This is a genomic window from Sulfurospirillum tamanense (genome assembly GCF_016937535.1).
Taxonomy (GTDB): domain Bacteria; phylum Campylobacterota; class Campylobacteria; order Campylobacterales; family Campylobacteraceae; genus Sulfurospirillum_B; species Sulfurospirillum_B tamanense.
The window spans coordinates 1-56,742 of sequence record NZ_JAFHKK010000017.1 but is presented as its reverse complement, the minus strand read 5'-3'; the positions used below and the strand labels follow the sequence as shown (position 1 = coordinate 56,742).

The following is a 56,742-nucleotide window of genomic DNA, read 5'->3' as shown; positions in this document are numbered from 1 at the left end:
AAACTTCTTGCAGTTTTACAAGAAGTCTTTTCAGCAAAAAACTTGTGTAACCTTGCGTGGCTATAGAGATTTTTTAGTCTATTTTGATACAATGTTGACTTTCCCAAAATCTTACAAGGATGACCAACTGGTGAAACGACTGCGCCTTTTAAGTAGTTATGTACTTCTTTATTGCCTTTTGCAAGGTGCGGCGAGCTACTTTTTACTCCAGCGCTACAACAACGATGCAAAAACCCAAGCAGAGTTGAGTAAATCCCATTTTGTAGCCACCTATCAAACCACCCTAAACACTTTTCGACTTCTTCCGTTACATGTTTTTGAGGGAATGATTTATTTTCGTGAATTTACCACTATGGTGGCTAACGCATCTGAAGCTTCTTTGGAAACCAAAGAACATTTACGCAAGACCATTTTTCAAGCCCTAAAGCCTGTTTTTGAATCCCATCTTTCACCCCACGGATTCAATCAGCTTCAGCTGCACTTGCGCACTGGCGAACGTTTTGTACAACTTTTTGACCCCCTCACTTACGGGGACAACCTCTTGCACCTTGCGTCCATCAAAAATCTCTACGACACCCCTCGATTTTCCGAAGGCCTCAATAGCATTTCTGGGGATTACCACTATTTTTTTCCGCTGTATGCTGAGCGTGCTTTTGTGGGTTATATCGAGATGAGTCTTCCCTTTGAAACCCTCATGCAAAGAACCATCCCTTTACTCAAAGAGTACCATCAAGCACTTATCTTAAAAGATTCTCAAACAGGTCAAAATATCTTAAAACCCCTTCAAGATTCTTTATCAAAGGGGGTAACAAGCAACACGCTATTAACCTATTACGAAAACCAAAAACAGCCCCTCTCCTCTTCTTATCTTAGTTTTACTCTTGCGATTCCCGAGGTAGATGGGTCTGTTTCGGGTGAACTCCTAGCAGTTCAAAACAACCTTACTATCGCAACCCTCTACAAACAAGCGGTGCAAGATTTTCTTTTTAGTGCTATTTTACTTGTGCTGGGGCTTATTATGTTTGCCCTCTATCAAAAACAAAAAAACCTTGCCCGCACCCTTGTGCAACACGATGAAGCAATCGAAGAGACGGTTCAAGAGCGCACCGACGCACTAGTAAAACACAACTCTTTTATGCGCTCTTTATTTCACACCATTCCTCTTCCTGCTTTTTTAAACGACAAAGAGGGCCGTTTTGTTGAGTGCAATGAGGCGTTTGCAAAACTTTTCAGACTCTCCAAAGAACAGATTATGGGTGCTTTATTTGAAGAAATCATGGACAAGGTTGCCGCAGAGGAAGCGCGTAATGCTAATGCTTATGTTCTTAAAATCCAACACCCTTTTTCCTACGAATACCGCATGTCTATTGGTGGCGTGTTGCGGGATTTTGTTATCCATAAAAATGTGTTAAAAGAAAACGAACACATTGTTGGGGCAGTGGGCATTATGCAAGAAATCACCGAACGCAAGAACTACCAACTTAGCCTAGAGCGGGCTCTTGAAGAAAACAACACGCAAAAACAAAAACTCGCTCAAGACCACAGCATCATCAACCGCTATGCCATTTATGTGAAACTTGATACCGTTGGTGTTATCACAGAAGCCAGTGAAGCAATGGCACACGTTAGTGGGTTTAGCAAAAGCGAATTGGTCGGCAAAGGGTGGTACCATTTTTGTATTGAACCTCCTGAGTCCATTGTAGAACTCAGGGAGCGCATGCGCACCAAAGCCGACTGGGAGGGTAAACTCTCTTTTGAGCGCAAAGATGGCAACACATACTGGCTTCACTGCTCCCTCATTGCACAATTTTCCAAAGATGGCACCAAGACAGGCTACCTTGTTTTTGCCAAAGACATCAGCAATGAAGTGCGCATCAAAGGACTTATCTACATCGATGAGCTCACACAGATTTATAACCGCAAAAAACTCAACGAAACCCTCATTAGCGCGCTGCATATCGCCCAGCGCTATCCCGATGAACAAAGTGCTTTTATCTTGTTTGATATTGATGATTTTAAAGCCGTCAACGACACCCATGGCCATTTGGTAGGAGATTCGATTTTGCAAGAACTTAGCGCTTTGGTGGCAAAAAACTTGCGCGATGTAGACACCTTTGCCAGATGGGGAGGGGAAGAGTTTGCAGTTATTGCACCCAAAACTTCACTAGAAGGTGCTTTGAAAATCACCGAAAAACTCCGACACCTAGTCAGTTCACACCATTTTAAAAATGTCGAACATATTACATGTAGCTTTGGCATCACTGAAATTAAGCCCACCGACACCCAAGATGATTTACTTAAACGTGCCGATGAGGCGCTTTACTCCTCTAAAAGTAAAGGCAAAAACAGGATTGAATTTTTAGGTTAACCCACGGGCACATTGAGCAGCAGAAGCAAACGCCCACTGCAAGTTGTATCCACCAAGTTTTCCTGTCACGTCCAACACTTCGCCCAAAAAATAAAGCCCCTCGCACTGCTTGCTTTCTAGGGTTTTTGGATTGATTTCAAAGGTGCAAACACCCCCTTTGGTTGCTTCAGCCTTGGCGTAACCCACAGTTCCTGCAGGTGAAAAAGAGTACCCATGAAGGGTGTAAAGGCGGGTTAATTCTTCTTTGGTATACCGACCAACAGGCTTCTCTTCAAGACCAAGGGCTTCTAAAAAGGATTTTACAAAACGTTTTGGCAGTGGAATAAGGGAACTGGGCTGTTTTTTAGGAGAAGCAACGACAAGGGAGGGCACTGAGACATCAGGAAGAAAATCTACCAATATGCTCCCCTTACTCCAAAACAACGACGCATCCATAATCACAGGCCCGCTCACCCCTTTGTGAGAAAAAAGCAACTCACCCTCACACACGCGCTCTTTACATGTAACGCGCACGGGGAAAGAGATGCCGCTGAGGTCTTTCATCCAAAATTGCTCTTTTTGCACCGTTAGGCCCACGAGTGCGGGAAAAGGGGGCGTGAGTGTGTGTCCAAAATGCTGAGCAATGCGGTGCCCAATGTCTGATGCACCAATCACTGGCCAACTCAAACCCCCACTTGCCACTATCACCCGTTTACATGTAAGGCGTATTTTGTCTGTTTTCACCACAAAACCATCGGCTTGTTTTTCCACATCCGTACAACGGCGCCCTAAGAAAAAGGCACAATGGGAGGTCTCTTTTTCAAGCACCCTAACCACGTCTTTGGCACTGTGCTTTCCAAAAAGTTTACCCCTATCACGCTCTTCTAGCGCAACATCCTTAAAAAAGGCTAACGTCTCTTTGGGCATAAACCCTTTTAAAACCGGTGCGATAAATTCCGGGTCACCAAGGTAATCTTGCGGCTCTACACGGCGGTTAGTAAGATTGCACTTGCCGCCACCACTCACTAGGATTTTCATCCCAATCTTAGCATTGGGCTCCACAAAAGCAATACGGTAGTGCTTAGGCAAAAGGGCTCCAGCCATCAATCCCGAAGCACCCGCACCCAAAATAACGATATCAAAAGGAGAATTCACAGCGCCGCAAACGCCTCGTAGTTTTGACGAATGGCTTCATACAACACAATCCCTGCGCTGGTGGCTTGGTTGAGGCTACGCCCTTGTTTTCCCATGGGAATAGTCACAGCATTTTCAAAACGCCGTTGCATGAGCTCCATGGGAAGCCCTGTAGATTCGCCTCCAAAGAACAAAAAATCCCCAGGCTGATACCGCACGTCAAAATAACGCTGTTTGGTTTTGGTCGTAGCGTAAAAAAAGCGCTCTTCTTTGGTGGCATTTGCTTCCAAAAACGCTTCCACATTTTCCCATACATGTAGCTCTAGCAAATGCCAATAATCAAGCCCCGCGCGCCGTACGGCTTTTTCACTCAAATCAAACACTGTGGGCTTAATGATGTGAAGCGCGCAATCGGTATTGACACACATGCGCCCAATGCTTCCCGTGTTTTGGGGGATTTGCGGATGTACTAAAACGATGTTAAACATTAGAAAATAATCGTCTTATTTTCATGTACAAAAATGCGGTCTTCTAAAGCTAAATCAAGAGCATTAGAAAGCACGACTTTTTCGACATTTCGCCCCGCACGCTGCATCTCTTTCCAGCCCATCTCATGGCTCACATGAATGACATCTTGAGCGATGATGGGCCCCTCATCCAAGTCATTAGTCACAAAATGCGCCGTCGCGCCAATGATTTTTACCCCCCGCTCATGGGCTTGCTTGTAGGGATTAGCGCCAATAAAAGCAGGCAAAAAGGAGTGGTGAATGTTGATGGTTTTTTTGGCATAGTGCGACACAAACGAAGGTGAAAGAATCCGCATGTATTTAGCCAGCACTAAAAAGTCAATCGTATAATCCCCTAACACTTCAAGAACCCTCGCTTCATGCGTTTCGCGCTCTAAACCTGCATGGGAAACATAATGGTAGGGAATGTCAAACTTTTGCGCTAGAGGGCGCAAATCATCGTAATTTGAAACGATGGCTAAGATATTGGCATTGAGGTCATTGCTATCATGTTTAAGCAAAATATCACCCAAACAATGGCTCTCTTTGGTCCCCATAATTACAATGTTTTTCTTGCGCTCTTGGCTGCAATAAATCGCCGCATCGCTTGGCAACATCGCCCCAAGGGTCCCTTGAAATGCTCCCATATCTGCTTCTCCGCTAAGCACCGCGCGCATAAAAAACCGCCCTCGCTCAGCATCTACAAACTCATCGTTTTTCACAATGTTAAGTTGGTATTTAAAGACCACATCAGCAATGCGATAAATCAGCCCTTTTTCGTCTTTGCAATCAATTTTCAAAACATACTGTCTCATACGCGCTCCAAAGTAAAAAAGGAGTATTTTACCAAAACTGTGCTTAGGCGGGACATGTGGAGCGTTTTTCAAGGGATTTGCTAAGAAGTCTGCGCTATAATCTAGCATAAAAAATCACCAAAGGATTCCCATGAAAGTCATTTACATCTACGGCTCTTCTGGTCACGGGCTTGTGCTTGCTGACATCGCCCAAGCATGTGGATATGAAGAAATAGTCTACATTGACGGTACAGATTCAGACCACTCTGGGCTTGATGCCATTTCTTCAGACCAAAAAATCCCAGTTGCCCTTGGAGTTGCTAGCAACCACACCCGCAAAGCACTCTTTACAAAACTCGTCGCGCAAGGTTTTGAAATTGCCACCCTTATCCACCCCACAGCAGTCATCTCTCCAAGTGCTACCCTTGGTCAAGGAACTGTTGTGATGCCCAATGTGGTCGTCAATGCAAAAGCACGCATTGGAGATGGGGTGATTTTAAATTCGGGTGCTATTGTAGAACACGAAAGCAGTGTAGGAGACTTTACACACATCTCCCCTAATGTCTCCATTGCCCGCAAAGTGATTGTAGAAGATTTGGTACATGTAGGCATTGGGTCTTGTGTGATTCAAAATATCCACATCGGTAGAGAAAGTGCCATTGGGGCTGGGTCCGTGGTTATTTCAAACATCGACCCCAACACAGTTGCCTTTGGGGTACCGTGCAAGATGCAAAAGCCAAAAAGTTTATAACTGTATCAACAAAAATTATGCGGCACTGGGTTTGTAGCCAATGCGAAACCCGCCCCAGTGTCGCCCTCCTACATAAATGGGCACAGAAATATCATGCATAATTACCCCATCTTCCCTGCGGTATGTTTGCAATAAAACAGGTTTTTCATGGTTAGCTCCACGCACACCTCGATCGGTAAAAATGCGCTTAGAGCGGTTAGCAAAAAGGTCTTTTTCATAATTTCCACTCAAGGGTGCTCTGGCGTTGTGGGTAGAAATATAACCTGATTTATGCATAGCTACTGCGTAGAGTGCATTGGTGTTTTCTTTCATGATAGCATCCACAATGGGTGCAAAAACTTTATCGGTAAAACTGTCATATCGGGTGGTATACTTTTGAGGATTAGTGTTTGGAATGGGCTTAAATGCTGTGTCAAACACATCTTCTTGACTTAGTTTCCCACTTGAAATTGCCCCTTCGAAGGCACTTTCTACGGCTTTTTTAGCTTCTTTACACAAACCAAACATTTTTTCATGGTAAGCATCCATAGCAAAAGCGCTCAAGCTTTCATGGGCCACCTCAGCCCCTGCGATAATCGCTTCGGTTTGGCCTGAAATCTCGCGCATCTCTTTGGTGCCAGATTCCAGTTGTTCACTAATTTTTGCAATGGCATCACGAATGGTAAGCAACTGGTCACTGTTGTAGTCTGAACTTTTTGCGATAGCATCAATCTGCTCTTCTATTTTTTGTGCATTGGTGATAAAGTGTTTAATCTCTTCACCCACGTGCGACACTTTTGTGCTGGCTTTTTCAATGGCACCACGCAACGCCTCCATACTTGCAAAAACCTCGTTTGTGTCTTGTTGGATTTGCTTCACGATGATTGTTACTTCACCTGTAGATTTTGAAGTGCGTTCTGCTAAATTGCGCACCTCTTCTGCCACCACCGCAAACCCACGCCCGTGCTCCCCTGCTCGCGCAGCCTCAATAGCGGCATTAAGAGCCAAAAGATTGGTCTGATCTGCAATGTCATCAATCACTGTCGTTACATTGTGAATCGTAATAGATTTTTCTTTTAAATCATTAACCTTAGTGGAGGATTCTGTGGTTTGAAGGTTGATGGTTTCCATGCTTTGAATGATTTCATTTAATTCTTCCATGCTTTTTGTGCTCTCGCGCATGGAGAGCTTAGCAAAATTAGAAGCCTCTTGAGAATTGACACTGACTTTGGTTACATGTTCAAAAATATTTTGCGCTGAAGCTGAAATTTCTAGAATTGATGCTGCTTTTTCTTCGAGTTTTTTAGACATTGTGTCGATAGAAAACATTAATTGGGCCGTAGCAATAGAGTTTTTACCCGCACTTTCAGAGTAGTTTTCACTTAAACGGGTCAAGATACCAATCAAGGCATACACTTTTCCAAAAAGTTTTTTCAACCAAGGTTTTTGCGTCCCATCAAACGTCTGCTTAATGGCTTCACGCTCCTCTTTTTGACGCGCATCAAGAGATTCGAGCAACGTGAGAGATTTTGCAACAGGACGAACAACACCGCCGTACATAGCTGCGGCGCACACTATTGCTAAACACAGTGCCATGGTGCCCACAAACACAGGGCTTTGCACTATCCAAGAAAGGGCAAAAACCCCTAAAAATAAAAATCCAAAAAGCAGTGCTATCTTTTGAAATTGACGCTCTAACATCCTTGTTGCCTTTAGCATGAAATCTTTCTAGGATACACAAGCCCCCATGAAAAAAGCATGGCAAGAACTATTTTTAAAACAGTTCTTTTAAAAATGGGAAGTTTTGTATCATCCTATTTTTTTAATACGTCCACTAATTTCCTCTTCGATGACCGACGGACTGTACTTCGTAGCAACAATGCGAAACACAAACAGCGCCGCAATGATGCCCAACACTGAAACAATTTTTGCCATATCAAATTTGTCATTAACGATGAGCATGATGTCACGAATGAAAAAAACAATGGTCGAATCAATCATCAAGCGTAATTTAATACGATTTCCCTCATTAAACAAAAAGCCAATGAGCATATGAACCAACTCAAGAATGATGATAAATTCAAGCAGCGCTACCGCCAAAGTTGAGAAAGAATCTACCGCTGAAAAATCTTTAACCAACACAAATAAAAGAAATGTGATACTAAACTTAATATATTCGGGAGCTTTTTGAAGACTCAGGTATTGGCCCACGGCGTTTCCTTGTTGTTAATTTTTTGGCATTATACTCTGTTTTGAAAACCTCATGTAACTGCGTTGTTACATATACCTTTCTTAAAAAAAGGAACCCTCATGATTACAGTGCGCTCTTCATCGTCTCTTTTTACCTCTCAACAAGGGTGGCTAACAAGCCGTTTTCACTTCTCTTTTGCCCAATACCACAACCCCAACAATGTTCGTTTTGGCGTGTTGCGCGTGCTCAATGATGACATCATTGCTCCCCAAAGCGGGTTTGACACCCACCCGCACCGCGACATGGAAATCATCACCTATGTCATCGAGGGCGAACTCACCCATAAAGATTCGCTAGGTAACGCAGAAACCCTATCCCGAGGCGACATGCAGTACATGAGTGCGGGCAATGGGGTTGAGCATTCCGAGTATAACCGCCATGCAATCACGCCTTTACGGCTCTTGCAACTGTGGATTTTACCGCCCGAAAAAGGCTTACCAACCTTGTATGGGTCGCGCCGTTTTTCTAAAGAAATGCGCCACAATACCCTTTTGCCGTTAGTGTCAAAAGAAGGCGGGGTAAAACTACACCAAGACGCCTCAATTTGGGTGAGCGAATTAGACGCGAACAGTGCTCTTAGTGTTCCCATTACCCCAAACCGCCAGCTCTATTTTGTGCAAATTGAAGGGAGCGCTTTGTTAAATGGCACACCCATTGAGGCAGGAGATGGGGCTGAAATTACTAATGAAGAGGCTTTACATGTAAAGGCCACAACCCCTGCGCATTTTTTGTTTGTAGAGATGGCACAAGAGGCCTAAAGACCTCTAATGTACTTATCAATCTCCATTGCGGCTTGTTTGCCAGCACCCATTGCCTCAATGACCGTAGCCGCGCCTGTGACAATGTCACCCCCTGCAAATACCCCTTTGCGAGAAGTTTGAGTACTGTTTTCGCGCACTAAAATAGTTCCTTGCCGACCCACTTCAAGGCCCTTGGTGCTTGCAGTTACAAGGTCGTTTGGCATCGTACCAATGGACATGATGACCGTATCGGCCTCCAAAACAAATTCAGATCCCTCTAGCGCCCTAGGACTGCGCCGTCCGTCTGCATCAGGCTCCCCGAGGGTCATTTGAACACACTTTACCCCACACACGTGACCGCTCTCATCACTGAGAATTTCCACAGGATTGGTGAGCAAATGAAACGCCACACCCTCCTCCTTGGCGTGCTCCACCTCTTCGGCGCGCGCGGGGATTTCCGCTTCGCTGCGACGGTACACGACGCACGTCACAGCGCCCAAGCGCTTGGCCACACGCGCGGCATCCATGGAGACATTACCCGCTCCCACCACCACGACTTTTTGGCCGATGGTGGTGGGTGTTTGATACCCCTCTTCGTGACCACGCATAAGGTTAACGCGAGTAAGAAACTCATTAGCAGAGAGCACGCCTAGCGCATTTTCGCCCTTGATACCCATAAAACGTGGGAAACCTGCCCCGCTCCCAATAAAAACAGCATCAAAATCGCCTGCTAGCAACGTGTCCACATCAAGGGTTTTTCCGACAACAACATTGGTGTGAAAAAGCACACCAAGGGATTCTATCCGCCCAATTTCGCCCGCAACAATCTCTTTAGGGAGGCGAAAAGAGGGGATGCCATAAGCCAAAACCCCGCCAAGTTTATGCAAAGATTCAAACACCTCAACCCCATACCCCAACGAAGCAAGCTCCGCTGCTGCTGCTAGTCCGGCAGGGCCACTTCCCACTACGGCGACTTTTTTGCCGTTTTTTTCCACTGGGGCTACAACGAGATTTTCCAGTGCCCAATCCCCCACAAAGCGCTCCAAAAGCCCAATCGAAACAGGGTCTTTTTTGATGCCCGTCACGCACACCATCTCACACTGTTTTTCCTGAGGACAAACCCTTCCACACACCGAAGGGAGTTTGGTGTGCTGGGCCAACAACTGGGCCGCACCTTGCATGTCTCCTGTTTTTAGCTTTCGAATGAAACCAGGAATATCCACGCCCACTGGGCAAGACAAAACGCAAGAGGGGGTTTTACAGTCCAAGCAACGGTTGGCCTCGATGATGGCTTCTTCCATGGTGTAGCCAAGGTTGACTTCTGCAAAATTGCCCACGCGCCATGCGGCATCAGCCATCTTGGGATGCACTTTTCGTTTAGGTTCTTTTTGTGATTCTTGGTGAGTGGGGCAGTTGGGATTTTCCTCTTCACAGCTAGGAAGCTTCTCTTGGGCTTTAAGGCATAAACGGCGTTGTGCTTCATCAAAATCTACCTTGTGCCCGTCAAATTCTGGCCCATCCACACAAGCAAATTTGACTTTGCCGTCTATCATGACCCGACAGGCCCCGCACATGCCCGTGCCATCCACCATCAAAGGGTTCATGCTCACGGTTGCATCAAGGCCCAGTTTTTTAGCCATCAAGGTGGCAAATTTCATCATAATCATCGGACCAATAGCAACCATGTGAGTAAAGGGCTTGTGCTCATTGGCCATCAGATGCTCTAAAAGCTGGGTCACGTTGCCATTAAACCCGTAAGTGCCATCATCCGTACACACGTGCACGTTGGGCGTGAGCGCACGAAATGCCTCTTCTAAAATCACTAATTCACGGGAGCGCGCGCCAATGATAACATCTACCTCTAGCCCTTGGTCTACAAACCACTTGACCTGCGGGTACACAGGCGCGGTTCCAACACCCCCTGCTACAAAGACTACACGCTCTTTAGCAAGCTGTGCTTTATCCATCTGGATAAATTCACTCATGCGCCCAAGGGGACCCACCACATCACTAAAGGCATCTCCCACTTCCATCTGTGCCATAACTTGCGTACTCTTGCCAATAGCCATAAACACGATGGTAATAGTGCCTTTCTCCTTGTCTTCGTCGCATACAGTCAAGGGAATGCGCTCGCCAAATTCATCCATTTTAACAATCAAAAACTGCCCAGGCTTTGCAGACGCAGCCAAAAGAGGTGCATAAATATCCATGGAAACAATCCCAGGGGCTAGCAACTTTTTTTGCATAATTTCATACATTACATCGTGTCCTTTTGTGCATAATTACTGTGACATGATAGCCTATATGGCTACATGTAAGGGGTAGAAGTGGTGTCTTTTAAGCTTGCATTGGTGTGCATAAAGAAATCCATATGATGCAAAAAAATACGCACAATATCAGGGTCAAAGTGCTCTCCTGCTTCTTCTTCCATAAGTATTTTAATGCGCTCAATAGGCCAAGGCTTTTTGTAAACACGTTCACTAATGAGTGCATCAAACACATCAGCAAAAGCTGTAATGCGCCCAAAGATATGAATCTTTTCCCCTTTTAATCCTCGCGGATAACCCTTGCCGTTAAATTTTTCATGGTGCTCATGCGCCACAATAGCAGCATATTGAAATAAAGGCAAATTGGAATCGTGCAACATCTCATACCCCAAGCGCGCGTGCTCTTGCATGCGCACATACTCAGATTCTGTGAGTTTGCCTGGCTTTTTTAAGATGTGATCTTCAATGGCAATTTTTCCAATGTCATGCATAGGTGAAACAATGCGCAGGGTGTCTGTCTCAGACTTTGACAGGCCAAGTTCTTTGGCAAAAAATTCTGCATACGTAGCTACCCGCTTTACATGTAAGCCTGTCTCATGAGAGCGAGATTCTGCCACTCCCGATAGCGATAAAATAGTACTCTCCAAAGTGTGGTGAATCTCTTGATTGAGTTCGCGCAACTTGGCATTGGCTATTTGAATCTCTTTTGTTTTTTCTTTTACATGTAACTCAAGCTGCGTTTGGTAGGAACGAGCATCCATCTCTCGTTGAATTTCTTGGCAGACTTTTGTAAGCAACGCAATGAATTGATTGTGTTCAATGGGTTTTAGGATATACCCATCCGCATTCAAAGCAATTGCTTGTAGCAAAAAATGGCTTTCGCTGTGGGCAGTAGAAAAAATAAACCGCTGCTGCGGATTGCGCGCCTTAATGGTTTCACACATCACAATGCCATTCATTTTTGGCATCGAAATATCTGAGATAATCAAATGGGGTGCATAGGCGTCGTATGCGGCCAATCCTTCTTCACCGTTGTTTACATGTAAGACTTCTTTAAAAAAGACGTTCAATACCGAAGAAAGCACCGTGGCTATCTCTGGATCATCCTCCACATAAAGCACCTTAAGGTTTTTTGCAATGTTTTGTAATATATGCAGTGGCATCAGAATAACTCCAAGTCGTCGCTTTCGGTGTCGCTTTCACCAAAATCCATCTTAATCTGCAAACAAGAACTCAACAAGGATGCATCAAGGTAGTGGATATCATTGGAAGCTTGGTTTACAAAAATGGTTTCACGCCAGTTAGCCAAATCTTCGCCCACCGACTGAAGCAAGATGAGCATCTTTTTTTGGTTAAACTCTACATCCATAAGCCCCTGTAAAAACTCTGAAAGATTTTGCAAACTGTAGGCCACATCTTGAAAATCCATCAATTGCGCAATCACTCTTCCATAGCGCTCAAAGTATCTAGCGGCTCCGTGCAAAGAAGCGAGATTGAAATGTTCTTCTAGTTCTATAAAAGTATCGCGCATCTCTTTTTCTAGCTCTTCCATCTCTTGAAGCTCTTCCATAACCTCCGTACTGAGGCTTTCTATATACTCTTTAGCACTCTCTTTATGGATAACATGCATAGCACTAAGACGCATCTGTTCGTAACTTTGAGGCTCCAAAGAAGGCGCGGGAGTCTCTTTTGGACTGTTTTGCAGGGCATCTTGGACCACAACCTTTTGAGGCTCTTTTGTTTTTCGTGTTTGGCGCAACATCTCATGCAAATAAGCTGAGAGGTTTTGGCTTTTTTGCTTTTCATACTCTACACGAGTAATGTCCGTCAGGCTAAAGAGAAAAAGAGGTTCCTCTGCCGAGTGCAATAACGCTTTATTGCGCAAAAAAATACGCGCTGCACCGTTCGTTTTCAAGATAATTTTTTGATCTTTACGCCCCTCTTCTACCTCTTCATGGATGCTTGTCATAAAGCCTTTTTTACGCAGTACAAATTTATCCACGCAATCACCCTCCAGCAACCCAGCAAGCTCCTCTTGGCTCAAAATGGCCATTGCAGCACTGTTGAGAAAAACAAGTTTTCGGCGCGCATCAAACACAAAGGTGGGTGATGGATAAATGTCTGAGGTAGATTTTAATGCTTCAAGCGCAGCCGCATTAAGCTTGTCTCGCATTTGCGCTTTTTGGTATGCCTCGGCCTCCCGCTTTTGATGGATGTTTTTCAGAAGCACCAAGAGATTTTTAAAAAACTCTTGGTCGTTTAAGGGCTTATTTACATAGCGGTCAATGCCAAGAAAAATAGAATCCATCAAATACTGTGTATCACTATACGCTGTGATAATCATCACAGGAATTTCTTGATCAACGCTACGAATTGCCTGTACCATCTCTAGCCCGTTTACTTTGGGCATATTGATATCTGAGAGCACCAAATCAGGTTGGTGGTTTTTAAAAAGCTCCAATCCCTCTTCGCCATTACTAGCCACGTACACGTGTTTAAAAAAGTTAGACAAAATGCTTCGCATTGCTTCTTGTGTGTGCGGTTCATCTTCTGCATACAACACACTCAAATCCTTGGCATACCGCGCAATTGCTTCAATTTGCATCATCAATATTCCTTATTTGGAAAGCGTAACAGCATCTTTGCGCCTTCGCGAAGATTGGCATTATTATACCAATTCACAGCGCTAATTGAGCCTCTAAATGTTTTTTCCATGATAGTTACGCACATGTATAAACCAATTCCCGTCCCTTGCTTGTCACCCTTAGTCGTAAAATAAGGATCAAATATCTTACCAAGCAATGGCTCATCAATGCCCCCGGCCGTATCTTCAACTATCAACTCAACACCCCCATCTTTCAAAGGAGATGCGTAAAACCGAATTTCTTTTACAGGAACTTCTTTTTCCTCAAAAGCATCACGGGCATTAGAAAGCAGGTTAAGAATCACTTGCTCCAGCTCTCCTTTTACACCATACACCATCACATCCTCGCCGATCTCATTCACAACACCAATACCATGGCTTTTTAGTTGGGCTGATAAAATATGAATAGCATACTCTACTGAGGTATGCAAAGAAAAGTGTTTTTTCTCTTTGCTTGGCTTAAAAAAATTCATAAAATCATCAATGGTTTTACTCATGGACTGAGTCATTTCCCCAAGCTTGGCTATCGCCTCACTAAAGTAAGCATCTTCCAGTACACCCATCTGTTTTTTAAGGTGCAAATCCAGCGTAGTGCAATTAATAACATTAAGAGGTTGTCGCCACTGGTGGGCAATGGCCCCAAGCATTTCCCCCATAGAGGCGAGTTTGCTTTGTTGTATCAGCAGACTTTCTTGGTGTTTTTGCAACAATCTCGCTTCATGGGCTTCGGTCATGTCTGTAATGGTAGTAATCTTAAAAGGACCCCCAACAATGTTGTCAAGTTTTCCAGCTGTTGCTAGAATATGCAATTTTTTACCCTCTTTTCCCACCACGTCCCACTCTATAGGAATCTCTTCTTGTCCGCCCTGAATAAACGTGTCGTGAAGTTCTCTCATTAAGTCGCGATTTTCTTCTGGAACTACTTTAGTAAAATGCTCTCCGATAAGCTCTTCTTCGCTGTACCCATAAATCTTACAATAGGCAGGATTTACCACCGCAAAACGCCCCTCTTTATCGGTAAGACAAATGCCTAGATTGGCTGTTTCAAAAATCTTTGTATAAAAAATATCACTCTCTGAATTTTTTTGCTTCTCTTTGGCGAGTAGGCTCTTAAGCACTTCTTCTTGTTCTTTTTGGGTGGTAATATCAACACTGATATTAGCCGTAGCAATCACTTTATCTTCGTGATTATAGATGGGAAATTTGCGAGTTTTATAAACAGCAACGCTTCCATCAGCTCGTATCACCCGCTCTTCCTTATCAATGGAATCCCCCTTGGGAAGGGTTTGTGCCTTGCGCTCATCCTCCATGTATCCTCTTACGGGATCTTTATTTTCATCCATTTCAAAAATCTGTGCATCGGTTTTGCCAACTAATTCTTCTGGGCTCTCTTTGCCAATAACTGCCGCAAACGATTTGTTGGTAGCAATCACGCGCAAGTCTAAGTCTTTTACCACCACAATATCTTGGGTCTCTTTTACAATGCTTGCCAAAGAGAGAATCTCTTCTTCTTGCTTTTTACGCAAGCTAATATCGCGAAAAAGAACTAGATACTCCCCATTCTCCAAGCATACACAAGAAATTTCTACCGTAAGAAGGGTTCCATCTTTCGTACAAAATACCTCTTCGCCAGTAAAAGATTTTTGTTTTGAAAAAGCTTTGTAGATGGGGCAGTTCTCCAGCGAAACACAGCCGTTTAATGCATGGGCATGAAAAAGATTATGGCCTATCTTTCCCACCAACTCCTCTTCTTTAAAACCCAAAATCTTTTGAGCAGCAGGATTAACGCAGATAATTTCTCCACGTTTATCAAAAACGTATAGCCCTTGCTCAATAGTATTGTAAATACTTTTGTAAATATCTTCTCTCATTTGTTTTCCTTATAAGATGGGAGCACCACTTCAAGCACTGCGCCTTGGTCTTCATTGAAAGCGCGAATTGTTCCTTTTTGCTCACCTACAATTTTTTGCGCAATATTCAGACCAATTCCCATCCCAGAGCTTGTTTTGGTTGAAACAAAGGGTTCAAACAAGGTCGGTAAAATTTTCGCATCAATTCCTCCAGCATTATCCTTAAAGCGCACAATAATCCTTTCTTTATCGCAATGCATCCAAATATCAAGCAGACGGTTTTCAAATGTATCTATCTTGATAAGTTCATCCAAGGCGTTATTGAGGATGATGATCCACACTTGCTCTATTCTTTGCTTTTGCACTTTACATGTAAAGCGGTAGGCCTCTTTTGAAAATGAAAGATTAAAAGGAGTCCTATTGACACGAATAGCAACAATCTGCTTTGCGCGATTATGGGAAAGTACCAAAGCGTGTACCAACGTTTCAAAAAGATTAATGACTTCGGGCGTCTCGCTACTTTTTTGGGATGCTTCACGCATAGATTCGATAATATTAGCAATACGTCCCAAGCCTTCTAAAATGGTTTGGGTGTCTTTGAGCATAGACTCTCGCAGTGACTCTTCCTTGATGCTTTCGATATCCATACGCAAAAGTTCGACATTCCCCTTAATATACGTCAATGGCGTGTTGATTTCATGGGTAATACCTGCGGCCATTTTCCCAATGGAGCTAAATTTGGCATCTTTGATTTTTTCTTCTTGGTGTTGCTCTAAGATTTGAATGTTTTTCTCAACCTCTCTTTTTACCGCCTCTTTCAAAATTTGCTTCTCTTTTTCTTTGCTAGTAATGTCTAAAACCAACCCCACAAATCCATCAAATTGCCCCTCTTTATAAAATGCTTTTTTGTGAAATTCAAGCACCTTGCCTTCTTTTTTGTCACCAGAAAGTGCAACAACACTTTTATACTGCTGAAAATCTTGCTGGAGCATCATTTGGTCTTTTTTTTGAACACGTTTACTAAATGTCTCTGGGAATAAATCAGCAACTGTCTGGCCGATCATATGCTCTTTTTCGACATTGAAAAAATCGCAAAATGCCCTATTGCAGCCTATGTAGCGAAACTCTTTATCTTTGATAAAAACAGGCAGGGGAATGACCTCCAAAATGGTCTCGAGTTCGTTGTATTTTTGTTGCAAACCTTCGTTGAGTCTTCGGATGGTATTGCGTGCATTAACCCGAACAGAAATATCGCGAATGCTGAAAATATACTGCTTTCTTCCTGATTCGATAAAGGTGTTCCCAAACATTTCCACCCAAAATACCCCTTTGGTTTTGTGGGAAAGTCTGTATTCAAACCCCGCACCCGTTGGCTCCAACAGTGCTTGGGCGTAGTTTTTCTTCCATGTTTCAAACAGCATACCCGTATGAAACAAAATACCCATATTTTGACCCACAATCTCTTTTTTTGAAAAACCACACAAGCGCTCTAGTGTGTCATTGCATTCAATCACCACAAAAGTTTCATCAGTAATGATGTGCCCCAAGTCTGAATGATTAAAATAAACACTTGTTCGTTTTAACAAGCGCTCAAGATCAGTTTTTTCTTTGCGAGAAAAAATCATGTAGTGCAGTGCATTTTTTTCTGGATTCAAAAGAATCAATACTTCCAAATCAACAGTAGTTTGATCAAGGTAACAAAAATAATGGCGTGCTTTTATTTTCTCGCCAGCAAATGCTTTTTTAACCATCTCTCGCGCTTGGTCACGACCGAAAAAATAAGCAATATTTTCTCCCAAAACAAAGCGTGGCTCTACATGTAACAAGTCAAAAAACTTTTCATTTGCGTAAGAAAATAGACCCGATGCATCCACATAAGCCACACCAAACTCCGCCTCTTCAATCAACGCTTCTGTTTGCTCTTTTTGTTTCAAAACGTGGCTATTTAATGCTCTTAATGCCTCTTTTTTTTGCCACATAAAATAACCAAAAGCAAACATGGTCAAAAGTAAAACCCCTAGCGGGCCGTAGGTCTCTTTAACGTAACGTCTGCTTCCCACAAGGGTTTCAATAGTCTCTTTTTTAATAAAATAACCCAAAAAATTCTCATTAAGCACAAAGGGAAGTACAAGCAAAATCTCATCTTCCACCAAAAGAACGGCACGCTCTTGCGCACCAAAGGTCGCGTCGTGCTTGTTCTTCAAAAAGGTGTTGTTGCTATGAGAAAAAAGCGTTTCCATCTGCGCAAAATCCATCAAAAAACCATGCTTGATTGCACCAAGGGCTCTGTTTTGATCTTCAAAAAAGCCATTTTTTAGGGCCAATCCATAGGGTTTGTCATCGTGTCTTTTAAAAAGCTCAAACACCCTATCAAGCAAAAAGCCAACATAGACCCTTGTTTCTCCCACTAAAACATTGAAACCAAGAACAGGCGCATTGCACTCAGGAACAAATAGCATGGGAAGCATCTCTTGATGCCCGTGTATCACGCACGCAATCCCCAAAGAGGCAAGATTGCGTGCAAGGTCAGGGTCACTTGCTTGTATGTCACTAATAAGTAAAGACTTTTTGCCTTGCTTCCACTGCGCTTCTATGGCTTCCCTCATGGGAGAAAGGGCTATAAACTCTGCACCAAGCAGTGCTTTATGGGCCATGTCTTCTTCAATTGCCTTGTGCCTAACATCAAAGCGTACAAGTTGTTTTTCGGCAAAAATATAGGCTTGCTTTAGCATGTCATAACGCACAAACAACGCAAAAGCAATGACTACAAAAACTCCAAAAAGGAGCGAAAGGTTTAGCACTCTAAACGAGCGTTTCACAGCACCTCTTTTATCTTTATGGCCAAATCCTGAAGAGAAGAAAAGGGTTTCATGATGTAATGCGTTGCCCCTTCCCTGTGAGATTTCAAGACTTTATCAAGAGTTGAATACGCTGTCATCATAATAACCTTTGCTGGAATTTTTTGCTCTTGAAGCTTCACAAGCACATCAAGGCCGTTCATCTGAGGCATCATGATGTCCAAAAGCACCACATCAAAGGTTTCATTAATCTGACCAAGGGCACTGACAGGGTTAGCAAAGGTATGCACATCAAAACTCCCCTCACGAATGAGGTATTTTGAAATCATCTCTAAAATATCTTGCTCATCATCCACAATGGCAATTTTTATTTTTTTGGTATTCATTGCTTCTCCTTAAAAAGCTTTGATTTTACATATAGCATCATTTTGTCTGCTTTCTCCTCAACCATCGCATCAAGGTGTTGGCAAGCCCCTCTTAAAACATCATATTTTTTGCCTCTAAACAACACCGCACTCCCTTTGCTACTGTTTTTTTACAAACGCCAAGACTTCTTCAAAATTCATGCACACTTTGCTTTTTTCTTCAACCTCAAACGCAACCCCTAGATGCCTAAGAGCATTACCCCCTAGGGCAATGGAGCCACGAAAACCAACAGCATCTGAGCGCAAGTAGCGAATCAATTCTTGAAGTTCCACTAGATGCACCTCAAGGGTTACAGAAAGAACTAGCACATCAGGTGCCGTTTCTGCCACCGCTCCTGCAATCTCTTCCATGCTTAAATCTGCCCCTAAATAATACGCTTTAAATCCGTAGAACTCCAAAAGTTTAGTGATGGTTTTCGCACCAATGGCATGCAGTTCCCGTGGCGCAGTAGCCACCAAAACAACCACGTCGTTCTCTTTTTCCAAGCGGTGGGTATCAAAATGTGCAAACATTTCCATACTCAAATCCCCTACTTGTTCGCTTATCATGTGTTCTTTAGCCACACTAATCACACCCTCTTCCCACTCAAAACCTACCCGCTCCATCACAGGGCTAATAATCCTGTAAAAAAAGCTCAAAAACTCCTCTAGTGTGGTGCATTTTTCAAGAACATATGCTTTCAAAAGAGCATAATCACGCCGCAAAAGCCATGCGTAGGCTTGATTAATCTCTGCAACATCTTCTGAACTAAAGTGCATATATTTAGCCTGTTTAATCCGCGTGTGAGCATTAACAAGATAATCAAGGTGCTCTTTAATGTACATGTAAAGCTCTTTGAGTTGTAAACACAAAACAGGAGGCAAAAAACGCTCATACGCCTCTTCCCAAAGATGCAGTTCATACAAGAAAAAAGAGCTATCTAGCCCGTAGTGAGCCAAGCGTCGGTAAATCCATGCAAAATTATCCAGCAGCAAATTCTCCAAAGGAAACCGGAGTGTTGTTTTGATGAGCTTTTGATGAAACTCAAGATGGTTGTGCAGCCCTTCTCTTCCAAGGGAAGCCACAGCCTCATTGGCTAGCTCCACTGTACTTGTGGTAATGGCCTCATAAACGCTAAAAAGCACCTCATAGTCGTGTTGGGCATAAAGGGTTCTAGACCCTTGAGAAAACTGAGGAATCAGGCTCATAAGGACTCCTTCATGTAGGTAATAAACGCTTCAAAAGGCAAGGGCTTGGCGTAATAATACCCCTGACAAACATCGCATCCTAAGTTTTTTAACACAGCGGCTTGCTCCTTGGTCTCCACTCCTTCGGCGTGCACTTTCATGCCAAAAATCTTTGCCATCGTTACGATAGCTTCCACAATGGCCATATCTTCGTGGCTTTCCAAACACGCCCTGACAAAACTTTGGTCGATTTTTAATTTGTCGATGGGAAGATTTTTAAGGTAGTTTAAAGAGGAGTACCCTGTCCCAAAATCATCCAATGCAATGTGCAACCCACTTTTACGCAAATACCCAATGGTTTCTACTGCTACATGTGGGTTTCTCATGAGGTAAGTTTCAGTGATTTCAAGCTCAATCATAGAAGGAGCAATAGCAAAATCTTCAAGTTTAGCAGTCACTTTTTGTGCATAATCTTCACTAAAAAATTCTTGGGAAGAGACATTAATGGCAAGGGTAAAGGGCTTATTTTTATGCAGATGTGGCCCAAAACGCAGCGCATCTTCAAGGCATTTTTCAAATACAAGAGCACTAAGTTCTAGGATTAAGTTATTTTCCTCTGCAAAGGCGATAAACTCCCCAGGCGCAACAGTGCCCCTAGTGGGGTGATGCCAACGCAACAGTGCTTCTGCGCCAAGAAGCGTGTCTGTTTTAAGACATACGATAGGTTGGTAATACATCTCAAATTGGTCTTGCGTAATGGCAAGGTTAAGGTCACTCATCAAAGCAGAGCGCTTGAGTACTTTGTCGGTAAAAAGAGTGTTGTAAACCATTACTCCGTTGCGTCCGCGAGATTTGATTTCATACATAGCAGTATCAGCATGCTTGCTTAATGTTCCAGCATCTTCTCCATGGTCAGGATAAACAGCAATCCCAATAGAAAGGCTCATGAAAAACACATTCCCTTCAATCTCAATGGGAGCTTTCACTGCTTCATTGATTTTATTTGCAAGCTCCAAAGCATCTTCGTAGTGTTCAAGGCCTTCGATAAGGACATTGAATTCATCGCCCCCAATGCGAGCAATGACATCGCTTTGGCGCAAGGTTTTTTGTATTTTTTTGGCAATATGGCGCAACATAATGTCGCCAATAGCATGACCGTGTGTGTCATTAACCTCTTTAAAATGGTCTAGGTCAATAAACATCAACGCAAGTTTTTTGCCGCGTCGTTTTGCCGAAGAGAGCGCATGGTTAAAAAGATTTTCAAATTGCACGCGGTTACACAAGCCTGTGAGTTGATCAAAATTTGCATAATAGTGTAGTTTTTTATCGGTTTCTTTCAAAGAAGAAATGTCTGTAAAAATAGCCATATAGGTAGCATCTTCAGCATTTGCTTCGGTGAGTTTTGTCACAGAGAGCCATTCGGGGTAAATTTCACCATTTTTACGCTTGTTCCAAATTTCCCCTTGCCATCTTCCATTGTGTTGAAGGCTATCCCACATGTATTCATAAAACTCTTTTTCATGAATGCCCGATTGTAAAATCGAAGGTGTTTTTCCAATGATTTCATCGCGCGTGTAGCCAGTGATGAGTGAGAAAGCGCGGTTAATGGAGATGATTTTATTTCTAGAGTCAGTGATAATCATCCCTTCTTGTGCATTTTCAAAAAAAACAGAAGCCCTTTCTAGCCGTTGAACATAGTGCTTCTCATCAGTAACCTCCTGACAAAGATGCACAACGTAATGGGATTTTAGAAGGTAAAAAAAAGAGCGAAACCACTGCCCCTTTTGCTGACGCTCCATTTGAAAAACACCTTTGGCTTTTAAGTTGGCCAAAATGGTTTTAAATTCTTCTTTGCACTGGCTAAGCTCATCAAAAGAAAAGGTATCAAAAGCACTGGTAGTTCTATGGTTGGCTTCAAGGTATTTGATGTTGGCGTAATATAAAATTCCGCTGAGATTAAACACCCCTATTTTGATAATGTTTAAATCAATCACATCAGAAAGTACTTCGTTTTTTTGTCGCAAAACCTCTTGCTTGTGCAATAACTGCAATTGTGCATCGATATAAGCCATCAGGCGATCGACATCCAAGGGTTTTCCCATAATAAAATCAATACTTTGTGCTACCAAGGGAGAGATGCGTAGCTGCTCCAAAGGATACGGGGAAATTAAAATCAATTTTCCCGTATTGGGCTTCTTACATGTATGCACTTTGCCCAAAAGGCCAATTTGCTTTCTGCTCGTAAAATCACAAATCACAAGGTCGTAATAATGTTGTTTTAGCTGCTCATCACCCAAACCCCATTCATCTATCTCTGTCGTGATGGTTTCAAATAGCCTTTTGTAGAGGGAGAAATGTTGTGACTGATTCGAAACAACAAGTATTTTCATGTAAAATCCAAGCTAACCTCAAGGGTTGTCCCTTCTGATTTAATAGAAAAAAGACCCCCAAATGCTTCATTAAAATGAATCTTCAACAGGTCAACATTGTTGGTTTTTTCCATATCAAAACCCTTTAAATCTAAAGCATCCAAGATAAAAGTGAGTCGTGGAGTGTTATCACCAACCAGTTCACTCTTTACATGTAAAGTAGAAGCGCTTGACGTAGTTGTTCGAACTTTTGCAAAAATAAAAAGCTCACACAAAGCCAAGAAAAGGATTTTTGTATTTTTTGTATTTTTAGGGCATTTTAAGCTCTCATCCAAGTCAAAATCAACAGTAATGTCATTTTCCGCCAAGGTAAATTCAAGAATTTCAAAGGTCTGCTTAAGCATGTCATACACCGATTGTTCGCGATGATGCAACCCAATGTTGTAGTACGAGATTAAGGTATCAAGTTCTTTATTGAGGTTGTTAGCAATGTCCCCGAGCCCTTTGGTTGTTTCATCTAGTTTTTTACATGTAGAACACTCCACAGGAAGGCTCTTTAAAAGCAACATAACATTGCTTAAGTTGTTGCGCATAGAGGTTCCAAGGTCTAGCATCGCATAATGCATCAGGTCAAACTTGATAGCAAAAAGCTCATAGTAGCCTTTGGATTTTAACTCTCCAAGGCTTTGGCTTAATTTCTCATCAAGCATTTTTTGGTGTTCTTGGCTGGTGCGCTCATACTCTCGCACATTGCTTCTTAGGTGGTGTATCTCGGTGATATCCACCAAAGAAAAGACCGCCCCATAAAAACGTCCCTCAACATCAAACAATGGCGCACCATTAATTGAAAGGTAGGTGGTATTGCCACCAATCTCTACGGTTTGTTTTGCACCCAAAAGAGGCTCATATGTTTTTTTGATGACACTAAAAGGCAAATGTTCATTAGGGATGGGGTTCCCGTCAAAATCCTTAATATTCCACGCTGAGGAATCGTAAGTACGTGTAAGAAGTTGCTTTTTGCTCAAAACAAACAGGCGCTCGGCTACTGCGTTGGCAAAGATAATATTGCCAATATCATCCGTCATAATAATAGCCACAGGAGCTGTGTCTAAAATCCCTTCGGTAATCTCTTTTTGTTTACGGTAGTCACTGGTTTGGTCTTTAAGTTTATTGCTTAGTTCTTCCAGTTGTGTGGTGCGTTTTTCTTTGTCATCGTACAGAGCCTTGAGCTCTGTGTAGGCAGTTTGAAGCTCTTCGTTGGTGCTTTGAAGCTCTTCGTTAGTAGTCTCTAGTTCTTCGTTGGAACTTTGTAACTCTTCGTTAGAACTTTGCAACTCTTCGTTTAAAGATTGCATCTCTTCGTAGGAGGTTTCAAGCTCTTCAATGACATTTTGCAGATGTGCTTTTGTGCTGTCTAGTTCAAATCCAAGTTTTTGAATGGTTTCACTTTCTGAATCTCCCTGGCTAATATGCCCACGGATAAACTCTGGCTTTTCAGCTTGAAAAAAGAGGACGCTTAGCCAGTCTTCATTACGCTCATCTTGCATGGGCACGACCACTACACGTAAGTAACGCACCACATCCTCAAAAATATGCACACTGCGAAAAGGAGTAATACGAATCTGATGCTCTCTTTGCGCCTCGTTGAGGGCTGAACGAAGGTCTAGGGAGATTTCATCATGAACGGAGCGAAAAATATTGTTACTGATTTTACCCTCGCCATGGCGCAGATAGGGAATAGTGCCTTTAATGTAGATAATTTCATGACTACTGTTAATCACTACGCATTGATTAAGCAAGTATTGCATCGTGGCGCCAACGACTTTTTCTTCAAGATTCTCCTCATCGTTTTTGCGTGTTTTTTCCTTTGGTTCTTCGTAATCTTTGTATTTGGTAGAAAAATTGAACATCTTGGGAGGTTCTTTGATACCCGTGTACTGTGCCTTGTAAATTTTTCTTGTTTTGTCTAGTTGCGTGTATAAATCATAGTGGCTACCAATGGTTTCAGATTTTCCAAGCACTAAAATGCCTGCATCCTTTAGTGCATAATGGACAATAGGGAAAAATTTGTTTTGCAAAGCAGTTTCAAAATAGATGAGCACATTACGGCAACTCACCAAGTCCATGCGTAAAAACGGAGAATCGCTTAAAATGTTGTGTTTTGAAAAAATTACCAACTCACGGATAGATTTCTTGACCTCGTATTGGTTTTTTTGGACGGTAAAATACTTTTGAATCATTTGCTTTTCTACACCTAAAAGGTTCGCTTCTGCATACACACCCGCACGAGCAATCTTAAGGGCTTCATCATCAATATCCGTGGCAAAAATTTTGATTTTGTAGCGGTTGATTTTTTCTCCCAATACATCACTTAAAAAAATAGCAAGAGAATAAGGCTCCTCTCCTGTAGAACACCCAATGGACCAAAAACGAATCTCCTCCCCTTGCTCTTTTTTGGAGACAATCCCTTCAATATAGCTTTTTAGGGCCTCATACACTTCCTTGTCTCTAAAAAATTGCGTCACTCCGATTAAAATATCATGATAGAGCGCATTGACCTCTTCGGGATTGTTTTTAAGTGTTTCTACGTACGTTGCCAAAGAGTCAATTTTTAGTGCCGCCAACCGCCGTTCAATCCGACGAATGAGCGTGCTCTTTTTATACAGAGAAAAATCCACCCCTTTTTCATTAAAAACAATCCGATAAAGCCGCCCCAAATGGCTCTCGTTCAATGCCTCATCAATAGGTTTGCCCATATTTTGGATAATGCTTTTAAGTTCTGCGCCAATAGACTCAATAGGTACGACCAAATCTACTTTGCCAGTATTAATGGCAGAAACTGGCATGCCGTCGTATTTGGCCGTATTGGGGGATTGGGCAAGAGTAATGCCCCCTTCGGCTTTAATGGCTCGCATTCCAAAGGCGCCATCACTTCCCGTGCCCGAGAGAATCACGCCAATAGCTTTGTCTTGGTACGCTGTTGCTAAAGAGGAAAAAAAGTAATTAACTGAGGGTTTTGGACCAAAGGCTTGTTCTAAATTTTTAAGATAGATTTTTCCACTCTTAACGTAGATGTCTGTATTTTCGGGAGTCATATAGACGGTTTTTGGGCGAATAACCAAACCATTTTTTGCCTCCAACACAGGCAAATTCGTCACCCGAGAGAGCAAATCTACCATCATGCTTTTATGGGTTGGGCTTAAATGTTGCGCGATAATAAAGGCGCAATTAGGAATAGAAGGCAGTGTAGTCAAAAACCCCTGAAGCGCCTCAAGTCCTCCTGCGGATGATCCGATTCCTACAACAACCAACTCTTGAGACATAGAACAATCCTTATGGCTAAGTTGGATTATTATACAAAAAATAAATAAAATCAAAACCTAATATTTGTTTAAAATTACAACAATTGTTATTTTTAGCAGAGGTAATATTTATTACTAAAAAAGCACTTTATCGGCTTGCAAGCAGCTCCCCAAAACGAACCTTTTGTCCTTCAAATTTGCCTAAAGCAAGACGGGGATTTTCAAACAACATGACAATGGTTGAACCCATTTCAAAAAAGCCAAGTTCTGCCCCTTTTTCCATCCACAGTGCTTCGTACATGTAAAAAGAGTGCCTGCTTTCTTTGGCGTTTGTCTGAATACGTTCATCAAAATGAAAACGCATTTTACCCACATTTAACGCCCCCACAAACACCATATAAAAACGCTCGCCCAGAGCATCTTCACACACCAAAACCACCCGCTCATTTTCGCAAAAGAGTTGCGGTTGTTTTTTAAGCCACCGAAAGTTTACAGGAAAAAGCTTGCCAGGAATGTGATGTGCTTCAACAATCTTCATGTGGCACGGAGCATGGTAACGGTGATAATCCCGTGGCGAGAGATAAAGATTAAAAAACTCACCCCCCTCTAAGGCCTCTGCACACCGCTTTGGAATGTAATCTCCAAGGAGCTTTCCAATAGAATACTCCCTGCCCTTAATTTGTAACGCCATTCCTTGTTTAATGTGCCCACAAGCACTCACTACTGCGTCACATGGACTGATATATGCTCCCTTATCGCCCTCTAAGTGTCGAGGTCGCACCAGAGCTCTTGTAAAAAGTCGCGCAAGACTTACATAACTGCCAAGAGAAGCAAAATCACGCATGTCAAGGCCAAAACCCCACACATAAACACGATTAATAGCTTGCTGTAAAGGTTTAGGAAAGCGAGTGGAGGCAAAGACGCCAAAAACACGAGAGGCAACGGAAGTAAGATGACGTTTCATATTAGGACCTTAAGGTGAGTTTTACAATTTCAGAGGGGGCATTCACGCGCACAGGCGGCCCCCAGTATCCCACACCACTGCTCACAAATACTTGTGTACATGCAGTGTGTTGATACACGCCATATAGATAAGGTTGGTCTAGCAACACCAATAACCCAAAAGGGAAAATCTGCCCTCCATGCGTGTGCCCGCATAGGACCAAATCAATCGGCTCATCACCCTTTAAATGGGTTATATATTTAGGTTGATGCGCTAAAAGCACGGTGGGCAAATTTGGATTATGGCCCGCAAGCGCAGCAGCAATATCAGGCACTAAAGGATGGTTCATGCGATGTGCCATCACATCATACACCCCCGCAAGATTAATCCCACCCACTTGCACGTGGGTATTTCCCAGCACCTTTACATGTAACGTTTTCAGGTGGGTTGAAATTCCCTCTATTCCATGAAAATATTCATGGTTTCCAGGCACAAAATAAACTCCAAATTTAGAGCGAATATCCCTTAAAGGGTCAAGAACATCGCCTATTTTCTCCACACTCAAATCCACCAAGTCCCCTGTGATGACAACAATGTCTGCATTAAGGGTGTTGATGACTTGAACAACCTCTTCTAAAAACGGTCGGCCTAAGACTTTACCAATATGCACATCCGTAATCTGCACCACCTCCAAAGGTTCAGCTAAACCTTTAAGGCGTAAGGTTACTTCAGTGACTTTAGAGGAAGAGAGCCCGCCCAAAAACCCCTTAGCCATATATGAAATCGCCAAAATCAGCATTGTCACATCTAAGATGCTTTTAAGCACCATTCGGCGTGAAGCGTCGTAGCTTTTGCGCATCAACGGCACGTGTACCAAATCATACACCAAAGCCACACAAAAGAGCATAAACGAAATACCAAGCAAAGAGGCAATAAAAAAGAAAATTTGTGAACCAAGCACATCAAAACGCAAGGTCATCAAAAAAAGTATCTCCAGCCCCACCACAACAACCATGCCCCACTTTAACCACGGGCGCACCTTGGCAAAAATATCGATGCGCCCCAAAAACCGCGTGTACGCGTAGTAGTTCATCCCCACGATAATAAGTGTAGCAAGGAGAGCAAAAAGGGCTCTAAACATACAGCTTCTTTACATGTAAGGCTATCGCGCCTTAAAGTAACGCGAGGTTTCTGAGCTCACCACATTGGAAAGCAACAATAAAGCAATAAGGTTAGGAATAGCCATCATGCCATTCATCATATCGGAAAAATTCCACACAAATTCTAACTGCAACATAGCACCCACCATAACACCAGCGATAAAAAGCACACGGTAAAGACGCACCAAGCGAGACCCAAATAAGAACTCAAAAGCCTTTTCGCCGTAATAACTCCAACCCAAAATGGTCGAATACGCAAACAATACCGTGGCAACACTCACCACAAACACCCCCGTAGCTCCAAGGTGGTGCCCAAAGCTTAGCATTGTAAGCTGACCAGCGCTCACCCCTTCTTGCCAAAAAGGAGACATTAAGATGATAAGGGCTGTCATGGTACACACCACAAGGGTATCAATAAAGGTTTGGGTCATCGACACAAGAGCCTGCTTCACAGGGTCGTTGGTTTTAGCAGCCGCAGCAGCAATGGGCGCAGAACCAAGGCCTGATTCGTTGGAAAAGACCCCACGCGCAATACCAAAGCGAATCGCCGCAGCAATGGTCGCCCCAGCAAAACCTCCGCCTGCAGCGATGGGGTTAAAAGCGTGGTAAAAAATAAGCCCGAAAGCACCACCAATTTTGTCCACGTTCATCACTAAAATCACCAACGCAAACCCTACGTAAACAATAATCATAAAAGGAACCAAATAGGATGTAAACCGTCCGATGGAGCGAATTCCACCCAAAATCACCAACGCTGTCAACGTCAAAAGCACCAATCCTGTCACCCAAGTAGGAATGTTTAGTTGAGAACCTAGCACCTCTGCCACTGCGTTAGATTGGGTCATATTACCTATCCCAAAAGCCGCACATGCCGTAAAAAACGCAAAAGCAGTCCCAAGCCACGGCATATTTGCACCGTAGGTAAGGTAATACATCGGGCCTCCCTTAAAACCAAGGGCACCTTCTTTGCGGTATTTTACCGCCAGTACGGCTTCGGAGTATTTTGTTGCCATTCCCACAAGCCCCGTAAGCCACATCCAAAACACAGCACCTGGCCCTCCAAGGGTGATAGCCGTTGCCACGCCAACGATATTACCAATCCCTACTGTCGCAGCAAGAGCCGTCATAAGTGCTGCGAAATGGCTAATCTCGCCCTTAGCACCCTCTTCTTTGGCAAAAATCATCTTTAGCGCATGTGGCAGGGCCCAAAATTGCATAAACTTTAGCCGAACGGTTAGATAAACTCCTGTTCCAACCAAAAGCGTCAGCATGGGAACTCCCCACACAAAAGAAGAGATGCTTGCAACAAGCCCTTCAATGGTCTCCATTCCTACTCCTTGTGCATGTCAAAATTTCGACCAAATGGTACAAAAAGGGGGCTTAAATAACCCTAGCTTTGCCCTTTTTTCTCCTTTTTGAGCCTATCGATAGCTTCTTGCATTGCCTTAATAATAAACTCTGCCGCCACAAGGGCATCGTTCTCAGGAACATCCCACGTAAAGATACGCATGCGGTTATGAAACACCTCCTCCACCTCTGCTATGATGGCTTCTTTTTCCTTTTCGTATTCCTTGCGTTCAATTTTCATTTTTTCTCCTTTATGCTACACCATCATAACAAATTGAACCTTCTCACACAAATTCCTTGCGCTTTCCCTAAAATTGCGGTATGATACAGCGTTTGAAAGATGAGTGTGAGTTTCATCTTGGTTTATCTATCTGTGTGACCTTCCGTTAGCAGAGTAAATTCACCCTAAGAATACTTCACAATATATTTCGACCACCACCAGCAATGGGGTGTATTTTACCCAAAGGAATTGCCATGGCAACTCTACAAAACGGAACCGTTAAATGGTTTAACAACGACAAAGGTTTTGGATTTATCCAACCAGAAGATGGAAGCAAAGATGTATTCGTACATTTTCGCCAAGTAAACAACACTGGTTTTGGTCGTGTTAGCCTAGACGAAGGTCAAAAAGTAACATTTGAAATCGGACAAGGACAAAAAGGTCCTCAAGCAGAGAACGTAACAGCTCTCTAGTCTCCTTCTCCAAAGGCGCTAAGCGCCTTTGGAACTTCTTCTTACTTCTTCAAAATCAATTTTTTATACAACAATTCTAGCGCCCTGTCTGCATGCTGTTGTGCAACCCCAATGTGAAACGATATTTTAGCAGGTCCGTGGTCAAGCATTTCAATGTCTATATGATTTTCCTTGAGTGTCCATACTGCATCAGCAATCACTGAAGAGTTGTATTTCATTCCAATACCTACCATACTAATAATCGCTACATCATAGACCACTTCGAGGGCATCGGGTGTGAGTTGCGATTCAATATCTGCACGCAAATTATTGATATTGCCTGCTAAATCTTCTTTTTTTAACAATACAGCAATGTCATCTTTATCTGTAGGATAATGGTAGGTTTTTATGCCGTATTTGTTAAAAATACTTAACAATCCTTCGGTAAACCCAATGGTTTCCCCCAAACCTTCTTTTTCGAGATAAATATAGGCCATGTGATCCAACCTTGCAATCCCCACAACATCCTCATCAGGCACACGCTCATTTAAAATCATCGTACCTGCAAAGGAGGGACGGTTGGTGTTGCGAATATTGATAGGAATGTTGCTTTTACGGCAATTATTCATGGCATCAAAATGAAAAACATTAAACCCTTTTGAAGAAAGTAGTCGGATTTCTTTAAATGTAAGGCGAGGGATAACATCGCTCTCTTTTACGATACGAGGATCCGCTTCATAAACCCCATTAACATCACTCCAGTTTTCATACAAGACCGCTTCCACCGAATACGCCACCTCGCCACCCGTCAAATCCGAACCACCGCGCGAAAGCACTGCAATGTCGCCCTCTTTAGTTACTCCATAAAATCCTGGAATCACACACACTGACTCACACCCTTTAAGCTTTGCTAAATTGACATGAGCTTCAGGCAAAACTTTCGCATTTAAAAAATCGCTACTCAATAAAAAGCCTCCCTCCTCAGGGAGCCAAAGCGTGGCATCAATCCCACAAAGGTTAAAATAGGCTGCAATGATTTTTGCGTTGTAATGCTCTCCGCGTGAAGCTAAAAAGGCAATCTTTTTTTCACCCTCCAAGGAAGTATTTAAATCTGCTTCTAAGGACTTTAGCAAACCCTCATCAGGGATTTTTAGCACCTCAATCAAGCCAGAAAATTTGTCAAAAATAGCTTTTTTGCTCTCTTTGGCTGTCACCTTTTTGGCTAAATGCTTTCCATTGGTCGCGAGATTTACCAAGTGATCTGTGATTTTTTGATGGTAGGCCTCGTCTCTGCCTGGCGCAGAGACGACCACATACTTTCTGTTTTTGCTGTCACCAACAATATTTTTGACTTTTTCAATTTGCCCAGCATTTTCTACCGAACTTCCCCCAAACTTACACACTATTTTGCGCTTCAAGTCTACTCCTGCTCTTTGTCTTCAATCAAAGGGTATACCCCATCACCATCGTGGTTTTCTGTCCCCACAATCGGAGGATTAAACACACAAATAAGCCGCATATCTTCCGTGCCGCCATAAAGATTATGGTCGTCATGGTTATTGAGGGCGTACATCACACCATCATAAATTTTGTGCCGCTTACCTGTAGTCAAGTCTTCAATTTCTCCATTTCCTGCTACGCAATAAACAGCTTCAAGGTGATTTTTGTAGTGGATATGGGTTTTGGTGCCTTTGCGAATAATGGTCTCATGAAAAGAAAAGCCCATTTTGTCATCCTTTAAGAGCATCCTGCGGCTTGTCCATTGCCCCTCTTTGGCATGCACTTCGCGCTCTGTTCCTATAATATCTTTAATGTCTCTTACAATCATTTTAATACTCCTGAGTTAAACGTTCTTTTTTTTCTACAAAAACCGCTTCAAGGGCTTTTTCAAAGCGGTTAATGCCCTCATTCAATGTCTCTTCGTCTATCAACAAAGGGGGTAAAAATTTAACAACTTGGTTCTCAGACCCTGCTGTTTCGATAACCAATTTATTTTCAAAAGCTTTTGCAGAGACTTCGCCTGCGATGGAAGCGTCATTTTTAATTTCAAATCCATACGCCAATCCACGCCCACGCACTTCTATCTCATACTCAGGGTGTTTTTGAGCAATCTCTTCAAGGCGCTTCCGCAAAATATTTTCTTTGTATTTTACCGCATTGGTTAAATCATCGCTACTCCAGTATTGTTCCATCGCTACACGCGCTGCCACAAAAGCAAGGTTGTTTCCACGAAATGTTCCTGTGTGCTCTCCTGGATTCCACTGGTCAAGTTCGGGTTTAAATAAAATCATTGCCATTGGCAAACCACCACCAATGGATTTAGACAACGTAACAATGTCGGGCTTAATACCTGCAAATTCAAAACTAAAAAATTCTCCCGTACGACCATTGCCTACTTGAATATCGTCAATGATTAATAGCATGTCGTATTCATGACACAAGCTTTCAAGCTCTTGTAACCACGCTTTAGAAGCAACATTGATACCACCTTCACCTTGAATGGTTTCCACAATTACCGCTGCGGGCAAATCAAGACCACTGCTGCTATCACTCAAAAATTTGCGAAAATACTCCAGAGTGTTCATGTCACCCAAATACCCATCGTATGGCATAAAGGAGACATTAGTGCGGCTAATGTAGCTCTCGTCGCGGTAGTCGTTGTTTCCCGTAACCGCCAAGGAGCCTTGTGTTAACCCATGAAACCCGTTGGAAAAAGAGACAATGTTGCTGCGTTTTTTCACCATTCTGGCAAGCTTCAATGCTGTTTCCACAGCATTGGTGCCTGTTGGGCCTGTAAATTGCATCACGTATTCAAGGTTTCTGGGTTTTAAGATGCTATTTTGAAAGGTCTGAATAAACTCTTTTTTGGCAGTTGTTGCCATGTCGAGCCCGTGCACAATGCCATCGTTTTGCAAATACTCAATCACTGCTTTACTAATATGCTCGTTATTATGTCCATAATTAAGGGTTCCTGCTCCTGCAAAAAAATCAATAAATTCATCACCACTTTCGTCTGTTAAAATAGCACCTTTGGCAGTTTTAAAAATAGTAGGAAACGAGCGAATATACCCTCGTACTTCCGATTCATGGTTTTCAAATACTCTCATTGTTTTTCCTTGTACATGTAAATAGAGTTTTTACAAAACTCTTGGTGCCTTTAAAATAAACCTTAAAGACTCCGTTAGCGCTAAGTTCTGTTTGACACAAACGCGCACCTAAATGGATTTCTAAATGAACACTAGTGTAGTGGCCCGATAGTGTAGAGCATTTCCGCCTCATGGCCATCTTCGCCAAACAGCGTACCTTCAAATCCCATCTCCTGCTCTAGTGCTGCATTATGCAAAGTAGCCACGCGCTCAAATAGTCGCTTGGAAGGGGTATTGGAAGGAGTAATGGTTGTGTGTATCCACGAGATTGCAGGCAGTTGTTTTAGTAATTGCTCAATCATTCGCACTGCCAAACCTTGACCTCGCATGCTCTCATCTACCGCCACTTGCCACACAAAAAGTGTTTGAGGACTCTCGGGGAGCTTGTACCCACTCACAAAACCCACCACTTTTTCGCCTACGGTTGCCACAATACTAGTTTGTCTAAAATGGCTTGCAACAAGCATATACACATAACGTGAGTTCACATCAAGAGGCTTGGAGCGAACGACGAGGGAAAAAAGTTGAGGGCTGTCTTCAAGGGTGGGGCAACGAAACTCTAAAGAATGTTGTTCTTGCACGGATCTCCTTGTCGTATTTTACAAATATTATCGCTGTAAAAATACTTAATTTCGGTTTAAAAAACCGTGCTTTTAGTATACTAAATAAATCTTTGATGTATATTAACGACATGATTTATGGTATTTTTTTACATCTTTTATGTAAATCTACCCTTTACATGTAACGCTTACCCTTTACATGTAAAGGGATTTTGCCCGTGCCCTAATCCGTCTACGCAACTCTTCCCCAAGGGTCTTTCCACAAAACCCCTCCGCCATCACCTCTTCCACGCGCACGCCACCATCAAAGACGCACTCATAAACACCCAGTGCCCGTGCCCGTGCCTCATAGCCAGGTCGCGCTATGCCTACCCATGTTTTTAATGGGCGCGTTAATGCCACTTGTACCAACTCATAATCGCTCATGTGCTCATGCCCAAAGGGAGTTTTTTCCAAAAAACGACGGTAACGGGAAGGTAAGGCGAGTTTTTGAACCACCATTGAGGCATCAAAGTCAAAGTAATGACAAGCAACAAAAAGCCAAAGGTAGGGCCTAAGAGAAGGAGGGCAATAGGGCAAATGGCGCATTAAAGCGCGAGAAAATTTAGCAACAGCACGCCACGAAGGGGTGATGCCAAAAAGTGTATCAAAAAGTCCAAGACGGTACATGTAAAGCACCCCATGCGCAACAAAAGGTGCGATGAAAAGTTTTTCAAGTTCCCATGTAATTCGCGTTTGACTTAACTCCAAGATATTTAACTTTTTCATAATTTCTTGTGTTTGGGGCGCAATATGAAAGCCAAAACTTGCCGCAAAACGCACCCCACGCAAAACCCGCAAGGGATCTTCGCCAAATTTTTGGGCATCTACCAAGCGCAATACGCCCACTTTTAGATCCACACTTCCGCCCCAAAAATCCACCAGCTTTTCATCAAAAAGATGAAGCATTAGTGCATTGATCGTAAAATCTCGCCGCTTGCTTGCAAGACGTTCATCTTGACACGCGCGCACTTCAAACCCCTGATGCCCTTTGGCCACTTTGGTCTCAAGGCGCGGCAAAGAGAGGTCGATGTCCCCAAACTTGTAGACAAAAAAGGATTTTCCCACACCCTTAGCACCCCATGAGTGCATTAGGGCATCAAACGCCTCTGGCGCGATGTCGTAGACTTCAATGTCTATGTCTTTAACGGGGCGACCAAGAAGTAAATCTCGGACCGCGCCACCGACAATATAAGCACGAGAAGTATGGGAAAATAGAAGGGTTTTAAGGGAAGAAAGTTGTCTTAAAAGCGCAGGAGAAAGTGCGGCAAGCGGGCTCATTTTCCCCGAGACTTCTCCGCTTTTTCAAGCTCTTCTTCGATGGAAGCGAGCAGGTACTCTAAAAAGTTGAGGGTTAAATCCACCTTGGCTTCGATGTTTTTATTGTTGGGTGCTTGAAACCCTTCAAACAAGACTAAAATGCGCTCTCTGACATTTCTTAAAAAGCGAGTATCGTCTGCGGTCTCCTCTTTTTGAGGCTCAAGCGCAGGCTCTTTTGGGGTAGAAATTTCTTCTTTTTTTGGAGGCTCAGGGGGTGTTTTTACTTCGTTATCTAACTCTGCCAAGGTTGAGAGAATCATGTCTTTTAGTTCCATAGTTTTGCAAGCCACCTTTCAAATTCCATAAATTCTACCTCGCTGTCCATGTTGACAAAAAAGGCCTTCATCTCTTCGTTAACGCCAAGGTATTTCTTACGAATACCACACAACCTACGAATGGCTACCTTGGCTTCTTTATTTTGGGGTTCTTTTTTTAAAATTTCTTTATAAATTTCCAACGCCTCTTCTTTGAGACCTTGGAGTTCGTAAACGCTAGCAAGAGTCAGGGTGTTCATACTTTGGCGACGTAGCTTGCGATAATAGAGCCAATTTCACTGGTTGAACACACCTCTTTTGCCTCATATGCCGAGAGGTCTTTGGTGCGGTAGCCCTCTTTAAGTACTTGTTGCACCGCTTTTTCAATGCGACTAGCCGCACTCTCTTCGCCAAGTGCAAAACGCAACATCATGGCTGCGGATAAAATCGTCGCGATTGGGTTAGCAATGCCTTGACCGGTAATATCAGGAGCAGAACCATGAATAGGCTCAAACAACCCTACTTGCCCACCCACAGAAGCGGAAGGTAAAAGGCCAATGGAGCCACTTATCATACTGGCCTCATCGCTCAAAATATCACCAAAAATATTGCCTGTTAAAACCACATCAAATTGCTTTGGATTGCGAATCATTTGCATGGCAGCGTTGTCCACGTACATGTGAGAAAGAGAAACTTCAGGGTACTCTTTGGCTACTTCTTCGACAGTCTCTCGCCACAATTGACTCACTTCCAAAACATTGGCTTTATCTACAGAACAAACTTGCTTACGGCGTTTCATAGCGCTCTCAAAAGCTACTTTAGCAATGCGCACAATCTCTTCCTTAGTGTACACCATCGTGTTGTATGCACGCTCAGCCTCTTTGGCGCGGGGTTGGCCAAAGTAAATCCCACCGGTAAGTTCGCGCACGACCATCATGTCCACACCTTTGAGCACTTCGGGCTTCAAGGTGCTAGCATTGACTAGCTCATCATACACTGACACGGGGCGCAAATTAGCAAACACGCCCAAGGCTTTGCGCAGGTTCAAAAGGCCTGTTTCAGGACGTTTTTCTCGCGGAAGCGTGTCCCATTTTTCACCACCAATAGCACCAAATAAAATAGCATCTGCTTTAAGACACCCTTGCACCGTCTCTTCTGGAAGCGGCTCGCCAAACACGTCAATAGCAGCCCCGCCCATCAAAAAATCGCTATAACTAAGCTCAAAATTTTCATGAGAGGAGACAGCATCAAGCACCTTAATAGCTTCGTCAATAATCTCCGGCCCAATGCCATCACCCTTAATGATAGCTAACTTGTATTGCCTCATGCGCGATCTCCTTTTGAAGCGGCAAGTTCCATTTTGGCGTACTCCATAAGACCACCTGCTTGGATAAGTTCTTGCATAAAAGGAGGAATGGGGGAAAACTGATAACTTGCTTGCGTTGCTTCATTGACGATGGTGCCCTCAGAAGGAGAAATGGAGATTTTGTGACCTTCCTTAAAGGCTTCGGTGTTAGCCAGTTCAAAGATGGGCAAACCTGTATTAAACGCATTGCGGTAAAAAATACGCGCATAGCTTTTGGCCACAATAGCGGCGACTCCTGCAGCTTTTAAAGCGATGGGGGCATGTTCACGGCTGCTCCCGCACCCAAAATTTTCCCCTGCTACAATCACATCACCCGGTTGCAATTTAGAAACAAAATCAGGGTCTGCGTCTTCCATCACGTGCTTGGCAAGTTCTTTGGGGTCTGAGGTGTTAAGATAGCGTGCGGCTATGATTAAATCTGTGTCGATATTGTCACCAAAACACCAAATGTTTCCAGTAATAGTACTCATGAAAATCCTTACATGTAAAGAAGAAATAGGGAACATTCTAACCAAAAAGTGGTATAAGAAAGATTAAATTCCAAAAGGGCATTGTGCTAAAATTACTCCAAAGCCAACCACACGCCAACCCCCATCATCAAAACCCCTGCGATTTTATTGAGCATTCTGACGTGTTTTTCTTGTTGCAACAACGCGCGCAAAGAACTTCCTCCAAGGGCATAAAGCATTAACGAACACCACTCAATCACCAAAATGATCCCCACCAAGATGGCAAGTTGCCCAAATAAAGGCCGTTCATACGCGATAAAAGGAGGCAACAACGCGATAAAAAACGCCCACCCTTTTGGGTTGGCAACCGCCGTCACAAAGCCTTGCAACATCAGCGTAAGCGGCGGAATGGCGCCTGTTTTTTTATCACTACTCAAAGACATTTTGCCACGCGAGCGCCACAACTGCACCCCAAGATAAATCAAATACGCTCCCCCAACCCACTTAAACACGGTAAAAAAATCAGGATACGCAAGCATCACTACCGCCACACCCACAACCGAACACACTGCCACAAGCCCTACCCCCACGAGTTCACCCGCCATCATCCACAACGCACGCTTAAATCCCACGCTCATCCCAAGGGTCATAGCCAAGGTCATACACATGCCAGGCGTCACCGAAACAGCGATAAACGTGGGGATAAAAAGCATCAACGCAGCACTACTCATCACTTATTCCTTACATGTAAAGCTAAAACACATATTGCACCAACACCATGTACAGCCCCGTTGCCACGACAATGCTCATGAGCGCATTGTTAAACCTCATATGCATCGCTCCTGCAACTACAATCCCAAGAAGTTCCGGCACGCCATAAGGATACACTCCAAAAGGCACATCGCGAATCGCGTAAAAAACCAAAATCACCATAATCATCACGGGCATATGTTTTTCAATCAAACGCACCAAGGGGCCTGGTTCGCGCTTGGCAAAAAACACAAAAGGCAAAATCCGTGTCACATAGGTAGCAAGAGCAGCCAGAGCGATGCCTTGTATCAGGTACATTTCACTCATCCATCCACCCCTTAAGCCCAATGAGCAATCCCGCCGCAAGTGCTAGGGAGATAATCAACATCTTCGCGCTAGGCAAAATCACCATGCCCGCCATGCCAATCAGCAAGGCCACCATGAGCGGTTTGGGATTAGGTTGCTTGCGGTAGAGTTCGATGGAAAGTACCACAAACAAAGCCGTCAGCGAAAACGCAATGCCCGTGTAATCAAAAGGCACAATACTTCCAAGACCCGCCCCAAGGAGTGTTCCGACCACCCAATAAAACTGGTTAAGCGCGGTGATTTGCACGTAGGTTTTTTCACGGTTTTGGGGAGACATAGAGGCGGTTTTTAGCAAAGCAAAGGTTTCATCCGTGAGGCCAAAAATGAGGTAGTGCTTTCCTTTGCCCATTCCCTTGAACGTACTAATCATGGAAAGTCCGTAAAAAGAGTGGCGTAAATTAAGCAAAAACGTCGCCACGCCAATCTCTAGCAAGGTCGCGTTTGCCGCAAACAAACTCAAGGCCAAAAACTGCCCCGCACCAGCAAAAATAAACATGCTCATCGCAAAAGCATAATGCCATGGAATTAACATTGAAGAAGCCAACAAACCAAAGGCCATCCCCAAAGGAATATACCCCATCATCACTGGAATTGTTAGTTTTATCACATTACCAAACCGCACGCAACCCCTTTGATTAGACCCCTACTCTTTACATGTAAGGCACGTTACAAGAAAAAAAGGATTTTAACACAACAGCGCTAAGGGGTTTCTTTTTTGTGGATATGTTGCTCCAAATAGCGTTGCGCGCTCTCATTGGGGGCTTTGGGGCGCTCTATACGCTTTTTTGGTTCAGTATCTGAGAAATAAATCGCATCCACCGTCCATGCCAAAATAATCGCCGCAATGAGAGGAATGATGAGTAGCATTACCCTACCTTATCGTTTGAGTTGGTTCACCGTTTGCAACATTTCATCTGAGGTGACAATGGCCTTAGAGTTAGCTTCGTAGGCACGCTGTCCGGTGATGAGGTCCGTCATCTCTTCCACAAGTTGCACGTTGCTCATCTCCACAAACCCTTGGCGCACTTGGCCAAACCCATTCAGGCCCGGTACACCCAAGATAGCATCGCCCGAGGCATTAGTATTGATAAAATTATTATCCCCCAAAGAGTGAAGCCCTGCTGGGTTGATAAAGTTGGCAATCTCAACTTGCCCAATTTCATTCATTTGGGTATCCCCTGCTTGCAACACCGACACGGTGCCATCTACGCCGATGGAAATTTGTGTCGCATCTTCAGGCACCACGATTTCGGGGATTAGCCTGTAGCCGTCACTGTTTACCACGTTGCCCTCGCCATCAAGTTTAAACGCTCCATTTCGGGTAAAAGCAACCGTACCATCGGGAAGCTGGACTTGAAAAAACCCTTTACCAGTAATGGCAAGGTCAAGGTTATTGGTCGTCTCTTTAAAGTTTCCCTGAGTAAAAATCTTAGTAATGGCCGTCGGTCGCACACCCAAGCCCACTTCAATGCCCGTAGGCGATTGGGTTGTGGCGGAGGTAGCCGTTCCTGCGTATTCCATCGTCTGGTAAAACAAATCGGCAAATTCAGCGCGTTGTTTTTTATACCCAATGGTATTGACGTTTGAGATATTATTAGACGTGGTGTCGATTTGAAGTTGTTGGGCTTTCATGCCTGTTGCGGCAGTGTAAAGTGAGCGAATCATCGTTATTATCCTTTAACGTTTGCTAATTTATTAATGGCTTCACTGTTAAGATCATCCATGTGAGAGGTCATTACTTTTTGGTACATTTCTACCATGCGCTGGGCCTCAATGAGCCCGACCATTTCCCGCACAGGATTGACGTTGCTCATTTCTAAAAACCCTTGGGCTACCACATCCGCTTCCTCGAGGGCACGCACCTGATTCTCATCTTCAAAAATATACAAATGATCGCCCTCTTTAGTGAGTCTTCTTGGGTCTTCGGCTTGCGCAATGTAAAGGGCATTAACCACATCGCCATCGGCATATAAATTACCATTAGCATCAGCCGTAACGGTTGCTTCAGGTGCAAACTCGATGTATTGATTGGTCTGGAAAAAATTAGCAGGCAACACGGGATAACCTTCCTTGGTGCTTAAAATTCCCTCTTCATTCAGAGTAAACGCACCGTTTTGGGTCAAACGAATACCCTGAGGCGTCTCTACCATAAAAAACGCATCATCGCGCTTGAGGGCAAAATCAAAAGGATTGCCCGTAGCCTTTACGCCTCCTTGGGAAAAGGTCACATACTGCTCGCTCACCTGCGGCACACGGTCAATATTGCGATTAATAAATTTAGCCGCTTCCTTAGTATGATTACGCAAAGGAAGTTCATCTCTTACCTCTTGGTAAATGCGGCTAAAATCTGCAATAACCACATCATCGCGCTTAAAAGCAGGGGTGTTGATATTGGCAAGGTTATTTGAAATCACATCCAGCTTGTTAAACTGTGTGACCATGGCTCCTGTGGCTACATAAAATCCATTTTGCATACAAAACCTACCTTCACTCTGTGTCTTGCACAATATAAGCAATGAGTGTTCCATGTCTAATGCGTGAAAAAGCAAGGCGATTTTAGTGCTTTTTAATATCATTTGGGTATAATATGGCCTTTTTCAAATCCAAACTTTACACCTATTTTCTTGACCCCTAGGAGTGCCTCGCTATGTCCGCAAAAGAATTGTTTCAACAAATCGAAGACCTTTTCAAAGAAAATGAAAAGGGGCATGTTACTTATGAAACCCTCATGGACTACTTTCCCAAGCAACCCACTGGCGCCAATGTCAAAAAACTTTTAACCTTACTTGAAAAATACTCCATTAGCCTGATTACTTCGGCTGAAATTGCTAAAATGCGCAACATCGAAGAAGCAAAAAAACGTGAAGAAGCGCGCAAAAAACTTCAAGATGAGTCTTTGGAAGATGAGTTTGACCTTGCCAGCGAAAAAGAGCTACTCGAGTGGTCACGTAGCGACAGTCCTGTACGTATGTACTTGCGTGAAATGGGACAAATCTCTTTGTTAACCAAAGAAGAAGAGATTGACATCAGTAAAAAAATTGAATTTGGCGAAGACATTATCATTGATGCATTTTGTTCTGTGCCTTATTTGATTGATTTCATCCTTGATTATAAAGAATCCCTCATCAACCGCGAACGCCGTGTTAAAGAGCTTTTTAAAAGCTTTGAGGACGACAACGAGAGTGATGATAGCGACGATGATAGCGACGATGATAGCGACGATAGCGACAGCGATGAGCCACGCAAAACCTCACGCAAAGACAACAAACGCACCGAAAAAGTCATCGAAAGCTTCAAGGCCCTAGAAAAAGCTAAAAAAGACTGGATGCGCACAGGGCAAAAAGAACCCGAGGGTGACGAAGTTGAAGTTCTTACCCATCACCTCTCACAAGCGTTCAAGAAAAAGCTTTTAAAAGAGAAGCTAATGGACCTAGGGCCAACGAGCAAGCTTATCAATGAACTTGTAAAATCTATGGAAACAGCCCTTAAAAGCGATGGAGAGTTTGACAAAGAACTTAAACGCCTTGAATACAAACTTCCTCTTTTTAATGAAACTCTCAAGGAAAACCATCAAAAGATTTTAAGCCGCATTATTGATTTATCCAAGGAGGATATCACTCTTGAGGTTCCCGAAGCTACCATGGTTTCCACTTATATGGAAATCAAAAAACTCTTCCAAACCAAAGAGGCCAGCAAACAAAGCTTCAACCTTGAGCCCGCTCTTTTAAAAGAGATTTTAGAGCAAATCAAACGGGGAAAACGCATCGCTGATGAGGCTAAAACCCGCATGGCAAAGTCCAACCTGCGCCTTGTGGTCTCCATCGCCAAACGCTACACCAACCGAGGACTTCCCTTTTTGGACCTCATTCAAGAGGGTAACATCGGCCTCATGAAAGCGGTTGATAAATTTGAATACAAAAAAGGCTACAAGTTTTCCACGTACGCGACGTGGTGGATTCGCCAAGCCATTTCTCGCGCCATCGCCGACCAAGCGCGCACCATTCGGATTCCGATTCACATGATTGAAACCATCAACCGTATCAATAAAATCATCCGCAAACACTTGCAAGAACACGGCAAAGAACCCGACATTGAAACCATTGCCGAAGAGGTAGGATTGACACCAGACAAGGTCAAAAACGTCATCAAAATCACCAAAGAGCCCATCTCTCTTGAAGCGCCTATTGGCAATGAAGACGATGGAAAATTTGGGGATTTTGTAGAAGACCGCACCACCCTAAGCCCGATGGATCACATTCTTAAAAATGACCTCAAAGATCAGATTGATGAAGTGCTAGATCAACTCAATGAGCGGGAAAAAGCGGTTATTCGTATGCGCTTTGGTTTGCTGAGCGACGAAAGCGATCGCACCCTTGAAGAGATTGGCAAAGAACTCAGTGTCACCCGTGAACGCGTGCGCCAAATCGAAAGTTCTGCCATTAAAAAGCTCAAACACCCCAAGGTGGGGCGCAAACTAAAAAACTATATTGAGGGCTAAAAAAACGCGTTACATGTAAGGAAATCCGTGCAGTTTTTAGAAAAGTGGATTGAACACGACTACAATCCTTTCATTATTTTTGATGCCAATGGAAAAGTCAAGAGCCTCAATCAAGAGGCGCAGTATCTTCTTGGTGAGGTTTCTACCAAAGAAATTTTTGACATCGCAGGTGCGTATGCGGCGATTACTTATGGGTTTAAAACCACTATTTTAGACCTTGAGTTTGGCTCTTACCGCTTTTATGGCATCACCGTTGGCTACGAAAGCGAAGAGGAAATTGGGGTAAAGCTTTACAAATACGCAACCCAAAAATTCTCCACCATTGCCGAATACGGCGAACCTGTCAATATTTACACACTCCTTGACTTGTGTATTAGCGCCACCTCGACTGGCCAAAATACCCAATTTAAAAAAGAGTTTGACCCCACCTTTCCTGATTTACGTCTTCAGATTGATGGGTTTACCAAACTGCTCAACAAAACCTATGCTAGCTTCCAGCATGCACCAAAAATCACCACAAAACTCTCCTTAAAAACCGGAGAGCATATTCGTTTTAAAGAGAAAAAATACCCTATTTTTACCATTTTAGTAGAAGGGGAAGGGCGCGACCGCCGTTTTGAACTAGACGCACAAGCCATCGCCAAAACTATTAATTGCATCGTGCATTTCAAAGAAGAACAAATTATTATTACATCACCCCTTATTAGCGCTTAGGGGCAAAAACTAGCGGTGTCAACAGTGCCACCAATGGTACTGCACCAAGACCAATAACAAAAGGCACTATTTCAAACACTCCCTGACGTTGCAGCGCCAAAAACCCCACATACAACATAGCGTAAGCGATTAAGCGATAAGGAAACATCAGGCTAGGAATGGATTGCGGGAGGTGAAGTTTTGACAACAGCCCTTGTTTTTCTTGTTTTTGGCGTTCTTTCTCTTCTTGCACCATGGTTTTAAAATCTACTGGCGGAAGGGGTTGCTCTTCTCTCCATAGCCCCGCGGGATCATCGGGGTCTTTTTCTTCATCTTCATCCTCATCTTCTTCAAGCACATATGCTCCCGCCTCTAGGCGCCTTTGCACCATTTTTTGATAAGAAAAAAAAGTTGCAGTCGTAATGGCCAAAGAGCAAAAAAACGCCACTTGGGTATTTATAAACCACGTTAATCCAAAAAAGAGCGAAGCGAGGAAAAACCCCGCCTCCGCCGCCGCGTACATGTAAAGAAAGTATCGCGGGTTGCTCACTCTTTTTCCTTACCATTTGGCGTTTCATCACTAGACTCATCGTAAGATTTCATTTGGCGTTTATACGCCTTGTGCACATTAAGGGCGGCGGCGGCAATCCCCCATGCCAATCCTGCCCAAAACAGCCATCCGATGCCTGTCATGTCACGCATTAGAACACCTGCGCCAACGCCTAGCACCACCGCAACAATCATCGACACTCCAAGGGTGAGTTGCTCTGCCCCCTCAAGCACGCGCCTTATGCGCGGTTTTTGTTCTTCACTCATAGTGTTTTCATTACCTCATGCGCGTGGGCAATCACTGTGTCTATCATTGCCTCATCCATAGGTTCACAAATAAACCCTGCCTCAAATTGACTGCATGCAAAATAGACGCCACGCTCCAACATGCCTCGGTGGAACGCCGCAAAACGCTTTGTGTCTGAACGCAAAGCTTCATCAAAGTTACGCACAGGGTTTTCATTAAAAAAGAACCCGAACATGGAGCCACAAAAACCCGTTTGCAAAGGAATACCATTAGCCCTAGCCGCTGCCTCTAGACCTACAGTAAGACGTTGCGCTAGTTCTTTTAATCGTGGATACAAACTGGCTTCTTTACGGATAATCTCTCCCAAAGAAGCCAGCCCTGCATTCATGGCAATAGGATTGCCGCTAAGTGTTCCCGCTTGATACACAGGCCCCTCTGGAGAGAGCATTGCCATAATCTCTGCGCGTGCACCAAAGGCACCCACAGGCATACCGCCCCCAATCACCTTGCCAAAGGTGACCATATCTGGACGTGTGGCAAATACCCCTTGGGCTCCCCTAAGAGAGGCACGAAACCCGCTCATAACCTCATCAAAGATAAGAAGTGCGCCATAGGTATCGCACAACGTGCGCAAGCCTTCTAGAAATTCTGGAGAAGAAGGCACAAAACCCATATTTCCAGCAATCGGCTCAACAATCACGCACGCAACGCCTTCGCTCGCCTCAAAGCATGCTCTTACGCTTTCCAAATCGTTATAGCGAGCGAGCAAGGTGTGCTTAGTTGTACCCTCTGGAACACCTGGGCTTGAGGGATTTCCAAAGGTAACGGCACCACTTCCTGCTTTGACAAGCAAAGCATCGCTGTGCCCATGATAACACCCTTCAAACTTGATAATATCATGCTTACATGTAAAGCCACGTGCCAGACGAATAGCGCTCATTACTGCTTCGGTACCACTGCTGACAAAACGCACTTTATCGATAGTGTCAAACAGGCCACAAATAGACGCCGCGAGCTCTGTTTCTACTTCTGTTGGCGCTCCGTAACTTAGTCCTTTTTTAACTGCTTTAATAACAGCTTCTTCAATCACTTCATTAGCGTGGCCCAAAATCAGCGGACCCCAACTTTGTACAAAATCAATGTACCGGTTGCCATCAATGTCGGTCATGAAAGCCCCTTTGGCCTCTTTAATAAACGGAGGTGTTCCGCCTACACCGCCAAAGGCACGCACAGGAGAATCTACACCACCTGGAATAACGCGACTGGCTGCTTCAAACGCACGGATACTGTTGGTAAATTGCATCATTTTCCTTTGTCATTGTTTTGAATATTAGTTACAAAATAATAGAGACTTTCAATTTCGTCATTGGTTAAAAAATAGGTTGGCATCACAGACTTTGAGGCTAAAATTCCTTTAGCGAAACGCTCCTTACTTAAGCCATGCAACGAAGGGGCTACAATCTCCTTCTCCTTTCCTTTTTCTTTAAAACGGGCCAACACTTTCCCCTCGCCTTTGGGGCCATGGCAATGGACGCAACCAATGCCACGTGGGTTTTCGTAAAGCATTTTGGCGTATTCCATTTGTGTCATGAAATCCCCCGCAAAGGCAAGTGAAACACTAAGAAAAAACACGAGGGAATACTGCATTGACGTTGATTATCCTGATTTTAAACTGAGTTTGGATACTATACCCGACATTCAATTAATACCACATGAAAAGGTACTTTATGACACTCCTTGATGGCAAAGCCCTCAGCGACACATTTAAACAAACACTTACATCCGAATGTAAAACTTTAAAAGAAAAAGGGGTCGTCCCAGGACTTGCTGTTGTCCTTGTAGGATCCGACCCTGCCAGTGCAACCTACGTAGGCATGAAAGAGCGTTCTTGCGAAGCCGTAGGCATCCGTTCCATTATGCATCGGCTTCCCGAATCCACCGCCCAAGAGGCCCTTCTTTCGCTCATTGACACCCTTAATAAAGACCCCCAAGTAGACGGCATTTTAGTCCAACTTCCTCTTCCTGCGCATCTTGATAGCGATGCCATCCTGGAGGCCATCACTCCGTGCAAAGACGTGGACGGATTTCACGCCATCAATGTGGGCAAACTGAGTCAAAACCTTGAAGGCTTTGTCCCTTGTACACCCCTTGGCGTGATGAAACTTTTAGAAGCCTACGCCATTAACCCTAAAGGCATGGACGTGTGCGTCATTGGGCGCAGCAACATCGTGGGCAAACCCATGATGAACCTTTTGATTAACGCAGGGGCAACCGTTACTGTATGCCATAGCCAAACCAAAGACTTAAAAGCCCACACCTTGCGCGCGGATTTGTTGGTCGTTGGTGTAGGCAAACCTGCTCTTCTTAAAGCGGACATGGTCAAAGAAGGTGCTATCGTCATCGACGTGGGCATCAACCGCACCGACAAGGGCACCTTGGTAGGCGATGTGGATTTTGACGCGGTCGCTCCCAAATGTACGTTCATCACCCCCGTGCCTGGCGGCGTAGGTCCCATGACCATTGCCATGCTACTTTCCAACACTGTACACGCAGCCAAAAATCGCTAAGGAATCCTCTCGCGCATGAAAAACTTGCTTAAAAAACTCTACTCCTTTTCCAACAGCTGGACAGGAACGGTTGTCATCGTTTTGTTGATTATTTTCTTTATCGCCCAAGCCTTTGTAATTCCTAGCGGCTCCATGAAACGCTCCTTGCTTATTGGCGACCATTTGTTTGTCAAAAAATTCTCTTACGGCACTCCTGTGCCCCATTTGCCGTGGATTGAAGTGCCCGTGTTGCCTGATTTTTTTGGCAATGGCCACCTCATCGAAGGACCACGTCCTGCACGGGGTGATATTGTGGTGTTTCGCTACCCGCTTGACCCAAAAATCCACTATGTTAAACGCTGTGTTGCCACAGGGGGCGATGAAATTATCTACCAAGACAAAGTACTCTACTTGCGTCCCCATGAAGGAGACGACTTTATTAAAAGCACTTATCCTTCCGAAAAAATCGTTACCCTTGGAGGAAAACTGTGGGTAAAAAACCCCTTCATGGGCGAATATTCTGGTATTTCATATGATGAAAATGTAGACCTTTTTACCCAAATGACCTTGCATCTCATGGGCAATAATTTGGCCATGCGCCCTGCTCTTGTGCAAGAGCTTCCTTTACGCAACGATGGACTTAACCATAACGCTTACTACTTTAAAGTACCCCAAGATGAGTTTTTTATGGTAGGCGACAACCGCGACCACTCTAACGACAGCCGCTTCTGGGGAAGCGTACCTTACAAACACATCGTAGGCAAACCGTGGTTTATCTACTTTTCGTGGGATGATAATTACGTTATCCGATGGGATCGTATTGGGCGGTTTGTTTCAACCGTAGAAAAAGAGGTGCATTTTACCCGTGGATCTTATTAGTATTTTACCCATCATTGCGATGGTTTTTTCTTTGATTATTGCCATCGTAGGGCATGAAATTATGCATGGCTTGATGGCTTACCGCTACGGGGACGATACGGCTAAAAACGCAGGTAGACTTAGCCCCAATCCCCTTTTACATGTAGACCCTGTGGGGACTTTTCTGGTTCCTTCCTTGCTTTATTTTTCCACAGGATTTTTGTTTGGCTGGGCCAAACCCGTACCTGTATATATTCGCACTGTTATTCGAAATGGAGGCTACCTTGCAGCTATCCAAGTGAGTCTTGCGGGAATTGCCTACAACATTACCCTTGCTTTGTGTGCTTCGGCCGTGCTCCACAATCTCACCGCACCCAGCTCGATGGTAAGTCTTTTCATTTACTCCTTTTTTTCTTATCTTGTGGTTATCAATGTCATTCTTGCCTTGTTTAATCTCTATCCCATTCCGCCCCTTGATGGTTCTCATGCGCTAAGTTATTTTGCTGCTTGGATGGGTTGGCATAAAGTTGCCCACTGGATGGACCGCGCAGGAAGGTACGGATTTATTCTCCTTGTATTGCTACTTATCTCCCCCTTTTCCATCTATGTGTTTGCTCCTATGCACTATTTTATTGGGCTTTTGCTTCCGTAACACACCTTTAAACCTCGCTATGTTATAATCGCGTCACTTTACACACAAAGAGGATGCGCATGAAATTTTACATTGGCACCGATCACGCGGGTTTTGCTATCAAAAAAGATGTGATTGCCCTTTTAAAAACACACGGGTGCAAAGTAGAAGACCTTGGCCCCGCCACAGACGAACGTGTAGACTACCCTGATTTTGGACACAAGGTCGCTTTGGCAGTTTTGAAAGATACTGGGAGTTTCGGTATCGTGATTTGTGGTACAGGCATTGGCATCTCTCTTGCAGCCAACAAGCACGAGGGAATTCGTGCGGCCCTTTGCCACGATGCCTACACCGCCCAAATGGCCAGAGCCCACAACAATGCCAACATCCTTGCCTTTGGGCAACGGATTGTGGGACTTGGTGTGATTGAGTCGATGTTAGACGCATTTATCTCCACCCCGTTTGAAGGCGGACGTCACGCTACGCGCGTCGACAAAATCGAGTGCTAAGATGTTTTTAGACTGGATTTTCACCACCATTCTTGTCTCCTTGTGTGTTTATCTAACTGTGATGGTTTTTTATTTTAAAACACTCTTGCGCAAAGAAAAACTGGGTAATGCTATGGTTAAAAACACCCTAGGGGACGCAGAAGTGGTCATTCGAAAATACCAAGTGCAACTCCAACGTGCCCTTGGCAACATCGACATCCTCAGTGATGAACTCAATAAAATCCGCGGCGATACCAAATCCCTTCGCACGCGCAACAGCCAATACCGCCTCGAGAGTGACAAGCTGCGTCAACGCATCAAAGAACTTGAGGGCAAAATCGAAGCACTGTTATAATCCAATATTTTCCAAAGGTCATCCATGCATACACTCACCGAAAGTGAAAAGTCTCATTTGCTTGCAGCCATTCGCAATGTTCCTGATTACCCCAAGCCTGGCATCCAATTTAAAGACATCACGACCCTATTAAACAACCCTGAAGCCTTTCATTTTTTAATGGACCACCTTGTTAAGCGCTACGCAGACATGGACATCCAATACATCGCAGGCATCGAGTCGCGCGGTTTTATTTTTGGAGCAGCTCTTGCTTCCTTGCTTCGCACCCGCTTTGTGCCCATCCGCAAACCAGGCAAACTTCCCTACACTACCATCAGTGAAAAATATTCCCTAGAATACGGGGTAGATGAAGTAGAGCTACACATTGATGCGTTTAGCCACGGCTTGGCACATCCGCGCGTGTTGCTCATCGACGACCTCATCGCTACAGGCGGCACGGCCAATGCGGCGGTCAACCTTATCAACAAAGCAGGCGGTGAATGCGTGGAAGCGTGTTTTATCATCAACCTAACCTTTTTGCGTGGCGACGAAGCCATTAAAAAAACGACTCCCGTGTATTCGGTCTTGGAGATTGATTAATGTATATTCCTAAACCCTCCCCTTTTGACCCCGACCACAACGGCCATTTTGGCATTTTTGGCGGACGTTACGTACCTGAAACCTTGATGCCCGTACTGTGCGAACTCGACGAAGCCTACCGCGCGTTGCGCTTTGACAAAGACTTTTGGATGGAGGTGGATTATTATTTTAAAGAGTACGTCGGCCGTCCCTCGCCTCTTTATTTTGCCAACAACCTCTCCGAAGAACTCGGTGCCCGCGTTTACCTCAAACGGGAAGATTTAAACCACACGGGTGCGCACAAAATCAACAACACCATCGTCCAAGGTTTGCTCGCTAAGCGCTTAGGCAAAAAACGGGTCATCGCCGAAACAGGTGCGGGACAACATGGCGTAGCTACGGCGACCGTCGCGGCACTACTGGGCCTTGAATGCGACGTGTTTATGGGCGAAAAAGACGTGGAGCGGCAAGAACTTAATGTCTTTCGCATGAAACTTTTAGGAGCTAAAGTCCACCCTGTCAAAAGCGGAAGCCGTACGCTCAAAGATGCCATGAACGAAGCCATCCGCCACTGGGTTACCCACGCGCGCGACACCTTTTATATCATCGGCACCGTCGCAGGACCCCATCCGTATCCCCTCATGGTGCGCGACTTTCAAGCAGTCATTGGCTACGAAGCCAAGGCACAGATTTTAGCAACAGCAAACTGCTTGCCTGATTTTGTGGTCGCGTGCATTGGCGGGGGAAGCAACGCCATTGGCATGTTTAGCCACTTTTTGGGCGAAGAGGGTGTGCGGTGTATCGGCATTGAAGCAGGCGGCCTAGGGCTTGACACATCCAAGCACGGCGCAAGTTTGCAAAAAGGGAGTCCTGGTGTATTGCACGGGCAAATGAGCTACTTACTGCAAGATGAAGACGGGCAGATTTTAGAAGCCCATTCCTTTTCTGCGGGATTGGATTACCCTGGCATCGGGCCAGAACATGCGCACTTGAAAGATTTAAACAAGGTCACCTATGAGAGTGTTACCGACCAAGAAGCCCTAGACGCCTTTGTGTGGCTCAGTCAAAAAGAAGGCATCATTCCTGCCTTTGAGAGCGCTCATGCTGTGGCATACCTTAAAAAAATGGACCCTAAAGTGCGCGAAAACGCTCTCATCATCGTCAACCTCTCGGGTCGTGGCGACAAGGACATGGTGCAAGCTAAATCCTTACTCCATTTTGACTAAGCAGGGCCCATGGAAGGAACATTCATTGAGCTTATCCGTACCTATGGGTACATTATTTTGTTTGTGTGGTGCGTGCTCGAGGGCGAAACAGCCCTTGTCATCGCAGGAGTCTTTTCCCATACGGGCGACATGAATTTGCCCATCGCCCTTGTGGTTGGTACCCTTGGAGGCATGGCGGGAGATTTGCTCTACTTTCACATTGGCAGGTATAACAAGAACTACATTTATAAGAAGCTCAATACCCAGCGGCGCAAGTTTGCCATCGCCCACATGTTGCTCAAAAAATACGGACGGGCGATTATCTTTTTCCAACGCTTCATGTACGGACTGCGCATTGTCGTGCCCATGTCTGTGGGGCTCACGCGCTACAGCCGCGCAGAATTTGTGCTCATTAATGGCATCAGTTCTTTTACGTGGGCTTGTATCTTCTGCTTACCAGCGTGGTACATGGGCGATACTATCTTAGGACTACTCACGTACGGGCAAGAACATTGGTATTTTGCTATTCCGATGATCATTGCCTTTGTGGGTAGCATTTTTTACTTTTTCCACCGTGTGGAAAGCACTATCTTAAAATTACGGAGTCAACGATGAAATTTACCCCCATACAAACCTCTTTTGAAACCTCGGGCGCGGACGCGCGCGTCATGCTTGTGGATGCAGCCACTTTTGAAACTTTAGAAGAAAAATCCCTCCTTGAAGCCTATGGCTTTAAGCCCAAAAGCGAAGCGGGTGTCTATTTTCCCCACAGCAAAACCGTTTACGTCGGCTGCGACAGTTTTGAGGCGGATGAACTGCGCTTGGCTGCTGCTAAAGCATGGGAACTGTTAAAAGCCTCTACATGTAAAGTCGTATTCACAGAAGCGTACGGCAACATTGGCGCTTTGGTGGAAGGATTTGAGCTAGGAAGCTACCAATTTACCGCCTACAAAAGCAAAAATGACCCCGTGCACGTAGAAGAAGTGCGCATTGTCACTACCGCTTCAGACGCGGTCGCACAAATCCAAAAAGCCTACACCATCGCTAACGCGACCAATTACGCTAAAGAAGCGGTCAATACTATCCCCAGTGACTACACGCCTGTGCGCATGGCCGATGATGCCATGAAACTCTCCGCTCTTGAGGGCGTTACATGTAAGGTTTACGACAAACACTTTTTAGAAGAACAAGGCATGGAAGCGTTTTTAGCCGTCAACCGTGCTAGCGTGCATCCTCCGCGCCTCATCCACCTCGTTTACACGCCTAAAGTGCCCGCGAAAAAACGGGTCATTTTTGTGGGCAAAGGGTTGACCTATGATAGCGGCGGGTTGAGCTTGAAGCCAGGAGAGAGCATGGTGACCATGAAAGCCGACAAAAGCGGCGGCGCGGCGGCACTTGGCATTTTAAAAGGGGCGGCAGAACTCGAACTTCCCTTTGAAATCCACGCCATCATCGGCGCAACAGAAAACATGATTGGCGGTAATGCCTACAAGCCTGATGATGTCCTTAAAGCCAAAAACGGCACTACCATTGAGGTGCGCAACACCGACGCAGAAGGCCGCTTGGTCTTGGCCGATTGCTTGTGCTACGCCCAAGGGTTTAAGCCCGACATCTTAGTGGACATGGCAACGTTAACGGGTGCGTGCGTGGTGGCTGTTGGCGAATATACCACAGGCGTCATGGGCCACAACCAAGAACTCATCGCCTCATTACACAACGCCGCGGCTCAAAGTGGCGAGCTTACAGGCTCATTGCACTTTAACCGTTACCTCAAAAAACTGCTCAAAAGCTCTGTCGCTGACATCTCCAACATCAGCTCTTCACGCTACGGCGGAGCTATCACAGCAGGACTTTTCCTTGACACCTTCATCGAAGAAGAACACAAATCCAAGTGGATTCACCTTGACATCGCGGGGCCTGCATACGTGGAAAAACCGTGGGGCTACAACCAAACGGGTGCCAGTGGTGCGGGGGTGCGCATGAACCTTTATTGGCTGGATGCATTAGCCAAGGAGGTGAACTAATGGGTTTGGGTGTTGGTATCGTTGGCTTGCCAAACGTAGGAAAATCGACCACCTTTAACGCGCTCACTAAGGCGCAAAATGCCGAGGCGGCGAACTATCCGTTTTGTACGATTGAGCCCAACAAGGCCATCGTTCCTGTGCCTGATAAACGCTTGGGTGCGCTTGCAAAAATTGTCAATCCTGAGCGCATTCAGCACTCTACCATCGACTTTGTGGACATCGCAGGACTCGTGCGCGGAGCTAGCAAGGGCGAGGGACTGGGCAACCAGTTTCTCTCTAACATTCGCGAAGTGGAAGTGGTGTTGCACATGGTGCGCTGCTTTGAAGATGAAAACATCACGCACGTTGAAGGGGGCATCGACCCTATTCGTGACATCGAAATCATCGAAACCGAACTCATGCTCGCCGACGTGCAACAACTAAGCAAAAAAATCGACAGGCTCACCCGCATGGCCAAGTCCGATAAAGACGCAAGGGGTGCGCTCGAAGTAGCCCAAGCGCTGTTTCATCACCTAGATGATTTGCAACCCGCAAGCACCTTCGCCGACCGTGAAAACCCATACTTTGAAGCCCTCAATAAAGAACTGCGCTTCCTCTCCAACAAAACTGTCATCTACGGCGCAAACGTGGATGAAGACGGCCTTTTAGAAGATAACATGTACGTGCAAGCCCTCCAAAACCACGCCGCGCGCGTGGGTGCAGACGTCATCAAACTGTGCGCTAAAATCGAAGAAGAGATGGTCGCTTTAGAGGAAGAAGAGGCGGCGGAATTTTTACAAGAACTGGGCATCGAGGAGTCGGGTTTAGAGAAAATCATCCGCACCGCCTTTGAAAAACTGGGTCTCATTAGCTACTTTACCGCGGGTGCCAAAGAAGTGCGCGCGTGGACTATTGAGCGGGGTTGGAAAGCACCCAAAGCGGCCTCGGTCATCCACAATGACTTTGAAAAAGGCTTCATCAAAGCCGAAGTTATCGGCTACGAAGATTTCCTTACATGTAAGGGCGAAAGCGGCGCCAAAGAAGCAGGAAAAATGCGCCTAGAAGGCAAAGAGTACCTCGTCAAAGACGGCGACGTGATGCACTTTCGGTTTAACGTGTAAGCTATTAATGTAAAAGCTACCGTGCTTAACGCGGTAGCTTTTTGCCAGTCCATTGCATGTAAAGACCTTTTACCCTCAAAATTACCGCTTTTTTACTCCAATCACGCTACAATTGACGTTTTTTCAAAAAGGAGTGTGTATGGTTAACCGCATTAATGGACTCTTTCCCCTTTGGGCTGTTTTGGTGGGGGCTTTGGCTTACCTTGCACCGACGCTTTTTAAATCCCATGCTTCGCTCATTGTGCCTTTACTGACGATGATTATGTTTTTCATGGGCGCGACCCTCAAAGCTGAGGATTTTTTGCGCGCGCTTAAGCGTCCTGTGGTCATTGGTTTGACTCTGGCTTTGCAGTTTGGCTGTATGCCGCTGTTGGCTTTTGGCATCTCCAAAACCCTCGGGTTTTCCACGGACTTGCTTGTGGGGATGCTTCTTGTAGGCGCCGTTTCAGGCGGCACTGCGTCTAACGTCATGGCCTATCTTGCCAAGGCAGATGTGGCCCTTTCCATCACACTCACCGCCATTAGCACGATTCTTTCTGTGCTTCTTACCCCTTTTTTGGTGTGGTTTTATGTGGGGCAAGAAGTGGATGTCAACGCCATGGGTATGCTCATGGGCATCGTCAAAATCGTCCTTGTGCCTGTGCTTGCGGGTCTTGTGTGTAGCCACCTTTTTGGTGCCAAAATCCAAAAACTCCACGGCCTTTTTGCACTCTTTTCCATGGGAGCGATTTTATTCATCATCGCTATCGTCATCGCCCTCAACCAACCCAAAATCGCCACCGTAGGCGCGCTCATCTTCCTTGGTGTGGTCTTGCACAACCTTCTAGGACTGTTAATAGGCTACCTTGTGCCCAAACTCTTGGGCTACGACACCAAAACCTGCCGCACCATCGCCATCGAAACAGGGATGCAAAACTCAGGCCTTGCCGTAGCACTCGCGGGCAAATATTTTGCCGCCACCCCTTTAAGCGCGCTTCCGGGAGCACTTTTTAGCGTCTGGCACAACATCTCAGGCTCACTTCTTGCTGGGTTTTGGGGTAAACGGGAAATCTCCTAAGGCACCGTTTCCTTAGAGGAGGCTTGTTCTTCTTTTGGGGCATTGGGATTTTTTAGGACTTTAAGGCGCCTTACGCTTACATGTAAGGCGCTCTACATGTAAAAAAATATCACCAAAAGGAGGCCCCGTGTATATCTTCAAAAAACCCCGTTGGCAATTGAGCCAAACCGAAGTCACCGACGAAGCGCTTTTCCACAAACGAAGAGATTTTCTTAAACTGGGTGCGGCCGCGCTTGTCTCTTCGAGTGTGGTGATGGACACCCTTTGGGCGGCCAAAAACGACCTCCTTAGCCCCCTTGCATTCACCCCAACCCCCTACGGAAAAGAGTTGGAATTGAGCACCTTTGAACAAGCAAGCACTTACAATAACTTTTACGAATTTTCCACCGCCAAAGAAAAACCTGCGCGCATGGCCCATACCCTTAGACCTTCGCCGTGGGAAGTGGGTTTTCACGGTGAGTGCGAAAACACCACGCCCCTTGAAGTCTCAGCGTTGCTCGCAACACTTCCCCTCGAAGAGCGGATTTACCGTTTTCGCTGTGTTGAGGGGTGGTCGATGGTCGTGCCGTGGATTGGATTTCCCCTCTCCGCCCTCTTGGCCATCGCCAAGCCAACCTCTAAAGCCAAGTACGTGCTGTTCCAAACCAAATACGACCCGACCATGTTTCCCGACCAACGCAAAGGCATGCGCCAAGGAGCCATTCCTTACCCGTATGTGGAAGGGTTGCGCATGGATGAAGCGATGCACCCGCTTGCGTTTGTGGCGGTGGGCATGTACGGAAAAGTACTCCCCAACCAAAACGGCGCACCGTTGCGCTTGATTGTGCCGTGGAAATACGGTTTCAAAAGCATCAAATCCATCGACCATGTGGCCTTTGCTACCACGGAGCCTAAAAACACATGGCAAGCACTCAACCCTAGAGAGTACGGATTCTACGCCAACGTCAACCCGCACGTTGACCACCCCCGCTGGAGTCAAGCCAAAGAGCGCAAACTGGGCAGTTTTTTAAAAACAGAAACGCTGATGTTTAACGGTTACGGCGAAGAAGTGGCTTCGCTGTACAAAGAGATGGACTTGAAAAGATTTTTTTGATGCAAAAAATAGCGGTATTTGTGGGGTCGCTTTTGCCCCTAGCCTATCTACTCTACGGCGTCCAAGAGGCCAACGACCCCATCAAACACATCTACACCCTCACAGGGCTTAGTGCCATGGGGTTTTTGTTTCTCTCCTTAGCCATCACCCCCTTGCGACGTGCGCTTAACCTCTTGCGCTACCGAAGAATGTTAGGGCTTTTTGCGCTTTTTTACGCCACACTGCATTTTGGCAACTTTTTTCTTTTGGACGCGCAACTTGATGTGGGATTTGTGCTCAAAGAGACCCTCGACAAACCCTTTATTTACCTTGGCATGAGCGCATTTGTCATCCTCATCTTCATGGGCATCACCTCCACAAAACGCCTCTTTGCCAAGCACCACGCCAAACACAAACTCGTCTACATCGCCCTCATCCTCATCCTCATCCACGAAACCATGGCACAAAAAGTCTTGGGCAATCGAGAGATGTTTTTCATTTTTCTCACTGTTCTTTTGTTGGGCTGGAGAGGGGTTGTTACCGTGTCCCAAGGAATAAACAAAAGATTGAACAAATAAAAAATTAAAGTCTACACATAGATTGAATTTTTTCTAATCTGTAAAATCATCTAGTTTTCACTCTTAACAAAACCCATAACTGCAATATAACCTTACCAACACTCCACCAGGAACCCTAATGCAAGAATAGGTCTCGCCGTATGCGTTGGAGCATGGCGGAGATATTTCTTTGGCCCCATTCGCCAGTGATGCATAGTGGGTCATTAAGATATTTTCTGTCGCTATTTCCAATTCTGTTTCGAGTGAGTTTTCGTTGCAAACATTTCCCGAAAATGGGTCAAGTGAAGAATTTGGGATCAAATTTTCCGAAGCTAGAGCCAAAATAAAAGTATCCAGCCCAATTTCAGCATAATCTTTTTTTGGACTGTAATATTTTCGAGTAAACCCTAAAACTTTTTCAAAAAACAATAAGGCCTTTTCAACCTCAACGACATACAAACATACTTTTCTTACTTTCAAGCGCATTCCTTTATTTTAACGACGCACAACTAACTTGATTGTCATAGAGAAAGTATTGGGGTATTTTAAATAATACATCACTTGAAATAGGGGGTGAATAGAAATATCCTTGTCCAAAAGCAACCCCC

At 44.6% G+C, this 56,742-nt stretch carries 57 protein-coding genes; 19 read left to right on the top strand and 38 right to left on the bottom strand.

Going from position 1 to position 56,742, the window contains the following annotated elements; all coding sequences use genetic code 11:
• Window positions 1-130: 130 nt before the first annotated feature.
• A complete protein-coding gene (locus tag JWV37_RS08485; protein ID WP_205459363.1) occupies window positions 131-2,368 on the top strand; it encodes a diguanylate cyclase in 2,238 nt (745 codons plus the stop codon).
• Here the strand turns inward: JWV37_RS08485 and JWV37_RS08480 are convergent.
• Genes JWV37_RS08480 through purU form a run of 3 tightly spaced genes read right to left on the bottom strand, consistent with a single transcriptional unit; the run spans window position 2,360 to window position 4,802 of the window.
• Window positions 2,360-3,502: a BaiN/RdsA family NAD(P)/FAD-dependent oxidoreductase gene (locus tag JWV37_RS08480; RefSeq protein ID WP_369407670.1), complete on the bottom strand. Its 1,143-nt coding sequence runs from the start codon at window positions 3,500-3,502 to the stop codon at window positions 2,360-2,362. The two genes, JWV37_RS08485 and JWV37_RS08480, sit on opposite strands and share 9 nt — an antisense overlap.
• On the bottom strand, window positions 3,499-3,969 hold the full coding sequence (locus JWV37_RS08475) for a tRNA (cytidine(34)-2'-O)-methyltransferase (RefSeq protein WP_205459362.1): 471 nt from the start codon (window positions 3,967-3,969) through the stop codon (window positions 3,499-3,501). The genes JWV37_RS08480 and JWV37_RS08475 overlap by 4 nt, the downstream gene beginning before the upstream one ends.
• Complete coding sequence (purU, locus tag JWV37_RS08470) at window positions 3,969-4,802, bottom strand: formyltetrahydrofolate deformylase (RefSeq protein WP_205459361.1); 834 nt, start codon at window positions 4,800-4,802, stop codon at window positions 3,969-3,971. Before purU ends, JWV37_RS08475 begins: the two co-directional genes overlap by 1 nt.
• Window positions 4,803-4,932: 130 nt before the next feature.
• On the opposite strand from purU, the gene JWV37_RS08465 reads away from it, so the two are divergent.
• Window positions 4,933-5,532 (top strand): acetyltransferase, encoded by a 600-nt coding sequence (locus JWV37_RS08465; RefSeq protein ID WP_205459360.1) that lies wholly within the window; start codon window positions 4,933-4,935, stop codon window positions 5,530-5,532.
• Window positions 5,533-5,547: 15 nt separating this feature from the next.
• On the opposite strand, the gene JWV37_RS08460 is transcribed toward JWV37_RS08465, so the two are convergent.
• Window positions 5,548-7,212, bottom strand: coding sequence for a methyl-accepting chemotaxis protein (locus JWV37_RS08460; protein ID WP_240332120.1), 1,665 nt, complete (start codon window positions 7,210-7,212; stop codon window positions 5,548-5,550).
• Window positions 7,213-7,320: 108 nt separating this feature from the next.
• Window positions 7,321-7,722, bottom strand: a complete 402-nt coding sequence (locus JWV37_RS08455) for a phosphate-starvation-inducible PsiE family protein (RefSeq protein WP_205459358.1) — start codon at window positions 7,720-7,722, stop codon at window positions 7,321-7,323.
• A 99-nt stretch (window positions 7,723-7,821) separates the two neighbouring features.
• Here JWV37_RS08455 and JWV37_RS08450 point away from each other — a divergent pair, with 99 nt between their 5' ends.
• On the top strand, window positions 7,822-8,520 hold the full coding sequence (locus JWV37_RS08450; RefSeq protein WP_205459357.1) for a pirin family protein: 699 nt from the start codon (window positions 7,822-7,824) through the stop codon (window positions 8,518-8,520).
• Here JWV37_RS08450 and gltA read toward each other — a convergent pair.
• The 13 genes from gltA to JWV37_RS08385 form a co-directional block, all read right to left on the bottom strand.
• Window positions 8,517-10,760, bottom strand: coding sequence for an NADPH-dependent glutamate synthase (gltA, locus tag JWV37_RS08445; protein WP_205459356.1), 2,244 nt, complete (start codon window positions 10,758-10,760; stop codon window positions 8,517-8,519). The two genes, JWV37_RS08450 and gltA, sit on opposite strands and share 4 nt — an antisense overlap.
• Window positions 10,761-10,810: 50 nt before the next feature.
• Entirely contained in the window at window positions 10,811-11,932 is a 1,122-nt protein-coding gene (locus tag JWV37_RS08440) for an HD domain-containing phosphohydrolase (RefSeq protein ID WP_205459355.1), read from the bottom strand.
• A complete protein-coding gene (locus JWV37_RS08435) occupies window positions 11,932-13,377 on the bottom strand; it encodes a response regulator transcription factor (RefSeq protein ID WP_205459354.1) in 1,446 nt (481 codons plus the stop codon). Before JWV37_RS08435 ends, JWV37_RS08440 begins: the two co-directional genes overlap by 1 nt.
• Window positions 13,377-15,284 (bottom strand): PAS domain-containing sensor histidine kinase, encoded by a 1,908-nt coding sequence (locus JWV37_RS08430; RefSeq protein ID WP_205459353.1) that lies wholly within the window; start codon window positions 15,282-15,284, stop codon window positions 13,377-13,379. The genes JWV37_RS08435 and JWV37_RS08430 overlap by 1 nt, the downstream gene beginning before the upstream one ends.
• The gene (locus JWV37_RS12935; protein ID WP_205459352.1) at window positions 15,281-18,082 is read right to left on the bottom strand and encodes a PAS domain-containing sensor histidine kinase; all 2,802 of its coding nucleotides are present in this window, start codon (window positions 18,080-18,082) and stop codon (window positions 15,281-15,283) included. The genes JWV37_RS08430 and JWV37_RS12935 overlap by 4 nt, the downstream gene beginning before the upstream one ends.
• Window positions 18,079-18,447, bottom strand: a complete 369-nt coding sequence (locus JWV37_RS08420) for a response regulator (protein ID WP_205459351.1) — start codon at window positions 18,445-18,447, stop codon at window positions 18,079-18,081. Before JWV37_RS08420 ends, JWV37_RS12935 begins: the two co-directional genes overlap by 4 nt.
• Window positions 18,448-18,585: 138 nt before the next feature.
• On the bottom strand, window positions 18,586-19,674 hold the full coding sequence (locus JWV37_RS08415) for a cobalamin B12-binding domain-containing protein (RefSeq protein ID WP_205459350.1): 1,089 nt from the start codon (window positions 19,672-19,674) through the stop codon (window positions 18,586-18,588).
• Window positions 19,671-22,043: a GGDEF domain-containing phosphodiesterase gene (locus JWV37_RS08410; RefSeq protein WP_205459349.1), complete on the bottom strand. Its 2,373-nt coding sequence runs from the start codon at window positions 22,041-22,043 to the stop codon at window positions 19,671-19,673. Before JWV37_RS08410 ends, JWV37_RS08415 begins: the two co-directional genes overlap by 4 nt.
• Window positions 22,040-25,345 carry a CheR family methyltransferase gene (locus JWV37_RS08405; RefSeq protein WP_205459348.1) on the bottom strand — a complete coding sequence of 1,102 codons (3,306 nt, stop codon included), beginning with the start codon at window positions 25,343-25,345 and terminating at the stop codon, window positions 22,040-22,042. Before JWV37_RS08405 ends, JWV37_RS08410 begins: the two co-directional genes overlap by 4 nt.
• A gap of 127 nt (window positions 25,346-25,472) precedes the next feature.
• On the bottom strand, window positions 25,473-26,288 hold the full coding sequence (locus JWV37_RS08400) for a phosphatidylserine decarboxylase (protein WP_205459347.1): 816 nt from the start codon (window positions 26,286-26,288) through the stop codon (window positions 25,473-25,475).
• Between the two features lies 1 nt (window position 26,289).
• Window positions 26,290-27,408, bottom strand: coding sequence for a metallophosphoesterase (locus JWV37_RS08395; RefSeq protein ID WP_205459346.1), 1,119 nt, complete (start codon window positions 27,406-27,408; stop codon window positions 26,290-26,292).
• Between the two features lie 21 nt (window positions 27,409-27,429).
• Window positions 27,430-28,755, bottom strand: coding sequence for an alanine/glycine:cation symporter family protein (locus JWV37_RS08390; protein WP_205459345.1), 1,326 nt, complete (start codon window positions 28,753-28,755; stop codon window positions 27,430-27,432).
• 62 nt (window positions 28,756-28,817) lie between these two features.
• A complete protein-coding gene (locus tag JWV37_RS08385) occupies window positions 28,818-29,015 on the bottom strand; it encodes a hypothetical protein (RefSeq protein ID WP_205459344.1) in 198 nt (65 codons plus the stop codon).
• A 233-nt stretch (window positions 29,016-29,248) separates the two neighbouring features.
• Between JWV37_RS08385 and JWV37_RS08380 the strand changes: the two genes are divergently transcribed.
• Window positions 29,249-29,467, top strand: coding sequence for a cold-shock protein (locus tag JWV37_RS08380; RefSeq protein WP_205459343.1), 219 nt, complete (start codon window positions 29,249-29,251; stop codon window positions 29,465-29,467).
• 41 nt (window positions 29,468-29,508) lie between these two features.
• On the opposite strand, the gene JWV37_RS08375 is transcribed toward JWV37_RS08380, so the two are convergent.
• The 15 genes from JWV37_RS08375 to JWV37_RS08305 all read right to left on the bottom strand — a co-directional run bounded on the left by JWV37_RS08375 (window position 29,509) and on the right by JWV37_RS08305 (window position 40,170).
• Window positions 29,509-30,864 (bottom strand): aspartate kinase, encoded by a 1,356-nt coding sequence (locus tag JWV37_RS08375; RefSeq protein WP_240332119.1) that lies wholly within the window; start codon window positions 30,862-30,864, stop codon window positions 29,509-29,511.
• A gap of 2 nt (window positions 30,865-30,866) precedes the next feature.
• Window positions 30,867-31,274: an ectoine synthase gene (locus JWV37_RS08370; RefSeq protein ID WP_205459342.1), complete on the bottom strand. Its 408-nt coding sequence runs from the start codon at window positions 31,272-31,274 to the stop codon at window positions 30,867-30,869.
• A gap of 1 nt (window position 31,275) precedes the next feature.
• Complete coding sequence (gene ectB, locus JWV37_RS08365; protein ID WP_205459341.1) at window positions 31,276-32,553, bottom strand: diaminobutyrate--2-oxoglutarate transaminase; 1,278 nt, start codon at window positions 32,551-32,553, stop codon at window positions 31,276-31,278.
• 131 nt (window positions 32,554-32,684) lie between these two features.
• On the bottom strand, window positions 32,685-33,173 hold the full coding sequence (gene ectA, locus JWV37_RS08360; RefSeq protein WP_205459340.1) for a diaminobutyrate acetyltransferase: 489 nt from the start codon (window positions 33,171-33,173) through the stop codon (window positions 32,685-32,687).
• Between the two features lie 174 nt (window positions 33,174-33,347).
• Window positions 33,348-34,472, bottom strand: coding sequence for a tRNA nucleotidyltransferase/poly(A) polymerase-related protein (locus JWV37_RS08355; protein WP_205459339.1), 1,125 nt, complete (start codon window positions 34,470-34,472; stop codon window positions 33,348-33,350).
• A complete protein-coding gene (locus JWV37_RS08350; protein ID WP_205459338.1) occupies window positions 34,469-34,786 on the bottom strand; it encodes a CiaD-like domain-containing protein in 318 nt (105 codons plus the stop codon). The genes JWV37_RS08355 and JWV37_RS08350 overlap by 4 nt, the downstream gene beginning before the upstream one ends.
• Complete coding sequence (locus JWV37_RS08345) at window positions 34,777-35,025, bottom strand: tetratricopeptide repeat protein (protein WP_205459337.1); 249 nt, start codon at window positions 35,023-35,025, stop codon at window positions 34,777-34,779. Before JWV37_RS08345 ends, JWV37_RS08350 begins: the two co-directional genes overlap by 10 nt.
• Window positions 35,022-36,092, bottom strand: coding sequence for a 3-isopropylmalate dehydrogenase (gene leuB / locus JWV37_RS08340; protein ID WP_205459336.1), 1,071 nt, complete (start codon window positions 36,090-36,092; stop codon window positions 35,022-35,024). Before leuB ends, JWV37_RS08345 begins: the two co-directional genes overlap by 4 nt.
• The gene (locus tag JWV37_RS08335; RefSeq protein ID WP_205459335.1) at window positions 36,089-36,601 is read right to left on the bottom strand and encodes a 3-isopropylmalate dehydratase small subunit; all 513 of its coding nucleotides are present in this window, start codon (window positions 36,599-36,601) and stop codon (window positions 36,089-36,091) included. Before JWV37_RS08335 ends, leuB begins: the two co-directional genes overlap by 4 nt.
• Before the next feature lie 92 nt (window positions 36,602-36,693).
• Entirely contained in the window at window positions 36,694-37,311 is a 618-nt protein-coding gene (locus JWV37_RS08330; protein ID WP_205459334.1) for a LysE family translocator, read from the bottom strand.
• A 22-nt stretch (window positions 37,312-37,333) separates the two neighbouring features.
• Window positions 37,334-37,657 (bottom strand): branched-chain amino acid transporter permease, encoded by a 324-nt coding sequence (locus JWV37_RS08325; protein ID WP_205459333.1) that lies wholly within the window; start codon window positions 37,655-37,657, stop codon window positions 37,334-37,336.
• Window positions 37,650-38,318 carry an AzlC family ABC transporter permease gene (locus JWV37_RS08320; RefSeq protein WP_369407669.1) on the bottom strand — a complete coding sequence of 223 codons (669 nt, stop codon included), beginning with the start codon at window positions 38,316-38,318 and terminating at the stop codon, window positions 37,650-37,652. Before JWV37_RS08320 ends, JWV37_RS08325 begins: the two co-directional genes overlap by 8 nt.
• Window positions 38,319-38,395: 77 nt before the next feature.
• Entirely contained in the window at window positions 38,396-38,563 is a 168-nt protein-coding gene (locus JWV37_RS08315; RefSeq protein WP_205459332.1) for a hypothetical protein, read from the bottom strand.
• A gap of 9 nt (window positions 38,564-38,572) precedes the next feature.
• Entirely contained in the window at window positions 38,573-39,361 is a 789-nt protein-coding gene (gene flgG, locus JWV37_RS08310) for a flagellar basal-body rod protein FlgG (RefSeq protein ID WP_205459331.1), read from the bottom strand.
• Between the two features lie 5 nt (window positions 39,362-39,366).
• Entirely contained in the window at window positions 39,367-40,170 is an 804-nt protein-coding gene (locus tag JWV37_RS08305) for a flagellar hook-basal body protein (protein WP_205459330.1), read from the bottom strand.
• A gap of 173 nt (window positions 40,171-40,343) precedes the next feature.
• On the opposite strand from JWV37_RS08305, the gene rpoD reads away from it, so the two are divergent.
• Window positions 40,344-42,194, top strand: a complete 1,851-nt coding sequence (gene rpoD, locus JWV37_RS08300) for an RNA polymerase sigma factor RpoD (protein WP_205459329.1) — start codon at window positions 40,344-40,346, stop codon at window positions 42,192-42,194.
• A gap of 27 nt (window positions 42,195-42,221) precedes the next feature.
• Complete coding sequence (locus tag JWV37_RS08295) at window positions 42,222-42,908, top strand: hypothetical protein (protein ID WP_205459328.1); 687 nt, start codon at window positions 42,222-42,224, stop codon at window positions 42,906-42,908.
• On the opposite strand, the gene JWV37_RS08290 is transcribed toward JWV37_RS08295, so the two are convergent.
• Genes JWV37_RS08290 through JWV37_RS08275 form a run of 4 tightly spaced genes read right to left on the bottom strand, consistent with a single transcriptional unit; the run spans window position 42,898 to window position 45,330 of the window.
• On the bottom strand, window positions 42,898-43,437 hold the full coding sequence (locus JWV37_RS08290) for a hypothetical protein (protein WP_205459327.1): 540 nt from the start codon (window positions 43,435-43,437) through the stop codon (window positions 42,898-42,900). The genes JWV37_RS08295 and JWV37_RS08290 overlap by 11 nt on opposite strands.
• A complete protein-coding gene (locus JWV37_RS08285; protein WP_205459326.1) occupies window positions 43,434-43,703 on the bottom strand; it encodes an AtpZ/AtpI family protein in 270 nt (89 codons plus the stop codon). The genes JWV37_RS08290 and JWV37_RS08285 overlap by 4 nt, the downstream gene beginning before the upstream one ends.
• Entirely contained in the window at window positions 43,700-44,986 is a 1,287-nt protein-coding gene (gene hemL / locus JWV37_RS08280; protein WP_205459325.1) for a glutamate-1-semialdehyde 2,1-aminomutase, read from the bottom strand. Before hemL ends, JWV37_RS08285 begins: the two co-directional genes overlap by 4 nt.
• Window positions 44,986-45,330, bottom strand: a complete 345-nt coding sequence (locus JWV37_RS08275; protein WP_205459324.1) for a c-type cytochrome — start codon at window positions 45,328-45,330, stop codon at window positions 44,986-44,988. The genes hemL and JWV37_RS08275 overlap by 1 nt, the downstream gene beginning before the upstream one ends.
• A gap of 80 nt (window positions 45,331-45,410) precedes the next feature.
• Between JWV37_RS08275 and folD the strand changes: the two genes are divergently transcribed.
• The 13 genes from folD (at window position 45,411) to JWV37_RS08210 (ending at window position 56,155) form a co-directional block, all read left to right on the top strand.
• Window positions 45,411-46,250, top strand: coding sequence for a bifunctional methylenetetrahydrofolate dehydrogenase/methenyltetrahydrofolate cyclohydrolase FolD (gene folD / locus JWV37_RS08270; RefSeq protein WP_205459323.1), 840 nt, complete (start codon window positions 45,411-45,413; stop codon window positions 46,248-46,250).
• A 15-nt stretch (window positions 46,251-46,265) separates the two neighbouring features.
• Window positions 46,266-47,108, top strand: a complete 843-nt coding sequence (gene lepB / locus JWV37_RS08265) for a signal peptidase I (protein ID WP_205459322.1) — start codon at window positions 46,266-46,268, stop codon at window positions 47,106-47,108.
• Window positions 47,095-47,739: a site-2 protease family protein gene (locus JWV37_RS08260; protein ID WP_369407668.1), complete on the top strand. Its 645-nt coding sequence runs from the start codon at window positions 47,095-47,097 to the stop codon at window positions 47,737-47,739. The genes lepB and JWV37_RS08260 overlap by 14 nt, the downstream gene beginning before the upstream one ends.
• A 59-nt stretch (window positions 47,740-47,798) precedes the next feature.
• Window positions 47,799-48,227, top strand: a complete 429-nt coding sequence (rpiB, locus tag JWV37_RS08255) for a ribose 5-phosphate isomerase B (RefSeq protein ID WP_205459321.1) — start codon at window positions 47,799-47,801, stop codon at window positions 48,225-48,227.
• Window position 48,228: 1 nt separating this feature from the next.
• Window positions 48,229-48,561: a hypothetical protein gene (locus JWV37_RS08250; RefSeq protein WP_205459320.1), complete on the top strand. Its 333-nt coding sequence runs from the start codon at window positions 48,229-48,231 to the stop codon at window positions 48,559-48,561.
• A gap of 24 nt (window positions 48,562-48,585) precedes the next feature.
• The gene (locus tag JWV37_RS08245) at window positions 48,586-49,140 is read left to right on the top strand and encodes an adenine phosphoribosyltransferase (protein WP_205459319.1); all 555 of its coding nucleotides are present in this window, start codon (window positions 48,586-48,588) and stop codon (window positions 49,138-49,140) included.
• Window positions 49,140-50,345 carry a tryptophan synthase subunit beta gene (gene trpB, locus JWV37_RS08240; RefSeq protein WP_205459318.1) on the top strand — a complete coding sequence of 402 codons (1,206 nt, stop codon included), beginning with the start codon at window positions 49,140-49,142 and terminating at the stop codon, window positions 50,343-50,345. Before JWV37_RS08245 ends, trpB begins: the two co-directional genes overlap by 1 nt.
• A gap of 9 nt (window positions 50,346-50,354) precedes the next feature.
• Window positions 50,355-50,939 (top strand): DedA family protein, encoded by a 585-nt coding sequence (locus tag JWV37_RS08235; RefSeq protein ID WP_205459317.1) that lies wholly within the window; start codon window positions 50,355-50,357, stop codon window positions 50,937-50,939.
• On the top strand, window positions 50,936-52,348 hold the full coding sequence (locus tag JWV37_RS08230; protein ID WP_205459316.1) for a leucyl aminopeptidase: 1,413 nt from the start codon (window positions 50,936-50,938) through the stop codon (window positions 52,346-52,348). The genes JWV37_RS08235 and JWV37_RS08230 overlap by 4 nt, the downstream gene beginning before the upstream one ends.
• The gene (gene ychF / locus JWV37_RS08225; RefSeq protein WP_205459315.1) at window positions 52,348-53,448 is read left to right on the top strand and encodes a redox-regulated ATPase YchF; all 1,101 of its coding nucleotides are present in this window, start codon (window positions 52,348-52,350) and stop codon (window positions 53,446-53,448) included. The genes JWV37_RS08230 and ychF overlap by 1 nt, the downstream gene beginning before the upstream one ends.
• A 139-nt stretch (window positions 53,449-53,587) precedes the next feature.
• The gene (locus JWV37_RS08220) at window positions 53,588-54,505 is read left to right on the top strand and encodes a bile acid:sodium symporter family protein (protein WP_205459314.1); all 918 of its coding nucleotides are present in this window, start codon (window positions 53,588-53,590) and stop codon (window positions 54,503-54,505) included.
• Between the two features lie 127 nt (window positions 54,506-54,632).
• Window positions 54,633-55,598 (top strand): protein-methionine-sulfoxide reductase catalytic subunit MsrP, encoded by a 966-nt coding sequence (gene msrP / locus JWV37_RS08215; RefSeq protein ID WP_205459313.1) that lies wholly within the window; start codon window positions 54,633-54,635, stop codon window positions 55,596-55,598.
• On the top strand, window positions 55,598-56,155 hold the full coding sequence (locus JWV37_RS08210) for a protein-methionine-sulfoxide reductase heme-binding subunit MsrQ (protein ID WP_205459312.1): 558 nt from the start codon (window positions 55,598-55,600) through the stop codon (window positions 56,153-56,155). The genes msrP and JWV37_RS08210 overlap by 1 nt, the downstream gene beginning before the upstream one ends.
• A 63-nt stretch (window positions 56,156-56,218) precedes the next feature.
• On the opposite strand, the gene JWV37_RS08205 is transcribed toward JWV37_RS08210, so the two are convergent.
• Window positions 56,219-56,614, bottom strand: coding sequence for a VOC family protein (locus JWV37_RS08205; protein WP_205459311.1), 396 nt, complete (start codon window positions 56,612-56,614; stop codon window positions 56,219-56,221).
• Window positions 56,615-56,742: the final 128 nt, after the last annotated feature.

Coding starts and splice junctions, on each gene's coding strand:
- JWV37_RS08400 (WP_205459347.1), bottom strand. CDS start 26,288: ATGAAACGTCATCTTACTTCCGTTGCCTCTCGTGTTTTTGGCGTCTTT.
- JWV37_RS08420 (WP_205459351.1), bottom strand. CDS start 18,447: ATGAATACCAAAAAAATAAAAATTGCCATTGTGGATGATGAGCAAGAT.
- JWV37_RS08370 (WP_205459342.1), bottom strand. CDS start 31,274: ATGATTGTAAGAGACATTAAAGATATTATAGGAACAGAGCGCGAAGTG.
- JWV37_RS08210 (WP_205459312.1), top strand. CDS start 55,598: ATGCAAAAAATAGCGGTATTTGTGGGGTCGCTTTTGCCCCTAGCCTAT.
- JWV37_RS08245 (WP_205459319.1), top strand. CDS start 48,586: ATGCATACACTCACCGAAAGTGAAAAGTCTCATTTGCTTGCAGCCATT.
- lepB (WP_205459322.1), top strand. CDS start 46,266: ATGAAAAACTTGCTTAAAAAACTCTACTCCTTTTCCAACAGCTGGACA.
- JWV37_RS08275 (WP_205459324.1), bottom strand. CDS start 45,330: ATGCAGTATTCCCTCGTGTTTTTTCTTAGTGTTTCACTTGCCTTTGCG.
- JWV37_RS08410 (WP_205459349.1), bottom strand. CDS start 22,043: ATGAAAATACTTGTTGTTTCGAATCAGTCACAACATTTCTCCCTCTAC.
- JWV37_RS08350 (WP_205459338.1), bottom strand. CDS start 34,786: ATGGAACTAAAAGACATGATTCTCTCAACCTTGGCAGAGTTAGATAAC.
- JWV37_RS08325 (WP_205459333.1), bottom strand. CDS start 37,657: ATGAGTGAAATGTACCTGATACAAGGCATCGCTCTGGCTGCTCTTGCT.
- JWV37_RS08430 (WP_205459353.1), bottom strand. CDS start 15,284: ATGAGAGAAGATATTTACAAAAGTATTTACAATACTATTGAGCAAGGG.
- JWV37_RS08395 (WP_205459346.1), bottom strand. CDS start 27,408: ATGTTTAGAGCCCTTTTTGCTCTCCTTGCTACACTTATTATCGTGGGG.
- gltA (WP_205459356.1), bottom strand. CDS start 10,760: ATGTATGAAATTATGCAAAAAAAGTTGCTAGCCCCTGGGATTGTTTCC.
- JWV37_RS08385 (WP_205459344.1), bottom strand. CDS start 29,015: ATGAAAATTGAACGCAAGGAATACGAAAAGGAAAAAGAAGCCATCATA.
- JWV37_RS08305 (WP_205459330.1), bottom strand. CDS start 40,170: ATGCAAAATGGATTTTATGTAGCCACAGGAGCCATGGTCACACAGTTT.
- JWV37_RS08355 (WP_205459339.1), bottom strand. CDS start 34,472: ATGAGCCCGCTTGCCGCACTTTCTCCTGCGCTTTTAAGACAACTTTCT.
- purU (WP_205459361.1), bottom strand. CDS start 4,802: ATGAGACAGTATGTTTTGAAAATTGATTGCAAAGACGAAAAAGGGCTG.
- JWV37_RS08330 (WP_205459334.1), bottom strand. CDS start 37,311: ATGAGTAGTGCTGCGTTGATGCTTTTTATCCCCACGTTTATCGCTGTT.
- JWV37_RS08345 (WP_205459337.1), bottom strand. CDS start 35,025: ATGAACACCCTGACTCTTGCTAGCGTTTACGAACTCCAAGGTCTCAAA.
- hemL (WP_205459325.1), bottom strand. CDS start 44,986: ATGCAATTTACCAACAGTATCCGTGCGTTTGAAGCAGCCAGTCGCGTT.
- JWV37_RS08235 (WP_205459317.1), top strand. CDS start 50,355: ATGGAAGGAACATTCATTGAGCTTATCCGTACCTATGGGTACATTATT.
- JWV37_RS08415 (WP_205459350.1), bottom strand. CDS start 19,674: ATGAGCCTGATTCCTCAGTTTTCTCAAGGGTCTAGAACCCTTTATGCC.
- ychF (WP_205459315.1), top strand. CDS start 52,348: ATGGGTTTGGGTGTTGGTATCGTTGGCTTGCCAAACGTAGGAAAATCG.
- JWV37_RS08460 (WP_240332120.1), bottom strand. CDS start 7,212: ATGTTAGAGCGTCAATTTCAAAAGATAGCACTGCTTTTTGGATTTTTA.
- JWV37_RS08435 (WP_205459354.1), bottom strand. CDS start 13,377: ATGATGCAAATTGAAGCAATTGCGCGGTATGCCAAGGATTTGAGTGTG.
- JWV37_RS08390 (WP_205459345.1), bottom strand. CDS start 28,755: ATGGAGACCATTGAAGGGCTTGTTGCAAGCATCTCTTCTTTTGTGTGG.
- JWV37_RS08250 (WP_205459320.1), top strand. CDS start 48,229: ATGTTTTTAGACTGGATTTTCACCACCATTCTTGTCTCCTTGTGTGTT.
- JWV37_RS08440 (WP_205459355.1), bottom strand. CDS start 11,932: ATGCCACTGCATATATTACAAAACATTGCAAAAAACCTTAAGGTGCTT.
- flgG (WP_205459331.1), bottom strand. CDS start 39,361: ATGATTCGCTCACTTTACACTGCCGCAACAGGCATGAAAGCCCAACAA.
- JWV37_RS08450 (WP_205459357.1), top strand. CDS start 7,822: ATGATTACAGTGCGCTCTTCATCGTCTCTTTTTACCTCTCAACAAGGG.
- ectB (WP_205459341.1), bottom strand. CDS start 32,553: ATGAGAGTATTTGAAAACCATGAATCGGAAGTACGAGGGTATATTCGC.
- rpiB (WP_205459321.1), top strand. CDS start 47,799: ATGAAATTTTACATTGGCACCGATCACGCGGGTTTTGCTATCAAAAAA.
- JWV37_RS08380 (WP_205459343.1), top strand. CDS start 29,249: ATGGCAACTCTACAAAACGGAACCGTTAAATGGTTTAACAACGACAAA.
- rpoD (WP_205459329.1), top strand. CDS start 40,344: ATGTCCGCAAAAGAATTGTTTCAACAAATCGAAGACCTTTTCAAAGAA.
- JWV37_RS08315 (WP_205459332.1), bottom strand. CDS start 38,563: ATGCTACTCATCATTCCTCTCATTGCGGCGATTATTTTGGCATGGACG.
- JWV37_RS08475 (WP_205459362.1), bottom strand. CDS start 3,969: ATGTTTAACATCGTTTTAGTACATCCGCAAATCCCCCAAAACACGGGA.
- JWV37_RS08220 (WP_205459314.1), top strand. CDS start 53,588: ATGGTTAACCGCATTAATGGACTCTTTCCCCTTTGGGCTGTTTTGGTG.
- JWV37_RS08230 (WP_205459316.1), top strand. CDS start 50,936: ATGAAATTTACCCCCATACAAACCTCTTTTGAAACCTCGGGCGCGGAC.
- JWV37_RS08285 (WP_205459326.1), bottom strand. CDS start 43,703: ATGAGTGAAGAACAAAAACCGCGCATAAGGCGCGTGCTTGAGGGGGCA.
- leuB (WP_205459336.1), bottom strand. CDS start 36,092: ATGAGGCAATACAAGTTAGCTATCATTAAGGGTGATGGCATTGGGCCG.
- JWV37_RS08335 (WP_205459335.1), bottom strand. CDS start 36,601: ATGAGTACTATTACTGGAAACATTTGGTGTTTTGGTGACAATATCGAC.
- trpB (WP_205459318.1), top strand. CDS start 49,140: ATGTATATTCCTAAACCCTCCCCTTTTGACCCCGACCACAACGGCCAT.
- JWV37_RS08405 (WP_205459348.1), bottom strand. CDS start 25,345: ATGTCTCAAGAGTTGGTTGTTGTAGGAATCGGATCATCCGCAGGAGGA.
- JWV37_RS08465 (WP_205459360.1), top strand. CDS start 4,933: ATGAAAGTCATTTACATCTACGGCTCTTCTGGTCACGGGCTTGTGCTT.
- folD (WP_205459323.1), top strand. CDS start 45,411: ATGACACTCCTTGATGGCAAAGCCCTCAGCGACACATTTAAACAAACA.